This window comes from Lacticaseibacillus salsurivasis, from assembly GCF_036246225.1.
GTDB lineage: Bacteria > Bacillota > Bacilli > Lactobacillales > Lactobacillaceae > Lacticaseibacillus > Lacticaseibacillus salsurivasis.
Window position 1 is genome coordinate 1 of sequence record NZ_BTTP01000018.1, and the last position, 47,509, is coordinate 47,509.

Here is a 47,509-nt window from a genome sequence, read left to right on the forward strand (position 1 = left end):
CAGAGCGACCAGGAAATTGAGACTTATATTGAACAACTGAATAACCGACCACGCAAGGTCTTAGGCTGGAAGACGCCATCAGAAGTCTTCCTGGGTAAAAAGTTGCACTTGAGTTGACAATTCGTCGCAACAAAAAACGGGTGCCCATTAAGGACGCCCGCCGCCGACTTACATCAGGTCACTACTCCCGATGCGGTGATCGACATGGAATTTCTCTTCGCTGTCATTATGACAGGTTATCAACTAATTGACTAATCTATTGATTAAGCTTGTTTCTCTGCCCCAACGGCCCGCTCTTTATGTGCCCACTTGCGATAAGCTAACCGCACGAGCTTGTCGGCTTCGGTGACGATCAGGGTAATCACCCCAGCGCCGACCGCGACGCCCCATTCCAGCCAGGACATCCCCGCAGTGCGGAAGACATCTTGCATGAATGGCACGTAGGTGATCGAGAACTGCAGGAGCATCATCAAGCCGATGACCACGAAAGCCATGGGGTTTTTGAAGAACTGCTTCGACAGCGCCGGCGCACTGGTGCGAATGTTGAACAGGTAGAAAATCTTCCCCAGGATGATGATGTTAACCATCATCGTGGAAGCCACCGTGGCGGTGACATAACCATTATCCAGCAGGAAGTCATGGGCAATCAGCCCGATCCCGGAAATCATCACCGACACATAAATCATCTGCACGATATCATGCAGGTTCATCATGCTAGCGGTGTTCGAACGCGGCGGCCGCGCCATGATGCCTGGTTCGGCCGGTTCCCAGATAAACGCGAATTGAATCGTGATGGCCGAAACCATGTTGATCCACAACATTTGACTGGCGTTCAGCGGCATGTTGTCTTGAGTCAAAATCGTAAACGCGATGACCAAGCCTTCCGCAAAACTGGTTGGTAGCAGGAACAAGATACTCTTTTTGATGTTGTCATAGATCCGGCGGCCTTGGGCAATCGCCTTCTCCATGGTGGTGAACTTATCGTCGGTCAAAATCATGTCCGCCGCGTCTTTTGCCACGTCGGTCCCGGATTGACCCATGGCCACCCCGATATCCGCCTTCTTCAGCGCCGGCGCATCGTTCACGCCGTCGCCGACCATGGCCGTGACATTACCAGCTTCTTGCAAAGCGGTGATGATGGCCAGCTTATCCGCCGGCGTCGTGCGGGCGAAGACATCCGTGGCCACCATCGCTTTGGTGCGGTCGGCATCATTTAACGCCGCCAGCTCGGTCCCGGTAATCACGGTTGGGGAATCTGCCAAGCCCAACTTTTTGGCAATCGCCAGCGCGGTGTCCGGGTGGTCCCCGGTAATCATCCGCACCTTAACGCCTGCCATGCGCATGTGGGCAATCGATTCGATGACTTCTTCCCGCGGCGGGTCGATGATTGCCGCCAGACCTAGGAAGGTGACGCCAGCCGTGCACAGCTCATCGGTGATTTCAGTCACGTCAGCACTGACCGTTTGCGCCGCGACGGCGATGACGCGCTGGCCGTTTTGGGAATAATTCTTGGTCAAATCCAAGTAGCGTTGCGCATCAAAATCAGGGTCCGCCGCCTGCGCCATCGGCAACACCTTATCCGGTGAGCCCTTGACGAACAGACGATGCTTCCCATTCGGCAATGCCATTAACTTGGCCATGTGCCGGTTATCCGAGTCAAATGGCAGCATATCCAATTCTTCGTAGTCCGGTTCTTCTTCATAACCCTTGAAGTACGCGGTTAAAAATGAGCCGTCCGTCGGTTCACCGTTGATTTCGTATTTGCCATCGATTTCTGCCAGCGTGGTATCGTTGGCTTCAAACCCGGCAATCAGCAGGTCGCGCAAGTCGGCGCGGTCCTGCGGCGTCACGGTTTCGCCGTGCAAGGTAAAGTGGCCGGTTGGCGTATAGCCCGTGCCGGAGACTTCATATTCGTGCTTAGGGGTGACGATTTGGGTGATGGTCATTTCGTTTTTCGTCAGCGTCCCGGTTTTATCCGTGGCAATGACATCGACTGAGCCCAAGGTTTCCACCGCCGGCAAGGTTTTGACGATGGTGTTTTCCTTGCGCACCAGTTGTTGCATCCCCATGGCCAACACCACAGAGGTTGTCGCTGGCAGGCCTTCCGGCATCGAGCCCACCACCATGGTGACAATGGCCAGCGCCAAAGTGCCCATGGTGTATTGACCCGACCACATGCCGAGGCCGAACAGCACCACAGCCACGGCCAAGATGCCGTACGAAATACCTTTCCCAAGGTTGTCGAGTTCGCGCATCATCGGAGTTTTCCCTTTGCGCACGTCGGCAACCGCTTGTGAAATCTTACCCAGTTCAGTATCTTTCCCAGTCGCTACGACCAGCCCCATCCCGGAACCTGTCGCGACCGCGGTAGAGGCAAACGCCATATTGGTTTGCTCCGCCAGCGGCGTCTCGGCCGGTAAGGCTTCGACTTGCTTTTGCACGGAATTACTTTCACCGGTCAAAGCGGCTTCTTGAATCGAAAGATTATCAATGTCGAACAGGCGCAGGTCAGCTGGGACATTATCCCCAGCTTCGAGGAACACCACATCGCCCACTACAATGTCAGCCGTGTCGATATCGACACGTTCGCCATCGCGGTAAACCGTGGCGGTGTGGGCCAGCATCTGCTTGATTTTTTCAAGCGCGTTGCTGGCATTGCTCTCCTGCGAATAACCGATGATCGCATTGATAATAATGACCAGGGCAATAATGATCGTATCGGTCATGTGCCCCATCACCGTCGTCAGCACGGCTGCTCCAATCAAAATATAAATGATCAGGCTGTTGAACTGACGGATGAAAATGACCCATTTAGGTGTCGTGTGCGACTCCAACGCATTCGGCCCATTTTGTGCCAAACGCTTTTGCGCCTCTTCGCTGGTTAAGCCAGCCTCTAAATCAGGCACATCGAGTTCTTGTTGAAGGGTAGTTACGTCTAAATGGGTCATCGGCCTATGTTCACCGGGATCGTCCATATATCATCATCCTTTTTCTCATAAATTTGGCAGAATTTTCCTGCTCGTATCTCATATTTTAACCAAACCAAAAGCGCAAAGCAACAGGACTCGGGACTGATTTACACGCTGTGGAGCAGGCTGCGAAGCGGAGCGCACTTAGCCCGTCGCGTAGCCTAGCGTTAGGCATTGCCGCGTTCTTCGCGGCGAGGGCTAATGCGTAGCTATGTGCACGGGCGTTGCCCCGCGTAGCGCAACTATGAGGACTGCGGCGTAAGCCCATACTAAGGATAATTAGCCTTTTAAGATAGAAAAAGCCAGCCCTAACCGTCTACACGGTTAGGGCTGGCTTTGATCTCAGTACGCTTGAATTACAGTGTTGCTTCCAGCTGTTCGGCCCCGGTTTCCAGAATTTCCATCAGTTTAATCGTCTGCTCCGGCGTCACCACTTGCGGCGCGCCTTCGGTCAGGGTTTTAACCAACGCTTCATAGAAATATTGATATCCGCCGACAGCCGAAACCACTTTTTCTTCGTGGAATTGGCCGGCATCATCCATATACGATAAAATCCCGTACTGGTCCGGTGTATCAACGCCAAAATCGAGGTGATCAGGGCTTGGCATGTAGAATTTCTTCATCATCGCCTCTTGTTGATCGGTTTCCTGTTTCAGGAAGCGCCCGCGCGTGCCGTAAACCACAAAGGACGGCCGATAAATCAGGCGGAAGTGACTAGACTTCACCGAGATCTTCAGGCCCTGGGGATAATGCAAATCGAGATCGAAGTAATCCGCGTCGTGGCCCGGGCCTAGCATCTGATGCACGTCATATTGAATCGACTCTGGTTCGCCCCAGTAGGACAGCACCTGATCCACCGTGTGCACGGCGTGACCATATAAGAAGCTACCCAAGCGCGAGTAGCCGGTACTTTGCTCGGAAGACCGCGGCCGGTAGTAGTCAAAATTGTTTTCGACTTCATAGATCTGGCCGAGCTTGCCTGATTCAATCACCTTTTGCACGGTCAAGAAGTCAGAGTCAAAGCGCCGGTTCTGATAGCCTTCGAGCAACAAACCCTGCTTTTTCGCAAAAGCAAACAGTTCCTTCGCCTGCGCCGCAGTTTCGGTAAACGGCTTTTCCAGTAGCACGTTTTTGCCATGGGCTAGCGCCGCTATCGCCAGCTCGTAATGGGCAGCCGGCGGTGTGGTGATGGCTACCAGTGTCACTTCAGGGTCGTTCCAGATGTCGTCGATATTGGTCGTGTAAGCAATGCCGGGCTGCTTCGGCCATGGTGAATTATCATGGCGCGCATAGACTGTTTTGATCTTCAGGCCGGCCACCTGCTGAGAAAAAGGCAGGTGATAGCGATTGGTCGCCTTGCCGTTGCCGATATAAGCCATTGTAATCATCGTGATAACCTCCATCAGGTTGGGATAACTTTACTGTAGCGAAATTGCCCGGGAAATACAAAGCTCAGGCCACAAATGGCCCGCGGTTAAACTGCGTATCGACCCATTTGGTAAACAGTGCCACCCACTGCGCCACGGCTGGTTCAATGCCGTAAGCGTTGCGCTGGCTGTAGGTTTCATGTGTCGCCAAACTCAAGCCATGCCCGCCGCTTGGGAACAGATGAAGTTCAAAGGACACGTGATTGGCCTGCAAAGCGTTAGCGAAAAGCAGCGTGTTTTCTACCGGCACAGTATCATCCGTTACGGTGGCCCATAGGAATGTCGGTGGTGTAGTCGGCGTGACTTGGTGCTCCAATGAGACTGCGGCGAGCGCTGCATCAGTCGGGTGCGGGCCCAACAGGTTAAGAAAAGAAGCGCGATGAGCGAACTTGCCCGCCGTAATCACGGGGTAGGCCAACATCAGCGCATTCGGCTTAACCTCAGACGCTTTGAAACCATACCGTTTCAAAAGTGGGCCATCCCAACCGGTAGCCAAGCTGCCAGCCAAGTGGCCACCGGCGGAAAAACCAGCCACCACAATCTGATCAGGATTGATGTGCCACGCCGCGGCGTTTTGACGCGTCAGCTGCATCGCCGTGGCCAGCTCCAGCAGTGCAGCGGGGTACGGATGCGTCTGGCCGACACTGTAGCGCAACACCAAGGCCTGATACCCCGCCGCCAGCAGCCGCAGTGCCACGGGTTCAGCCTCGCGATCGGACACAAACTCGTAGCCGCCCCCAGGACAGATGAGCACTGCCGGCCGCACGCGCGCCGGCTCAATCTCCGGCGAGTTGTCGGCTAAATATGCGGTTAACGTGGCGTCGTTGCTTAATTCGGTTTGAAGCTGCTTGACGATCAGTTGCATGATGATAGCCTCCTACGCATGATGCGTTGCCTTCAGTGTAGCGCAAAATTATCGCGCGGAACCACAAACTTTATCGGGCTTAAAAGCCTATTTATAAAACGACATTAGAATTCAACCAGTTTTAGATAATAATTTAAGTATATTGCTGATAAACGTTGGTTTCTCTTGTATAATGCCTGCGTTAAGGGGGACACTTTTTTGAAAAAATATTTCGTTATTTTGGCCACGGCCAGTTGTCTTGGCCTCACTACCGCCACTTGGTCGGCGGCTAAGCCGGTCGTAGCTGCTACCGCCACCGTCAGCGTTCAACCAGCCAGTTCAGGCTTTGAAGTCGGTAACTTCACCTTTATGCTGGACGGACAGAGCCACCAGTCGGACATCGCCGAAGTGGTCGCTGACCAGAGTTATCAGGGCGAACTCATCGTCAGTTACTACGGCCTCACCGGGGCGTTGCCGCTGGATTCACTCATCATTTTGAGCAATAATCCTGCAGTGAAAATTGTCACTGGCCAAGCCACTGCGCCCGACCCAACTGCGCCTAGTGGGACGTTCACCATCCCGTTCACATTAACCGTCACCGGTGATACCGACAGCTATGTGTTTGCCAATATCAGCTTTCATCGCACAGACGGGGGCCAGATGACGGGCTACTCACAAGGCCAAACGTTTAAAATCATTGGCCAAAGCGAGCCCACACCAGGACCTGACCCAGAGCCGGGCCCAGATCCAGAACCAGGGCCGGATCCAGAACCAGGGCCGGATCCAGAGCCGGGTCCAGATCCAAAACCGGATCCTCAACCCGAGCCAAAACCAGAACCAAAGCCTGACCCCAAACCGACGCCTAAGCCCACGCCAGTCCCAACGCCGGCACCATCCACTAATACCGCAAAAACTGCTGAGCCATCCCGATCATCGCGGCCAGCAACGGCAACCAAACGCCTACCAGCCACCGGCGACAAAGCCAACCCGCTAGTCGCTTTAGCTGGCGGTGCCTTGCTAATTAGTCTTTTTGGCCTCAATCGTTTGCGCCGCCATTAAGCACGGTGCAAAAAAACCTTCATCACTCGCAGTCGAGTTGATGAAGGTTTTTTTGGTGGTCAAGCACTAGCCCCATCCTAATAGCCGAATCACGGCCATCGCGATGACGCCCACCAGCACCACCGCCAGCAGGCTCTTGGTGATGACCGCAGTCACCACTGCCGGCAACGAGGCCAAGAGATTTTCCCAGTTGACCCCCGGCCAAGCACCAGAGCGATACACCAGCAGACTTTCCACAAAAATTGCCGTTAAAATCGCCACTGGCACAAAGCTCAAAAACCGCACCACTGCTGCCGGTAGCGTGGTGGTTTTCACCAGTACAAACGGCACGACCCGCAGCAACCAGGTGACCAGCCCGCTCAGAACAATGGTTAGGAGAATATAATTTGTCATCGCTTCACCGCCACCATTCCGAATAAGCAGCCCAGCACCGTTGCCACCAAAATGGCCGAGGTGCCTGGGATGAAACGCATGAGCACAATCATCGTCAGCGCCACAAATCCTGCTACGGTAAGATGCTGGAGCAGCGGCCGTGTTTTATCGGTAATCATCTGCAGGTACAGCAGCCCGATGAACATCGCCACCACGGCAAAATCCAACCCGAACGTTTTAGCATCGGGAATCATGTTGCCAATCAGCACACCCACCATCGTTGCCACGCACCAAACGAGGTAAGCACCAAGGTTAGCGGCATGAAACCAGGCTGGCTTCAGCTGCCGCTTGGTCGCGTTCAGTTTATTCATTGACAGGGCAAAGGTTTCATCGGTGAGCAGGCTGCCAATCAGCACATTTTGGGTTAAGGATTCCTTTTTAAGATAAGGGGCGACGGTCATCGACATCAGACTCATGCGGGCGTTGATCAGGAATACCGACGCTACCATGGCCCCGATTGGACTACCGGCCATCAGCATGCTGGCCAACACGAACTGCGCCGAACCGGCATAGACAATCAAGGACATCAGCATCACCAGCCATACCGACAAATGCGCGGTGTGCGCCACCACGCCAAACGCCAGCCCCACGCCAATATAGCCGAACACTGTGGGCAAAACGTCCTTCAACCCCGCGCGAAAACTCAAGTCGCTTGTCATCGGCCTGCCTCCCAACATTAAAAACTAGTTAGAACTAGTTTAGCAATTGTGGGCGAGGTTGCAAGGAAAAGCTGATGGTTAATTCTGAACTTTTGGTCAGATTTCACAGACAGAACAATACGCGTGCCGATTGAGTTCGCTTTCGCCCAAAAATAAAAAGATTCCCTCCCGCGGAGAGAATCTCTAGTGTGCAGAAACGCATTCAAAACTAAATTTAAAATCGACAGGATCAGTAATCAATATGGTCTGTCGATAAGTCCTCGCCATTTGACTGAGTCACTTGCTTGTACCAATAAAACGATTTTTTTGGATAACGTTTGAGCGTCCTGAGATCATGCTCATAACGATCAATATACACAAATCCATACCGCTTGATGAAGCCTTGTCGGGTCGAGTGTAAATCAAAAGCTGACCATGTCAAATAACCAATAACATCGACCCCATCAGCAATAGCTTCCTTCAGACACTCAAGGTGTTTAGCCAAATAGTCAATGCGGTAATCATCACGAACCTTATTATCAGCATCTAATTGTTCTGTAGCCCCGTAACCATTCTCTAGGATTAGAATCGGAAGGCCATAGCGGTAATATAGGTCCATTAGCTGGTAATAGAAGCCATCCGGATCGATATTCCATCCCCATTCGTTGGTCGGAGTATATGGGTTTTCGACACGTGTTCCGTATCGAACCAACCCTTCTTGGAACATCTTGTCAGGTCTTGAGGTTTCTAGTGACTTATCTGGCTTATTGTAACTTGCCACACTCGAGAAATAGTAAGTGCTGGAAAGAAAATCAGGTTTGACGCCCGCTAGTTCTTCTAAGTCTCCCGGCTCCATGTGTGGCATGCAGTTAATGCTTTCCAGGTAGTGCGTGAAATACGCAGGATATTCGCCTTTGATATACAAATCCATATAAGCGTAGCTGTCAAAATACATTTGTCTCGTCGCAGCCCGCATGTCTTTCGGATCAGCACTTAACGGGTAAGTGATAGAGCATGCACAGTTCGGCCCAATCTTGGCACTAGGATCAATTCGATGGCACGATTTAACCGCCCTGACATACGCTAAAGTGAAATGATGCTCACACTGCCAAATTTCAGGCTGAGTTAGATTTGCATCTCCTGCAACATAGAAGCTGTCACGATGAAAAGTGTTTGGCTCATTAAACGGGACATAGTACTTGATACGCCCCTTAAAATGTTCGAAAACCACTTCAGCATAATGAACATATGCATCGATGCATTTACGGCTCAAAAACCCGCGATACTTTTTTAGAAGAGCTAATGGTAAATCATAGGCATATAAGGTAGCAACCGGAACAATGTGCCGCGCAATCAGCCCGTCGACCATTCGATCATAGAAGGCAAGGCCCTCTGAGTTTGGCTCCTCATCATCCCCAGAAGGTAGTATTCTCGACCAGGCAATGGAGAAACGATATATTGACATTCCCATTTCTTCTAACAAATCCAAATCTTCCTCTAGATGGTGATAATGATCACTCGCCACATGAAAATTTGAATAATCGTTGTCTAGGACTCGAACATCTGAAATGGATAAGCCTTTACCGCCCTCGTCCCAACCGCCTTCAAACTGTTGCGCATTTGTACTGCTACCCCATAAAAAATTACTTGGAAAAGCTTTAGCCAATGACATCATTTCCTTCCTCACATTGCATCAATAACCATTATCTACTCTGCAGATAACTTGCCTTCTTCTCGTTCCAAATTCATGCGATCGCTGATTCTCGCAAACGGGAAGTATACAAAGAAGCTCATTACCAACATTAGAATCTGCCAGAGCATGTACGGGATGCCCCCAACTAGATATCCCGAAATAACCGCCGGCGTCGTCCAAGGCAACATAACGCCTGTTAACTTCGGCAACACCCCAATGGCAATCATCATGTAAGTCAAACCGCCTGAAAGTAGCGATTGAAGAATAAATGGCACAATCATGATTGGGTTAAACACAATTGGTAATCCGAAGAGGATTGGTTCCACAATCTGGAAACTCATTGGTAAAGCGGACAGTTTACCCAACTTTCTGAATGCTTGTGACTTAGAGAAGAATAGCAGATACATAACCAACCCAAACATCATCCCAGCACCTGAGACATTAACGAATTGGTCAATCAGCGGCTGAATGAAAATGTGACCATGCGCTTGAAGGGCTTCTGCCCCTTGTTTTGCAAGCCGAGCGTTGTCCAGCGTGTTGGCCTGCAAAATAGGTCCAAGCAAGCCGTTAACAATCATTGAGCCGTGAACCCCAAAGGCCCAGAAACCGTTCATCAGGAGAATAAAGATCATCAATCCTGCGAACGAATCAGTCATACCTTGCAGCGGTACTTGCAGGTACTTGTAAATTGTCTGCATCATCGTTTCGCCAGTTGTAACGTTGAAGAATAGGCGAACCAGCACTGAACCAACAATAATTGCAGCCCCAGGGATGATAGCAGTAAACGCACCCGCAATTGCAGGTGGAACCATTTCTGGCATTTTAATTGTAATTTTATGCTTCAAGAACCATGAATAGACCATACCAACTACTGTCGCAATTAAGATAGCCCCAATTAAGCCTTGGCCACCAGTCCATGCTTTATCGATGACGCCTGTGGCTGTGCCAACGACTTTGCCTTTCGCATTCAAAACATCAACGGACTGTGGTAAAAGAATTTCAAAAGCTGCGAATGCAAGTAATCCAGCAGGTACACCGTCAAAGCCTTCATTCTTAACCCATTGAATGGTTAATGCAATTACAGCGTATGCCGCCATCATGTCAAAGGTTGCACCACTCGCTGCACTCAGATATGGTGACCACCCCCAAGCGGCTAATTGATCAGCTACAGGCTGATAAGGAAAATTACTTAAAATCAAGAAGAAGGACCCAATAATGGTGAAGGGCATTGTAATGGCCAAACCATCCTTCATTGCCTTGATAAACTTGAAATTACTAAACTTCGTTACACCGCTGAGTATCGAATCCACTGGGATCCGTTGTTTAATCTTTTCCAGCATTTCTGCTCCTCCTAACCTCAGGTGGGTATATAGAATTATTTCTGTTCCTTCCGGATAATCAACTCAAACTTAATCCTTAAACTTGTTAGTAAACCGTGACTTATGCCCGGTTAAGGTCCCTCGCTTTCTGTTTATGTCGCAATTTGAGTAAACGTTTTCCCTCATCCCCTAGGCCCTATTGAAAACCCTTTCTATTTCAAAGTCAACAAAAATCTTAAAAATAGTCTACACTTTTCAAAACAATCCTTGATATCTAGGCTTTTTTCCATTGTCGACATGCCATATGTTTATAAATGTCCGGTATTGTCCTTGCACAGTTGCAACGTTTGGTCTATATTGACGATGAGATAACGTTTACCCAAATAATTACATCCCAGATTTAATATCATTAAGAAATGGAAGTCTTATCCATGAGCGAAGTCACAAACAAGGCCAAAGTATCCCTAAAGGAAATTGCCCGTCTTGCCGGAGTATCAGCTGCCACCGTATCTAGAGTGATCAACAACAATGGTCGATTTTCTGAGGAAACAAGACAGCGAGTCCAAAATATCATCAAAGAAACGGGCTATCAGACTAATACTTTAGCCAAGAGTCTTCGCATGAATCGCTCTAATACGATTGGTGTCCTAGTACCCGACCTTACTAATGAGTTTTTCAGTAGAACTGTACAAGAACTTGAGAAAGGGCTCTTTGAATTGGGCTTCTCAACAATCATCTGCGACACCCAGCGCGATCTGGCCATGGAGGAGTACTATCTCAACACGCTTGAAGCCAAATCAATTGACGCCTTGATTGTAATCTCGGGGGAACACCCATTTGATTCCGCCTCTTTATCAGATAAGATTCCTGTTCTCTGCATTGATCGTGAGCCCAAGAACGAAGATACGTTCTTCATCTCATCCGATCATAAAACCGGAGCTCTAATTGCCACCCAGCGAATAATCGATCGCGGGTATACTCCGATTTTAGTTTCACAACAACACAAATCGACATCACGGGCGGCCCGAATTGCAGGCTTTAAGTCGGCACTTGAGTTAAACAACATCCCCATCTCTGAGGATCATTTCTTTGCGTTGCCTCATAACGAAATCACCCCCTATGAAGCGTCTCTTGAAAAGTTCTTAAAACAACACACAAAACAGCGGTTAGGTTTGTTCTGCCTGGGGGACTATATTGCTGCATTAACTCTCCGAAAAGCCATCGATCTAGGAATTAAAGTACCCACCGACCTAGGCATTGTGGGTTTTGACGATAACACGTACGCCAGATTAGTAACCCCTGCATTAACCACTGTGCGTCAGGACATCGAAAAAATCGCCACTTTATCAGTTCAGACAATAACCAAGTTAATCGCCGATCCAGAGGCTGACATCCCTAAGAAAATCACGGTTCCAGTTCAATTAGTGTCTCGTGAATCGGCATAGGAGATATTTCTATGACAAATTCAATTTATCCGTCACTAATGGTTGCTGACTTCACGCAGATCTCAAAAGAGATTGACACGCTACAAGCAGCAGGCGCAGATATGTTCCATATGGACATCATGGATGGCCAATTTGTTTCAAATTTCGCTCTGGGCGTTGAAGATTTTGAGGCGGTTCACAAGCTTTCCACTATTCCCCTCGATACCCACTTAATGGTCGATAATCCCGGGCGTTATATACCTTTGTTCCGCTCATTAGGATCCACAGAAATTGATATTCACTTTGAAGCCGATCGAAATCCCGGCAGCACTTTAAACAGAATCACACAGGACAAAATGTTAGCCGGCTTGGCTATCAATCCCAGCACTTCAGTTGCTACAATTGAGGCTTTGCTTCCAATCGTAGATCGAGTTTTGGTAATGACGGTCAATCCCGGTTTTGCCGGCCAGCCTTTCTGCGAATATGTGGTCCCAAAAATCGAAAAGCTAGCCGCACTCAAGTCTACTTTTCATTTTCAAATCACTGTCGATGGTGCGATTTCTCCAGATCGCATCAAGCAACTTGCCGCTATTGGGGCTGATAATTTTGTTGTAGGCACGTCTGCACTCTTCGGAAAAGACAAGCCTTATTCCGAAATCATCCCAAGCTTAAAGGAGTTGTAAACATTGCCAGTTAACATAACTATGAATACCAAGCGAAAAATTGCTTTTGGTTCAGATCACGCAGGTATCGATCTCAAAAATCCGCTCATAGAATACGTTAAACAATTGGGGTTTGAAGTTCATGATTTTGGTACCTATGACCACAATCGAACCGACTATCCTATTTACGGCAAAGCGGTCGGTGAGGCAGTTGCCAACGGCGACTACGACCTTGGCATCATCATGTGTGGTACCGGAATCGGCATTGGTATCGCCGCCAACAAGGTTTCCGGAATTCGCTGTGCGTCAGTGAGTGAACCATACTCAGCCAAGCTGGCACGCGAGCATAATAATGCAAACGTGCTTTCACTAGGATCGCGAGTAATTGGTGTTGAGCTTGCCAAGTTAATTGTTGATGAGTTTTTGAGCACCGAATATATTGGTGGTCGTCATCAACGCCGCGTTGAAGAACTCGCCGCTGAAGACGAACGTGATGATCAAAAATTCCTTGCGGTCCAACACGCCCCTAGTGAACAATATGCTGAATACAATTACCAAGAGGAAAAGTTCACTTTATAAGAGAACTTGTAATCACCCCGCGATGAGTAAACTACTCTTTCTCCAATAAAAATTAGGTTTCCCGATTCTAAAAGTCGCATCCCCCAAATATATACGGCATAAAAAACTACCCCATGATGCTGAGCTCCTTTACAGCCGTCATGGGGTAATTTATTTATTCTCAATCATCTAAATAAGACGCCGAAATTATCAGCTCCTTACCGCTCCGCAAAATAATCTGGATACTGCTTCAGCAAACTGCCTTCTTCTTCCAGCATCAACTTCAAATGCTGCCCGATCAGCTTTTCACCGGCGGCAGCATCCCCAGCGGCCACAGCCTGCAAAATTTCCTGATGCTGGGCAATGATGGTCTTCCAATCCAGCGCCGTGACCGACAACCGGAGCCAGCGGAACCGGTCCAGCTGCATGTTCAAACTTTGGAGCCACTGCCAGACGGTGTCTTTATTCGCCGCCTGGAACAAGGCGTGATGGAAATCATTATCAAATTGGAAGAAAGCACGCGGATCGCGGGTTTCGGACATCACTTCCGCCTGGGCAATCAGGCTTTTCAGCGTGGTGAGCAGCGTGGCGCTGTGGGCCTGAATCGCCTCTTTAACAATCCGCCGCTCCAACACTTCTCGCACGAAACGGGCATCCTCAGCGACGGTGAGGTCGATTTTGGTGATGTAGGTCCCGCTTTGGGGAATCATTTCCACCAGGCCTTGCTGGCGCAGTTGAATCATGGCTTCGCGCAGCGGCGTGCGACCCAGTCTAAGCTGGGTCATTAAAGTGGCTTCGCTGATTTTTTCGCCTGGAATCAGCTCGGCATGGATGATCATGTCGCGCAGTTGGTCGTAGGCGGTGGTTTGCATGTTACCGGCTGGATTTTGCACGTTGGTCCCTCACTTTTCGGTCGTCAAACGAATGACTGCCCTCATATTGTAACGCTTTCTCAAATTTTATTTGACAACGGAGGCCTGTCTCGTTATGATGAAATCGTATTCATATACTAATATATCAGTTTGGAGGAAAAAGTACAATGAAAGACAAGATCATCAATGGTCTTAACCGCGTTGCGCTGGTTGTGAACAACAACAAGTACATTTCCGCGATTAAGGAATCATTCTACTCTTTGATCCCGATCATTATCACCGGGGCCTTTGCGACTTTGTTTTCCAGCATGGTCTTCGATGACGTCAACGGGCTGGCGCAGATCAAAGCCTTGCACTGGTTGGTCACATTCAAGCCAATCACTGCCGCCATCAACTATGCCACGCTGAGTTTCTTCACTATTTATGCCGTGTTCCTGATCGGGATTCAAATGGGGAAACGCAATCACATCGAGGGTTACTTCCCAGGTGTCATCGCCCTCATGAGTTATGTCAGCATCAACCCTTCTATTTATAACTTTGTCACCAGCAATAATAAGACGATTGCGGTTACGGACGTTTTCGCTAAGCAATATACCGATACTAAGGGCCTGTTCCTTGGGATGTTCATTGCCATCATTTCCGTTGAACTTTACAACTGGTTGCGGCACCGTAAAGCCCTGATCATCACGATGCCAGACAGTGTACCAAGTAACGTGTCGGTCAGCTTCTCTGCTTTGTTCCCAACCATGTTCACCGTGGCCATCATTGCTTTGGGCAGCTTCCTCGTGAACTTGGCCACCGGCATGTCCCTGTTCGACATTATTTACAGCTTGGTTCAACAACCATTGCAAAACGTCGTGCAAGGCCTGCCTGGGATCTTGCTGCTGATGCTGGTTTCCCAAGTGTTCTGGTTAATCGGGATTCACGGCAACCAGATGATCAAGCCGATCCGCGAACCCCTGTTGATTGCGGCGATCACCGCCAACACCGAAGCCTTCGCTGCTGGCAAGCCACTGCCAAACGTCATCACCATGCCTTTCTGGGATATGTATATGAGCATGGGTGGTTCCGGGTTAACCATTGGCTTGTTGATTGCCATTTTCATGGTCAGCAAGCGGGAAGACTTCAAGGCGATTGCCAAGTTGTCCTTCATTCCTGGGCTGTTCAACATTAACGAACCCGTCATCTTCGGGATGCCAATCGTGCTGAACCCAATCCTAGGGATTCCGTTCGTCATCACCCCACTGGTCACTGGGACCATCGGCTACATCGCCACCATTACCGGGTTTGCGGCTAAAGCCTATGTTTACACGCCATGGCCAACGCCACCACTGATTTCTGGCTTCTTAGCGACTGGCGGGAGCTGGGGCGCGGTTGCCACTCAGGTGGTCTGCATCCTCGTTTCCATTCTGATTTACCTGCCATTCGTCAAAATCGCGAATAATCAGCGCAACCTCGCTCAAGACGTTGCCGATGCCGCCGATCAAGCCGACGCTAAGGCCTAATTTTCACTCTTAAACAAAGGCGGATCTGACCGACAACGTCAGGTCCGTTTCTCATTTCCCGTCACGCAGCCGTTATATAGGAGGACTTCATGCAAATTCCAGAACAATTTCAATTAGGCGCCGCTTCTTCCGCTTGGCAAACAGAAGGTTGGAAAGGCAAAAAGCCGGGCCAAGACTCCTACTTGGATGATTGGTACAAAAACGAGTATTTCGTTTGGCACAATGGCAAAGGCCCAGACGTGGCCACCGACTTCATGACCCGATATCAGGAAGATATTGATTTAATGAAAGAAATTGGCCTGAAAACCTACCGCACCTCGATTAACTGGAGCCGCTTTTTCACCGACTACGAAAAACTCACGGTCGATGAAGACTACGCCCAGCACATTGATGATGTGATCAACGCCTTGCTCGCCGCCGGCATCAAACCGATGATTGCGATGGAACACTATGAAGTGCCGCAATTCCTGCAGGATAAATTCGGCGGCTGGAATTCTCGCGAAGTCGTCCGGCTGTTCGTCGAATACGCCCGCATTTTGTTCAAGCGCTACGGCGATCGGGTCTGCGACTGGTTCACCTTCAACGAACCGATTGTCCCGCAAACCCGCATTCACCTCGACGGCGTGCGCTACCCGCATGACCTCAATCCGCAAAAATGGATGCAGTGCAACTACCACAAAGTCCTCGCCACCGCGCTAGTGGTGAAATCCTACCGGGACATGGACCTACCCGGCCGCGTGGGTATTATCCACAACTGGGAATTTGCCTATCCGCGAGCTGCGGGTTATCAACCGGACGTTGACGCCGCGCACGCCTATGACCTGTTCCACAACCGGCTGTTCGTCGACCCGCTGCTCAAGGGGCACTACAGCCATGAGCTCCTGACTTTGCTGGATCACAACGACATCCAGTTCAAGGCGGAGCCGCAAGACGATGGCATCATTGCGGCGAACACCATCGACGTGATTGGCCTGAACCTCTACTTCCCGGCCCGCGTCAAGGAACCGGAACACCTGTGGAATCCGCAAGCCGCCTTCAATCCGCGTAAGTACTACGACGATTTTGTCCTGCCGGGGCGCAAGTTCAACGCCTCCCGCGGCTGGGAAATCTATCCCCCAATGATGTATGACCTCGCTATGATCATGAAGAATGAATACAACAACTTCCCGTGGTTCATCAGTGAAAACGGCATGGGCATTGAAAACGAAGCCCAGTTCCGCGATGACAGCGGCATGATCAATGACGACTATCGCATCAACTTCATCCAGGAACACTTGCACTGGCTGATCAAGGCCGTCAACGAAGGCGCGAACTGCGAAGGCTACATGCTCTGGGCCTTCACCGATTGTGTGTCCCCGATGAATGCCTTCAAGAATCGCTACGGTTTAGTTGAAATCGACCTCGAGCACAACCTCGCCCGCCGGCTGAAACGCTCAGGCCTCTGGTATCGTGACTTGATCAAAAACCGTACCTTGCCTGATACCACTGCTTTTGCTAAAGGAGTAGACGCTTAATGACCATGAAAATGAGTTTCCGCTGGTTCGGCGAAGATGCCGATCCCGTCAAGTTACAGCAAATTCGCCAGCTCCCTGGCGTGGATCAAATCGTTGGCACCTTGTTCGACCAGCCGGCCGGCGCTGCCTGGCCAGAAGCCGAGATTGCGGCTTTGAAGCAGCAAGTTGAAGCCGCCGGCATGAAGCTAGAAGTCATCGAGTCCGTCAACATTCACGAAGATATCAAGCTCGGCCGGCCCAGCCGCGATCAGTACATCGAAAACTACATCACCACCATCAAACGCCTGGCCAAGTATGGCATCAAGGTGATTTGCTACAATTTTATGCCGATTTTTGACTGGACCCGGACTGACCTGTTTTACCAGTTGCCAGACGGTTCCACGGATTTGGCCTTCGACCACACCCAGGTGCAAGGCAGCGCTCAAGCCATGATTGCCAAGGCCAAAGCCGCGCATGATGAATACCCGATGCCTGGTTGGGAACCGGAACGCCTTGATGACCTCGCCACCCTGTTCACCGCCTACGAAGGGGTCACCGAAGCGGACTTGGCAGAAAACCTGCGCTATTTCCTTGCTGCCATCATCCCCACTTGCGAAGCAGTGGGCATCAAAATGGCCATTCACCCTGACGACCCGCCGCAGCCGCTGTTCGGCCTGCCCCGCATCGTCAAAAACCGCGATGATCTGGACCGCATCATTCACATGGTCGATAGCCCGATGAACGGCTTGACCCTGTGCGTCGGCAGCCTCGGCGAAGACCCGGCCAACGACGTCCCTGCGATTATCCGCGAATTCGTCGGGCTGGATCGCGTCCCATTCGTGCATGCCCGCAATCTCAAGCGCGGGGCAAACGGCGACTTCCACGAAACCGCCCACGCCTCTTCGGCAGGCTCTATCGATATGTACGAGATCATCAACACCCTGACAGAAAGCGGCTTTGACGGCTACATCCGCCCAGACCACGGCCGTATGATTTGGGGCGAAACCGGCCGTGCCGGTTATGGCCTCTATGACCGCGCCCTCGGGAGTCAGTACCTGAACGGGCTGATTGAAGCATGCGCAAAGGCTGCGAAGTAAGGCTGCGAAGTAAGGCTGCGAAAGTCGGCGTTTTTAGCTCGACGAGTAGCCTAGGCAGAAGCATCAAAGCTGCACTTTAGCTTTGATGCTTCTGTCGTAGCTATTCGCTCGAGCGTTGCCGACTTGAGCGCAACTAGCGTGAAGCACCAAGACGCGCTGGCTTCATTCGCGTCCCTAGCCCCTTTAGTGATACTATTTTGAACGACGACTATCGCAAACACAGATTGGAGCAAACAAACACATCATGGAAATTGGATTGATTGGACTCGGAAAAATGGGCCTGAACCTGGCTCAGAACATGCAAGACCACGGCCTGACCGTGAAGGCCTTTGACTTGATGCCAGAAGCCCGCACCCGCGCTACTGAAGTAGGCATCACCACCGCTGACACCCTGGCCGCATTGATTGACAGCCTTCAGACCCCACGCCTGATTTGGGTGATGGTGCCTGCTGGCAAACCAACCAAAGCCACCCTGCAGTCCTTACGCGAACTAGCAACGGCTGGCGACCGCATCATTGACGGTGGGAATTCCTACTATCAGGATTCGCTGGCGGAAGCCAAGGCCTTTGACGCCAAGCAAATGCACTTCTTTGACGTCGGCAGTTCAGGTGGCATGTCCGGCGCCCGGGCCAATGGGAACTTCATGATTGGCGGCGACAAGGCCGTGTTTGCCACAATTGAGCCGCTGTTTGAAGCCATCGCTCAGCCTGGTGGTTACCTCTACACTGGCCCTGCCGGCTCCGGTCACTATCTGAAAATGGTCCACAACGGCATCGAATACGGTATGATGGCGGCCATCGGTGAAGGCTTTGATGTGCTGGCCAACTCGCCGTTCGACTACGACAACGAAGCTGTCGCTGCCATGTGGGATCACGGCAGTGTCATTCGCGGCTGGCTAATGGAGCTAGCGGCCGATGCCTTTTCCAAAGATCCGAAGCTTGAGCAGCTTAAAGGCGTGATGCACTCCAGTGGTGAAGGCGCCTGGACGGTTGAGGAAGGCATTCGCCAGCACACCCCGACACCAGTGATCACCGCGGCCTTGATGGCGCGCTACAACTCTGAACGCACTGACACCATGACCGGTAAAGTCGTCGCCGCTCTGCGCAACGAATTCGGCGGCCATCCCATCGACAAGAATTGAGTTTGATATGACAGAATCCATTATTGCAGTCGATATTGGCACCACCAGTACCAAGGTGGTCGCCTACGACCTCAACGCTAACGCCTTGGCCAGTGCGAATCATGGCTACCCGCTGGCGCAAACCACGCCAGGCATGGCGGAACAAGCGCCAGCTGATTTGCTGACAGCAGTGCAGGCTGGCGTGCGGGAAGTGTTAACCCAGATTGACGCTGCCCAGGTGATTGGTTTGAGCTTCTCCGGGGCTATGCATAGCTTGGTGCTGACGGATACGGATGATCAACCGCTGACGCAAATCATGACCTGGGCTGACAACCGCTCGGCCGCCATTGTTGATCAGCTGCACGAACCGGCCACAGCCGCTTTGCTGCGGCAAACCGGGGTGCCGATCCATCCCATGACTCCCTTTGCCAAACTGCTTTGGCTGAACCAAACGCAGCCGGGTCTGGTGGCGCGAGCCGCGCATGTGCTCGATCTCAAAAGCTATCTTTTTGCCGTCTTAACTGGGCAATATGTCATGGATTACAGCACCGCCAATGCCACTGGGTTGTTTTTCCCGGGAAATAAAGCTTGGGCCCCGGACCTGCTGGCGCTGGCTGGCGTCGAAACCAAACAGCTCCCGACGCTGGTTGAAACCACAGCGCATGTGCCACTTTCTGCGGATGGTGCCTCACTGCTCAACTTGCCCGCCGGTCTGCCGCTAGTGCTCGGCGCCACCGACGGCCCGTTAAGCAACCTCGGCCTCGGCGCGATTCGCCCTGGTGACGAAACGCTGACGATTGGCACTTCCGCCGCCTTGCGCACCACGCTGCATGATCTGCAACTGGATGCCAGCAGCCAAACCTTTAGCTATTACCTCGCCCCTGGTTATTGGGTCAATGGCGGCCCGGTCAACAACGGTGGCAACGTCCTGAACTGGCTTCAGCAAGTCTTTGATCCGAGTCAGGAAGCCGACTATCCCGCGCTTTTGGCCGAGGCTGCTGAGGCGCCGGCGAATGCGCATCATCTAGTGTTCCTGCCTTATCTGCACGGCGAACGGGCCCCGTTATGGGACTCCAACGCCTTTGGGAGCTACCTCGGCTTAACCGCCCAACACACCCGCGCCGACCTCATTCGTGCGGCAGTAGAAGGCATGCTATTTAACCTCAAGCTAGTTGATCAAAAGCTGCAGCTGGCGGGCAACGATGCGCCACTGTTTGCCGCTGGCGGCTTCGCCCAAAGTCCGTTTTGGTGCCAATTGACGGCGGATATTTTGAACCGGTCGCTCAACGTGCTGGATGGTGGCCAAAGCTCCGCGCGCGGGGCGGCTGCGATTGGTCTACTTGGCTTGGGCCGCTGGAATTCGCTGGCCCAAATCAACCAGGAACCAAGTGACTTCGCGCATTACACGCCGAATCCCGAGACCGCTGCGCAATACGAACAGTGGTGGCCCCACTGGCGGCACATGTTTAAGGTGATGGCAGCCGAATACGACACTTTTAACTAGTATCCTGGCATAAAAAAAGGCGACTGACGAAAATGTCAGCCGCCTTTTTCAACCCTATTTCGCGCCAATCAATTGTTCTTTGGCGTGAACCAACTGTGTCAGCAGCTTGCAGTATGGCGTTGGAATGCCGTACTTCTCGCCTTTGCGCGCCACCGCACCATCGATAAAATCAATTTCTGTCAAACGGTGATGCTGCACGAGGTCTTGGTGCATGGAAGGATAGTGATCCGCAATGTTCGCCGTGAAGGTCGCCGCGACGTGATTGTAGACTTCGGTTTGATCCAGCATCACGCCTTCCTTGGCCGCCACCGCCGCAAATTCAGCGATAATCGTGTGGAGCAGGTCCGGTGCTTCCGTCGTCTTACCGAACTGACCGATATTGCAATCCAGCAGTGCACACAAGCAGTTCAACGTGCCGTTGACGCACGCCTTACGCCAGATGGAATACTTCACGTTCTCACTATATTTTGGATGCAAACCGGCTTTGTCAAAGACATCGACCACTTGTAGCGCAAAGTCTTTACCCGCTGGCGCGAAGTTTTGCAGCTCGACCTCGCCATCCCCAACCAACTCGACATGGCCAGGACCGGTCATGCCGGCAGTCCACATGGTAATGCCAAGAATGAGGTGATCCTTGGCCACGTATTGCTCCAAAACATCTTCATGGCCGATCCCATTCAGCAGGCACAGCACGTAAGTATCCGGATGAATCAGCGCTTTGACCTGATCGAACATCGTCTTCAACTGGTTAGACTTGAGGAAGACGACAATCAAATCGGCTTGCACGCCACTTTTTTCGATTTCAGCCGGGGAGTAAATCGGCATCTTGGCACTGACCGCCTTGCCGTTAAAGTTGGCCTGAATGCCATCTTGACGAATGGCGTCGATATTGGCTTGCCAGCCGTCGACCAAGGTCACGTCGTTGCCGGCTTGGTGCAACATCAAGGCAAACCGGCTGCCCATGCCGCCGACGCCTAATACAGTGATTTTCATGATTTAACATCTTCTTTCAGGTTTATTCTACCGCCTTCAAGAAGTGGATTCAAAAGCTCAAGCCGTCTAAATGACCTGGTGCGCGATATGGCCGCTCAACGCGACCGCAGGCTGACCACGCCGGCGAATCGTCGTCGGCGCTGTCAAAGTCACATCGTCAAGCACGACGGTTGCCGCATCATCAATCTGGAGCAAAGGCTGACCGCTCGGCGGGGTCACCTGACACTGGCTGAGCTTCAACTGAACAGGCTGACCATGGCCGAAGAATTTGGACGTCTGCTCAAGCTCGCCAATCACATCCCCCACCAAGCTAAGCACGCGCAAAGGTTGCCCATCTTGCATGAAGACTTTGTCGCCATACGTGTACGTAACCAAATTCCGGGCTTCAAACATGACCGAGTGGCTGATTTCAAAAGTCGTCGATTCGACGGCCGCATCAGCCGCCATCGCATACCATTTCACCATGGCATGGGTATTATGAGTATTTTCACTGCGATGCGGGTATTCCCCAGGTCCGGTAAACAAGCAGCGTGTCACCTTCAGCTGGCGCCCACCAATGCGCAGGCTGTTGCATGCCGTATTCAAAACCGTATCATGCATCGTCAAATCAGTGATGTCATAGCCGGCAAGACAGTCGTCACCGGACTTGATAACACACTGCCCAATTTCAATGGCCTGCGAGTGATGCAAATCAAAGCCATCATGGCCGCCCAGCACCGTCACGCTATTAATCTGAACGTCCTTGCACCGCGCAATCACATGCGCCCAGTTCGCGGCGTTTTGAATGGTATAGCCCTTGAGCGTTAACCCTGAGACTCTGGCGAACACCATGCCCATGGGTCCGCGAAACGATTCCTCACCGGCCGGATCAAACACATCCTGCCCATCAATGATGGCCCGTGGTTCAGCCTCAATCGTGATATCGGTGGCATCGTACGCGGCAATCAGCGCATGAAAATAATACGGCGGCAAATGCCAGGCTTTAATGTAGTAGTCAGCGTGCAAATACGCGATACCTGGGTCCTCCCCAAAGGTCTGGTAATCAGCTAGGTTGGTGGACCCTTTAATCAGAGCTCCGGTTTTGAGCAATAACCGCGTATTGCTGTACAGCCGAATGCTACCAATTACAAACCGTCCTGCTGGTACAACCACCGTCCCACCGCCAAGATCACGGCACGCATCTACCGCTGCCTGAAAGGCCCGGGTTTGAACAGCCGCTGCGTCGGCCTTGACGCCATAATCAGTCACAATTAGCTCTGCCATTTTCGTCAACTTTGCTCACCTCTTATTTGTTATACGCAAAAATCGTGCCAATTTAAGGCGAATGACAACAAAAGGGCCACTTCTGCGATAGCAAGTGGCTGAACATTCCGGTTAAGTGAGTGGTCAAGGGCAATTCTCAAGCATTGGGTGTTTCACATGAAACCTGATTACGTTTTCTCACAACAAATTTTCCCCCCTGCCAAAAAGGGCCCGGCCATCTTTTGGCATCGTTGACGGTATTTTTCATCCACTTATTTCGACACAATGTGGCCTTTTTCTTGCTTATCCCTAGTTGTATTAAAACTTTCTAGGAGGAGAGATAAATGTCATTTTCTATCAAACATCGAGCCTGGTGGCGCGGTGTCGCTGTGACGCTCGTTGCTCTGGGTAGTATTGCCCTATTACCGTCACACGACGCCAGCGCCGCTACCACGCCCGCCATTTCAGACACGGTCAAGCTCAACATCACCAGGTCTGACGGTTTTTTGCACCCAGCCATCAGTGTGGATCCCAGCCAGTTCCAAAACACCCGCGACGAATTAGCCGCAGGCAAACAACCATGGACAGCATACTATCAAGGAATGCTCGAAAGTCCCTACGCCAGCACCACTTTCCAGGCCGCCAATTTAAAGGCGGGAACCTTTGATACGCCAAAGGATCCCACTTTCACCTCATCTGGCCAGGAGTTGACGCTTAGCGCAGACGGTTTTCGAGCCTATACGCAAGCCGTACTTTATTATTTAACTGGTGATTCACAATATCGGTACAACGCCATTCGGCTTGTACGAATCTGGGAAAACATGGATCCTAATGGTTTCAAGTATTACGCTGATGCGCACATCCACGCCCCAGTACCCTTTTATTATCTCGTGAGTGCCGCGGAGTTGCTCAAATACACGTCAGTGACAACGCCTACTTACACCGATGATCAGGGCAATACCGTACAGTTGGCCTGGACCGATACAGATAACTCGAAATTGATCAACAACCTGATTGATCCACTCACTTCAAAGTTGCTAATCAAAATCAAAGATCAATACCTCGCCCAACACCTGTACCCGTTAACTGGCGCACTTGCTGGAGCCATCTTCAAAGATGACCGCACCGCGTACAATGACTACGTGGAACAAACATTTATCAACGCCAATTCCAGTCGGCCTAATATCAACGGGGCGCTCAACAACATGTTTCATCAGATGACCGCCGATGATCCGCGCAACCCAGTTGGCGTCGACTTCATTCAACATTTGGAAATGGGCCGCGATGCCAACCACTCAAAAGATGATATTTTTTGTCTGACTGGCCTAGCTCGCATCATTAACAACCAAGGCACCAAGGTTGATCCCACTACCGGCACTGCGTCAACTGCTACCAATGCCGTTGATCCTTATGCGTTTGGCAATAATCGGCTGATTGCCGGAGCGGAGCAATTTTACCGCTACAACTCAGGTGAAACGATTCCTTGGATTCAAGTATCGCAAAAAGGCGACGCCACTCATCCTTCTATCGAGGCCGATGGCGTGCAGAATCTCATCGACTTCGGCGGCGCCGTCAGCACCGATGGTCGCGGCCGGACGAACAAGCCTTACCTTTCAAGCGAAATCTATGATTACTATCGCTTCCAAGAAGGCATGAGCCCAGCGGAAATTGCCAAGCTTTACCCGGCTATTACCACCCAAGCCACACACCTGGATGGCACCACGTTCTACGAAGGCACAACGGCCTTGAATTACTGGGGCGCATACAGTGACAACAAAATCACCGAAATCGGGACCGATTACTGGCTTTCGATGCCAGCAGCCAAAGCTACCGCGACGGACACTTTCCCAGGCACAATCAGCAAAACCAGTGATGTCAGCTTCAGCCAATTGGGGACGCCGTTAGACACAACTTTGGCGACTCGCGATAAGGATGGCATCACGGTCACCGCTGCTAAAGACCAAAGCAGCATCAAAGAAACTGCTTATGATGCCCTGTATCCTAAGGACACCACCACTAGCCGCGGTGGTTCCCAAGTGGCCTTAACTGGTTTAGTTAAACCAGCAGATGGCTATTTTGCCCTGAAGCTCAAGACCAATGGCCAGGCTAAACTCTTAATCAGCAGTAACAATAAACCAAATCTGGTTTATCAAACCATTGCGCTGCCTGATACGCATAACGAATGGATCACGATTGCTTACCCAACCAAAGGCGGTCAAGCTAATCTCGACTTCTTTGCGGTCATTGGTAAGCAAAACACCAAAGTCACGTTCAATGCTGGCTGCTACACGGACGCTACCGCTTTGCCGGTTTTCAGCGAAAATACCCGGGACGTGGCGCTGTTTACAGGCAAAACGCTAACGCAAAAACTGACGGCGACTAACGCGACCAAGCTTTCGCTGATTGATGGACCGAAAGGATTGACGCTCGCTGCAGATGGCACGATGACTTACCACGCAACAACGGCGGGCACTTATCCCGTTATTCTTCAAGCCACCAATGGGCAACGGACCATCACCAAAACCTTCACGATTACGGTTGAAGACAATCGCACTCAGGCTTACAACAACACCACGAAGACGCTAGCCAGTGGCGTTTACACCACTGCTTCACTCACTAAGCTTAATGAAGCGGCCGATCACGTCAAAGCGTTGCTTAAGAGTGGCGATGACGCGGAGTTCCAAACTGCCTTACAAGCCTACGCCGACGCCATCAAGCAAGCCGAATTACTCAATCCAACCCTGAAGGATGGCAGTCTCAACTATGCGGCTTACACCGACTTGGCCCAAGCCAATTTGTTAGATAAAACTGGCGCCATTGACAGCAAGCTGACCTTCTCCACCAGCAATTTAGTCGACGATGACCCAGCCAGTTACGGTGGCGATTGGATGACCCCTGCCGTCTTAGACTTCGGCACCGACTATCAAGTGACCATCACTGGTGCTAGCTTCTTGGCGCGGACCGGTTTCCCTAATCGCACCCAAGGCGCCAATCTTTATGGCTCCAACGATGGCAAGACTTGGACGAAGCTAACTACCGCCACCACCAAGTTAGACAATCAAATGCAAAACGTGCCGATCGCTGAAGCACAGCAAAAAGTGGCCTATCGTTACATCAAGATTCAAGTCGACGAACCTGGGCCAGCCACTGACCCCGCCTGGCCTGGGATTGCCAGCTTTGCCGACATTCACTTGTTTGGCAAGCGCAGCGAAGTCAACCAAGGCGCTGCTGGATTGACCGTACCAGCCCTTCTTGATGAGCCAAAAGCGCCTGCAACTACTGATAACAAGCCGCAAACTGGCACCACTACACCAACCACCGACGACAAAACTACGACTAGCACTGACAGTAGTTTTGATCATGGCAAGGCTACGGCCACCACGACAGCCAAAGGCCACGCCACCGGAGCAACCAAACCTACAGCGCAGAGCCACAAAAATATCAGCGCTGCGGCCGCTAAGAGCAAGCTGAGCACCAACGCGCTTCCCAAAACCGGTAACCACAAAGCCTCGCTATTGACTGGGGTAGGACTGCTGGTCGTAACACTGATGGCCGCTGGATTCAGCCTTTACCGCAAGCGCGCTTAATCCGGACCTTTCTAACCGATATTTTCAGATTGGAGCTGATAGGCAAACGCCTACCAGCTCTTTTTGTGTCGTTTCACCGGCTGCTAGTCTAGCCAGATGCCCTGCCATCAGCCAGCAGTGGCAAGACGGTGGTTGGCGCTGCGACTGGTCGATGTAGCTTCTGGAGTCTTTCTTAATCAAGCCAATATCACCAGTTCCCTTCAATTCCGCTGCATTCAAAGCACGCGCTTCAGCCAGTCAAAGCACACGTCACGCAGGGTTTTAGTGCCAGCTCATCATAGCTGTCACCGCGCGATCAAGTCAGAGCACAGTCGCCTCGTTTGCTTGTCGAAGTAGCCACGCCATCAAGGGTTTCCCCGTCAGCAGGCAAAACGCTGGCACCAGCATTCAACCCTCATACCGAAACCAACCAAGGTTGCTTCCTGCTGAAAGGCCCTATTCACTGTTAGGAAAGGCCTCAACCCAGCGGGCCACTCCCCTTTTACCCGGCTATTAACCGCGTGCACCAGCGAATAAGGCGCAACGGCAGTGAGTGCTCAGCACCGAGCCACAAAAAAACACCCAGATGACGCCATCTGGATGTCTTCAAGTCTCGTTAAAAATTTGTTACTTTGAATTGTATCACCGTGTTAGTGCCAAAGATGCGCAATGAAGTCGGTCAATGCCGGCCGCCACAGCGAGAAATCATGGAAGCCGTGTTGCTGCTGATAAGCCAGCGGTGCTGGCGCCATTGCGTCAACCGCTTGCTTGAACGCTCTCGTATGTTCGTCCAGTGGATCGGCATCCCCACAATACAAGCGAATCTGAGGAAGTGGCTGACTTGCTTCGAGCCGCTTTTGGTAGAGATAAACCGCATCGTTTTCGCTGCCTTCGAGGCCTTTGGCGAAAACATGTTTGAACACCGGATCACCCCGATGACGCTTATAGAAGATGAACGCTGGCGAGAAGGCGCCAAGCGCGCTGTAGTAAGGAAACTGCAAGCCTAGTTTAACCGCGCCATACCCGCCCATGGAGTAGCCGGCCAGCGCGACGTTGAGGTAAGAGAAGTCTAGCCGAAACGTTGCTGCCATCGCGTCATAGAATTCTTGACCAATCGCGGTACCATAATCTTCACCGTCTTGATGGTCGGTGTAGAAACTATTTTCACCATTGGGGCAGAAGAAAGCAATGTTGTTTTCATTAGCGAGATCTGGTAAAGGGGTATTGACCAGCCAGGCCTTTTCATTGGCGTTGACCCCATGAAGGAGGAACAAAACATGGGTATTCGGCGTCAGTGTTTTCGGCAACACTGCCACATAACTGGCATGGCGAGAGAGCGATTTAGAAAAATAGGTACCTTCGATAATCATATGCCTAACCTCAAATGATAATGCCCAGGCCACCAAGAACGGCAGAAACAACAATGACACTAATCAAGACCGCCGTTGTGGAGACTTTCTTCTTCCGGAGCAACCAAATCAGGAACCAGATAACAGCCAGTGGCACAATCCCTTTCAAGATCCCGTCAAGCGTATCTTGGAGTTTGAATGGCACTCCACCGAATTTGGTGTTAACAGTAAACTTCAGGGGCACATTGAGGAAGCTCATCGCGCCGATCATGATCAGCCCAAGCATTGAGCAACCCTTGGTGATCGATTTGAGTAACCCACTCGATTGGGCTTCGGCGATGTAGTTCGCGCCGACTTTATAGCCCAAAACCCCACCATAGTAACGGACCAGGTAATACGGAATATGGAAGAGTAGCAGGAACAGGATTGGGCCAAGGATATTCCCCTTAGCGGCCAGCCCCAAGGCCACCCCAGTCGTGATGACCCGCCAAGTCCCAGTGAAGAAGGAGTCGCCTAACCCGGCCAAAGGACCCATCAGGCCAACTTTTAAGCCTTGGACACTTTCCTCAATATTCTCAACGGGCTTCTCGGCATTTTCCTTTTCCATTTGATACACAATGCCTTGAAGGAAAGGCAGGAAGACCGGGTTGGTGTTAAAGTACTGCATGTGGCGCTTCACCGCGGCGTAGTATTGGTCATCGTCCTTGTAGAGCTTACGCATCAGTGGCATCATCGTCCAACCGAAACCAGGGCCTTGCATCCGCACATACGTCATTTCACCCATGACGGTGAAACCGCGCCAGAAAATGCTATGAATGTTTTTCTTATCCTCTGCGGTCAGATCTTTAGTTTGATTACTCACGATAGGAAGTCCTCCATTTCTTCGGAATTAGCGTTGCCAGACTTGCCGGCAGCTGGACCATCAGGATTCTGGTGGTTCTTGCGCTTGCTGAAATCGGTCAGGATGTAGTAAACCGCAAAGGCAGCGCCTAAAACGGCAATTGGCATGGTGCCCAGGTTCAGGTAAGCCGCCAGTACGAACCCAATGAAGAAGAATGGAATCAGCTGTTTGTCCCACATGGAGTTAACCAGGATCGCCATCCCAACGGCAGGCAAAGCTGCAGACATCGCAGTCAACGCATTGTTAACGAACGCTGGCATGTTATCCATCAGGTTCTTAACGGGTTCAACCCCAACCATCATGATGATGAAAGCGGCAATCCCGAACACCAGCGGATAAAAGATGATGGCAAAATAATGGGCCGCAGTGAAAAGCTTGTCATTGTGGTTGTTAATTGCCCGATCTTCAAAGTCAACGACGAAGTTAAAGATGACACCGGCAATTAAGTTAAACAGCAAAACGGCGAGTAAGCCGATTGGAATTGACAGGGCCACGGCAGCAGAAGTGCCTTTGTTCAGCAAAATCCCGAATGCTGTGCCAAAAACTGCGGCGGAAGAAATGTCAGAAGGAACAGAACCCCCAACACTAAAGGTGCCAAGAAAGACGGCTTCAATGGCCGCCCCCATTAAGATGCCTTCGCGCAAATCCCCAAGTGCTAACCCAACTAATGGGCCAATCCAGATTGGGCGAATGTTAATGTTGAAAAAGCCCCAGTCAAGGAATTTAGTGAGGAACATGATAATGGCAATAAGTAAGGCTTGAATAACCATGTTTAAGCTCCTTTACGAATAAGTTTGTCAAACGGAATTAGTGGTTGATCAGGAACTATCTGGTAATTAACGGTAATTCCACTATCTTCGATTGCTTGTAGATCAGCGACATCTTGATCGCTGAGGCGAAGATTGTCGGTATACTCTTTCTTGTCTGCAGTCCCAACGCGACCAAAGTTACCGATATTCACCCTAGGAATACCCGCCAAATGCTCTGTCACAAAGCGGGCATCTTGGGGATTATTCACCACAATCAAGACATCTAAGGCTTGGACCCGGGGATCGACAAACATTTGCTTAGCTTTTTCTCGGGTTAACACGATGGCTTTCATCGTATCCGGCGTTGCCATTTTTAACGATGCCGTCTGAATCGGGTCATTGGCCGCTTTGTCGTTGACCACAATAATGCGGTTAACCCCTAGATTGCGACTCCAAATCAGTGCCACTTGCCCATGAACCAACCGCTCGTCGATTCTCAACATTTTGATCAATAAACTCACCTCTTGATAATTTCTGCAGAAAAATAATTTAGGCCTTCACTAAGGCTTAAGCAAGTACGGTGCCAACTTTTGGCGAAAACGCGCTAAGCCGCACGGGACCGGCCTAAAATTAATTTCTATGGTGTAGCGCTTACAAATGGTGCTTGTGAATATCTGAATAGATGCTATGATGTTTTCGACAGAATGTTAAGCAATAAAAGATGTGTCGAAGGAGGACGTTATGGGTATTTCGCAAGTCCAAGCCGAAGTGCGGCAAGCCACCCAAGCTGCATCCAGCTTGCAAGACCTCACCCAAATCACCACCGAGATGATTGCCCAGGCGGTATCGCTGAGCCGCAATACCACCAGCCAATATCTCAATGAGCTGTTAAAACAACGGCAAGTCGTGCAAATCAAATCACGCCCGACTTATTTTGCTGATCGCGAGGCTTTTTCCGCGCAATTTTTTGCGCCTAAGCTCGATGTCTATGCCTCGCTTGAGGAACTGGAGCATGAGCAAGTCAGGCATAATAATGTCTTCAAGGCCTTTATCGGCAGCGACCAAAGTATGAAAGAAGACATTGAGCGCATCATCACCGCGCTCGCCTATCCGCCCAACGGCTTGCCGTTCATCTTGTCAGGTAATACCGGCGTTGGGAAAAGTCATTTAGCCCGGTTATCTTATGAGTATTGCCGGCAAGAAGGCATCCTTGGCCAGAACGCGCCGTTTTTGACGTTGAACTGTGCCCAGTATTATCACAATCCAGAATTGTTATCGAGCAATTTATTCGGCTATGCCAAGGGTAGTTTCACCGGCGCCGTTACCGACATGAAAGGTCTGCTGGAAGAGGCCAATGGCGGCGTTTTGTTCCTGGATGAGTGTCACCGGCTCGACCCAGAGAGTCAGGAAAAGTTGTTCTCGTTTATGGACACCGGTACATTCCAGCGCATGGGTGACACCGGGGTGCTACGGCACAGCAATGTCCGTCTGATTTTTGCCACCACGGAAGACCTCCAAGGCACGTTCTTACAAACCTTCATGCGGCGCATCCCCATTGCCGTTAAGATTCCCAATCTGAATGACCGCTCAAAGATTGAACTGCGCTCGCACATTTATGCCTCATTTATCGAGGAGGCCAACCGCCTCAACATGACCGTCACCGTCAGCCCATGGATTATTAATCGCCTCTATAACCATACTTACAAGGCCAACATTGGTGAGCTGAAAACCGATATTCGCATCCTGTGCGCCCGCGTTTTCTCGAAAACTGACGACAAACAGCACATGGTGATGACCACCGAAAATATCGGTAATGGCCTGCTCACTGATCTGTTGGCCGTTAATGAGCAAGAAACCATCGTTCAAGAACCGGTGACTTTCACCCCACAAAGTGTTTTATCTGATTACATCAAGGCCTGGCACGACGATAACGCCTTGGTCAATCTCTTAATTCAAAAATTCTTGCAAGTCGATAGCGACTTGCAGGCCCATAAGATCACGGCGGCGATGGTGCGGAAGCAAGTCGCGCGGGAGTCCGCAGCGTTAATGGATCAGATGGTGCATCAAGACAAGCGCTTTGAAAATGAATCGCTGAAATACATGACCGCCTTGATTCAGAAACTGTTCGACTATTTGAACTCGAGTTTTTTTGTGAAAATCAAAGGCAACGCCGTCGTCGCGATTGCCAACTTCATGTACCGGAAGCACGATTTCGAAATGGCGCTGCCGCCAGCCAATGAGGCGAAGATTGAGCACCTACTCACCGTCTTAGCCGAAAATGCCACCGTGGAAAATCAGGTGTTGAAGGCCTTCTTGGACCTGGTGCGCACCCAGTTGGATTTTCGCCTTGACGCGTTCAATCGTCTGTTATTGCTGGGTTACTTACTTTCGTTGGAACTGAACACTATCGAAACCGGTCAACATGCCTTAATTCTGGCGCATGGCTTCTCCACTGCCAGCTCCATTGCGGATGTCGTCAATCAATTCCTTAACCACAAGGTGTTTGACGCCTATGACATGCCACTCACCGTTTCGGTGGATCAGGTCAAACGGTTCTTGGTGGAATATGTCAAAAAGTATGATTGCCATAAAGGCTTGATTGTCCTCGTCGACATGGGCTCCTTGATGGTCCTGCCAGAACGGCTTGGCGACTTGGTGAACGGTCCCTTGCTCTTGATTAACAACGTGTCAACGCAAGAAGCCCTGCTGGTTGGTGAAATGATTCAACAAGGCGCCGCTATCGATGAAATCGGGCGCCGGGCTCAAGATAAACTGCTTCCGCAATATAAGCTGACCTACCCTGTCATTGAGAAAACCCCAATGATTGTGACCACCTGCCACACTGGTGTCGGCTCTGCACGTCAGATTCAAACCCTCCTCGAGAACAGTATCCCGCCAGATGTCGACTACAAGGTGGAAGCCGTGGATTATGCCTTCCTGCGTAAATACCGCGAAACTGCCCCAATGTTCAAGCAATATGATGTGGTGGCGATTGTTGGCACTAACGACCCCCAGCTGGATGCTGTGCCTTTCATTTCGCTAGAAACGCTGGTCTCAACCAAAGATTCCAAAGTCTTGCATCAGCTGTTTCCAACCATCGAAGACAAAGATGTGTTAACCAGCATCAACGAAAAGCTGATCCAAAATGTTTCAATTGAGCGCCTGTTATCGGCCGTCACGATTTTGGACGTCCACAAGGTGATTGCCTCTGTCGGCGCGATGATTGAGCGTTTGGAAGATGGAGCTAAGATCCACCTCTCAAACAACCAACGAGCGACCTTATATGTGCATATTTCGGCGCTAATTGAGCGCTTGATTCGTAATGACAAGCCTTTGGATTATTCGCCTCAAAACCCGGACGAGCGGGTGCAAGGCTTGGCTCAGCTACGGCGGGCCCTAGCTGACATCGAATCAACCTATGCGGTGAAGGTGCCTGAGAGCGAGCTGAATTATTTGTACGATATCGTGTTTGAAGCCTAACCCACCTGTCAGTGCAATCCCAACATACTTGATTGCGGGCTCGACATAAATTGGCACGCCTTTTGCTTATAGGGATTCGAACAACCAGGAGGGTAACGGTACAATGACAAGAATAATTTTGGTTTCACATAATCAACTAGCGCCAGGCATGAAGGCGGCAGTTGAGATGATTGCTGGTCCACAGGCGAATCTGGAGGCTTATGGCCTGATGCCAGGTGACCAGCCCGAGACCATCATCCATGCCATCAAGACCACCATCACCCCAGACCAAGACGTCCTGGTATTGGCGGATATCGTTGGCGGGTCGATGTGTAACGCCGCCATGAAGTTGCTCGATCTGCCGAATGTCAGACTGGTTGGCGGCATGAATCTGGCCTTAGTGCTGCAAATCGTACTCGCGCCGCCAACCGATGCCGCAGCCTTGGCGCATGTTATTGACCAGGCACAAACTAGCTTACGCCCCGTCATTATTCAACAGACCTCAGACGACGATTTCTTCCTTAGTCGCTAAGCCATCAAAAATGGCGACCAGCCCTGCGCAGTGCGCATGCGGCTGGTCGCCATTTTTGGCTCATTGGCCTGATTGTTTCACGTGAAAACGAAGTAATAACCCTTCCAACGCAGCGGATTAAGTTCAAGCTCATCACCGGAACTTAGCTTGGTTGGCTATCAACTATTCAGCGTCACCATGCCTAATGCATCCCCGTGATTAACCGCAGCAGTGCCGACCACTGGCACATTTGAAATCAGATCTTTGTTCGTAAAAACAACAATCAGTTCGTCAGACTTACCGGCTGCTGCCACCTGCGCGCGGTCCATCGTGCCCAAGGCATCACCAGCGTTAACGGTTTGGCCTTCTTCAGCAGTGAGCGTAAATGGCGCGCCTTTCAGTTCCACGGTATCGACACCCATATGAAGCAGCACTTCTAAGCCCTCTGGTGTTTTGAATGAAATAGCATGCTTCGTCGGGAAAACTGATGTTATGGTGCCGCTCACTGGCGCATACAGCTCATCGCTGTCCGGTTTTACGGCATAGCCGTCCCCCATGATTTTCTGTGAAAACATGTCATCTGACACCGCGGTAATCGGCATTGATTGGCCGGTGGCCGGGGCTGAGAACGAAACTTGTTTAACGGCTTTTTTGAATAACTTGAACATCCTATTTCACTCCAATTCGATTATTTGATCATTTTTTGCCAGGTCGTCGCCATTCGCGTCATGGCTTCCTCAATCACGGCATGCGAGGTGCCAAGGTTCAAGCGCAGGAAGTCATCAGCATTGGCCACGTAATCGTCACCAATCCCGACCACGACGCCGGCATCTTCAGCCATGGTCTTCGCAATGGTGTGCATGTCGATGCCAGAGCCAGCAACGTCAACCCAAGGCAGATAAGACGTATCCATATCCATCAGTTCCCATCCCGGAAAATCGCGCTTAATCGCATCAGCGGTAATCCGCAAATTCTCGCGGATGTAAGCCTCACACTGATCACACCAGTCGCCGCATTCCTCGTATGCCACGGTCATGGCAATTTGACCCGGCACATTCGGAGATGTTACCGAATTGGCAGCATAACGCTTGCGGAAGATGCCCCGCAACTCTGCATTGGGAATAATAGAATAGGAAAGTTTTAACCCGCCGAGATTAAAGGCTTTGTTAGGCGAAGTGAACATGACCAGATTATCAAGATACTTCTCTGGCAACTGCAGTGCCGAAACAAAAGTGCCTTGCATGATATGCTCGGAATGGACTTCATCTGACACCAGTAGCACATGATACTTCAAACATAACTCAGCATACCGGATAATCTCATCTTTTGTCCACATCCGCCCGGATGGATTGTGCGGGTTGCAGAAGAACGTCAGCTTAGGATGTTGGGTAGCCATCGTCGTTTCCAACTGATCCCAATCCATGTCGTAACGCGTGCCATTTTTGATCAACGGCACCGTTAACACCCGACGTTGGTTGTGTTCAGCAGCATAAGCAAATGGCCCATAAACTGGCGTGTTGAGCAGGATACTGTCATCAGGTCCGAGCAGGGCTTGAATCAGAACATGCATGTTAGGCACGGTCCCGTAGCCTAACGTAATCCAATCCTTCTCGACATGATTACCATGCCGCGTTTGCTGCCAGTTGATCACGCTTTGATACCAGCGCTCTGTGGAGTAGGTATAGCCGTAAGCGCCATTGTCGGCCATCTGACTCAAGGCTTGGCGAATTTCTGGGGCCGCCTGAAAATCCATATCCGCAATCCAAAGCGGAATGAAGTCTTCACGCACCTTGGGAAACTTACTGTGCACAATACCCGAATCCCACTTACGCGCATTATCAATGGACCGATCAGCTAACGTATCAAAATCATACTGTGTCATGCTATGCTGTCCCTTCTAAGCTGGAGCGCCGCCGCTCGCCATGAGCTTTTCGACCCCATCTTTAACACTTTGCACCTGAGCACCATAAACGATTTGAACAGACTTCTCTGCTTTCATCACCGCCAAGGCACCAGATTGCTTCAATACATCGTCATTCAACTTGCTTGGATCCTTAACTTCCAGACGCAGGCGAGTGACGCAGTTATCCAGTGAAACGATATTGGCAGCCCCACCTAAGGCACCAAGGATAATGCCTGGATCGTAAATCCCGGCCCCTTTCGTCATAACTGCTGCGCCTTCCGCTTCACGTCCAGGCGTTTTGACATCTTTTTTCAGAATGTACCAACGGAAGAAGAAGTAAATGGCGAACCAGACGGCGCCGACTGGGATTAACAACCACCACTTGGAATTAGGCTGCAACCAGCCGAACAAAATCCAGTCGAGCACGCCACCATCGGTATTCCCCATGTGGGCCCCAAGTAACGCCATCACAGACAGAGACAGCCCTTGCATGAAGGTGTGGAACACATACAGCATTGGTGCGATAAACAGGAAGAGGTATTCGGTTGGTTCGGAGATCCCAGAAACGAAAGCCACCAAGGTTGCAGAAATCAGCAGCCCCTTAATCCGGTCGCGGTTTTCTGGCCGCGCCGTCAGGTAGATGGCCAAGCAGATAGCTGGCAAGCCAAACATGAAGGTTGGCATAAAGCCTTGGGACAAGAAGGCCGTGGCTTTACCGGAAACCGGCACCCCAGCGTTCAGCTGCGCGTAGAAAATGTTCAGCGCGCCATTGACGGTTTTACCAGCAACAACGGCAGTCCCGCCGGCATCAGTAAAGCGAATCATGGCCAAAAGAATATGGTGCAGGCCCATCAGCTTCAGCACGGACAGCGCAAGCCCATACAGGAAAGGTCCGAAGATCCCTGCGGCGCGAATACCGTGGCCTAATGCGACAATCCCACTTTGGAAAATCGGCCAGATGAATGGCATTACCAAACCGACAAAGGACTCAACGATGACCGAGATAATCGGTACGAACCGAATGCCACCGAAGAAGGAAAAGGCATCAGGCAATTTGACTTCTTGGTAGCGTTCAAGCAGGAAGTAGGTGATTAACCCGACAAGGATCCCACCTAAAACCCCCATTTCAAGGGACTGAATTCCCAGCACCATGGATTGGCCGGCCTGTTGCATCTTGGCTGCGGCCACCAACTTGCCTTGTTGTTGTAGCATGAAGTTGATGCCCAGGTTCAGAGAAATATACCCTGCAAAGGCGGCAATAGCGCCAACGCCTTTGTTACGCTTGGCCAAGCCGAACGGCAAGGCCATTGCAAACATGGCTGGCAAATACGTAAACCCAAAGCCCCCAACCGTGTTCATAAACGAAAAGATGACATTAACCCAATGAATTTGTAAAAATGGCAGCCGATCCATCATTGATGGCGCGGTAAATGCGCTCCCTAACCCAACAAGAATCCCCATTGCGGATAAAGTAGCAATTGGGAACATGAAGGACTTCCCTAGGTTTTGCATAAACGCATAAAAGCGAGTCTTTCGACTTTCTGTGGTTTGTGCGGTGTCCATGATTGATGCTCCTCTCAAAAATTAGTCTAAAAATGTAAAATGCCCAACAACCACAACCCGCCATGACTGGCTGAGCTGTAGTCGTTGGGTATTGCCTACTTAAAGTTACAAGCCCTTATTCAGTTATGTGAACAATGTGGATCAATAGGTACAGCCGGTCGGAGTCGGTAAACTTGTAATCAAGCTTATTCTCCAAGTAGCTGACCACTTGATCTAGGCAATTCCCTGCGCGCCGGTGCCCGCGCTTTAAAGACTGTAGCAGTGCGCTATCATCAGCCGAAGTGGTTGTGGCGTGCTTTGAGCTGCTACGTAAAATCAGAAAATGCAGATGGGTCATGAGCCGATTGACAGCAATGCTGTCATCTGAGAACTTACGGCCAAACGCCGCTTCGATGATGTTGTTGACATCTGTCGTGATTTCCAAAAAGTTGGAAAAGTTCGTCACCGAGCTATGTGAGTTTTGAATCTCATGTTCCACCAAATGAATGGCGATGAAGCCAGCTTCATTGTCAGAGATTGGCACACCAGAGAGCTGGTGAATCATCTCTTGCGCCTCTTTCCCCACTGCATACTCTTTCGCGAAAAATCGCTTGAGATCATACAGCATGGGGTTAGCGAGATTCAATCCCATCTTGAAGCGTTCAACCGCGAAGAAGATGTGATCGGTCAGAGGTATCAACAAGTGCTCATCGAAATCGGCATCAATTTGGCTTTGCGCCAGCTGGATGATTTTTTCTGTGAGCTCGAAGTACTCTCGCGGGATTTTGCCAGAGAGCTCTGTGAACTTGTCGAGCCATTTATCGTCATCCGTTGGAACGGCAGAGAACACGCGGTCACTTGTTTTCAACGTATAGCTTTGGCCCGCATGCGCCTTGAAGCCTATTCCGCGGCCCCAGATAATTTTCTGTTGATCTTGCCCATCTTCAACGAGTACGACGTTGTTGTTCAATACTTGTGAAATTAGCAAGATATTCACCTTGTTTATTCTGGAAGATTTCTTGGGTTATTCACCTTCTCAAGATTTGTAAACGTTTACTCTCACATGTTAGCATGTTTCGAATAGTTGTCAAAGTTAATTTAACGGGGGTTTTGCCCAGATTACGCGCTTAAGAATGTCAATTTGTTATCTTGTCAAAATTTAAATGACACATCACTTTCTATATACGGTACCCAAAACTGGTAGCACCGAATTTCAGTTGAACTCTGCCGCTTGATTGTTATTTAATTATTTTTATTTTCCCGTTTTTCGTAGCGCCAGGTGAAATGTATCCGGTTGCAAAACCACTGATATCGTGTTAAACAGTAGAACTGTAGCTTGTCACATTCTACTTAGCAAACGAGGTCATTATGAAAGCTAATTCAACCAAACCGTGGTACCAACGGCGTATCGTTGTCATTTTAGGCGCATTCCTAGCCGCTGGCTTACTGCGCGGCATCACCGGCTATGTCGATGACAACACCGGCTACAATAACCAACCGTTGCAAACCAGGGCCGCCAAAACACCAAAAATGACCAAGGCCCAAAAAAGTCTCCACGTCGGTATGACGGAAGCTGCCGTCAAACAGGCTTTAGGCGCGCCTCAAGATCGGCAGGACAATTACTGGGCATATCCGGCGGGCAGTATTCGATTCGATGCCAATCAAAAAGTGGTTGCAGGCAACTTTGGTGGTTTACTGAAAAGCAAACCGACTCGCACTGCCAGCGAAAAGAAGCAGCAGATCAAAGCGGCTGCCAAAGTCTTTGGTCAGCTCTCAGTTCAAACGCTGCGAGCTCACAATAAGATTTATCGGGCCAAGAAGGTGAACGATGACCAAACGATGTACGCGTTCAAAACTCCTGAGCAAGATGCCTTAGTCAGAATTGATGATGCAAGTCAGAAAACCCAAATTTTCCTGTGGAGCGACGCCAAACAGGAAATCGGCCAAACTGCTTATTATAGCGGGAAAACTCGCAATTAAGGCAAGCCTTTCTTGTTGATACCAACCAAAAAGGCAGTCAACCCGACGCAGGTGCGCACAAGGTTGATCGCCTTTTTGTTTCACGTGAAAACAAGCCCTCATATAGGTTGAGGTAAGAATAGCGAGCTAGCGGCGTTTCAGCAGAGCTAATAACGTCAAAAATCAACGAAAACACTTTGAAGTGTGCCATCTCTGTGCCACGACTTCATCCAAGGATATCTTATCGGCGGTCATCTAAAACAAGGATGATCGCCGTTTCTGTCTCGCCACTTTGCCGCGCGCGCCGTGCAGCGCGAAAGGCGCAAGCGCGAGCAAAGAGCGGTCGGCGTCAGCCGGCCGCCCATACCCCCAGTACTCTAACAGGGGGGTACTAAATAAAACAAAATTGCCCGAACACAGGGTAGAAACATTGATGCACCGGCGCTTTCGAGCGAAAAGTGAAAATGTGGATGGCACACCCAATCCATCATTTCGTCAGAATATGAAATCTTGAGGCGCCGCCAAATTCGCATTGTAACAGGGGTTCGGCGGATACCCATCTGGCACACCAGTTCATCAATTACCGACGAATTGTCAACTCAAGTGCAACTTTTTACCCATGAAGACTTCTGATGGTGTCTTCCAGCCTAAGACCTTGCGTGGTCGGTTATTCAGTTGTTCAACGTAGGCGTCAATCTCTTGGTAAGCACCTAATAACCGACCGTATTTTAAAAAACAGCGCACTCGTCATCGAATAAACCCGGTGGCGGGTGCGCTGTTGCTTAAGCAATCTGCTTTGCCGCAGTCTCGTTCTGGTGCCATGGCAAATAAGCTGCCAACTGTTCCTCAGTAGGTTCGGCGCGATACTGAGATAGTTTCTCTAGAAGTTATTCAATGTAGCTCCTCGGATCGAGCCCGTTGGCCTTGGCAGTCTCCACCAGCGTCATCCAGATTGCGTTGGCCTCCGCTCCCTTGGGACTGGTGGCGAAAAGCCAGTTCTTGCGGCCGATGACGAAGGACTTCATGTTCCGTTCGGACGCATTGTTGCTCAACTCAACTTCACCGTAATCTAGCACCCGGTTGAGCAATTGCCGCTGGTTTCTGGCGTAGGTTAGCGCTAGACCAAGCCGCGACTTTGGGGCCGCGTCTGCCGCATCGCATCAGGCCCAAAAGGCATCAATCACCGGCTTCAGTTCCACCTGACGCCGCCGCAGTCGCTCCGCCGGCTCAAGCAGGATCCACTTGGCCTCTAGCGCAAACATCTCATCGAGCATGGCAAGCGGCTTTGTTGTGGTAAAGCAGCCTTTGACCTTGGCGGCGTCATCGAAGAACTTGCGCCGCACATGCGCCCAACACCCCACCCGCACCACGCTGTCACCCAGGAGGTTGTAGCCGGCGTAGCCGTCACACTGAAGGACGCCGGTAAAGCCTCGATAGAGATTCTGGGCGAACTTACCTGAACGGGTGTTGCCGTAACCGTAGTAGGTCATCGGGTGCTCGGCTAGCCGGGTGGTGCGCGCAACCCAGATGTAGGACTTGCTGCGGGGCGCCTTGCCTGGCTCACGCAGAACCTGGAACGGCGTCTCGTCGCCCTGTAAGAACTTATGCGCCACTAGCCGGGCATGAATCAGGTCATAGACCGGCCTGACCAGGTTGGCGGCTTTGATTACCCAGTTGGTCATGGTGGTTTCGCTAAGCGTAAGCCCCGCTCTTTGCCACTCCAGGCGCTGGCAGTACAGCGGCGTGCCAAGCGTATACTTCTGGTGAAGCACCTCGGTTACCAATGACGGTGTCGCCAGGCTATGAGGAAACAGAGCTTGCGGTGCGACGCCTTGATATAAGTGAGCCTCGCCATCGGTACGCTCACAATCCGTGCACTTGTAACGCGTTTCGTAGATCCGCTCAACGAATAGATAGCCTGGCTTGTAATGCACGACATCGCGGACGAAATGCTTACCCACCTTGGTTAGGGCGTGGCCATGTTCACAGTGATCGCGGTCAGGTTCGATGATGGTCTCTCGCACCGGGAGAGCCGGATCGATGGTTTCCTCGCGCTTTTTCTTGGGCTTACGCTTCGCTAGCGTGACGACTGTTTCTTCGCTTTGGTTCCCAGTCTGCTCTGGGTCGGTAAAAACACCTTCGTCCTCCAACAATGAGAGCTGGTTTGGATCTGTCAGCTTCTCAGAGTGGGCACCAAAGAGTTTCCGAGTCAGATATGCGACTTGTTCAGTCAAAGCTTGGAGCTGCTTGGCTTGTTCGCGTTTATCTGCCATTAACTGCTTACACGTCTCCTGAGATTGCTCCAGGAGCTGCCGAAGCAGTTCTTCAGTCGCTTCTGCCATGAAGTGTCGCCTTCGTTTCAATCAAGATGGGCTGAGTGTACCACTGATATGACGGGCTTTCTAGCACTTTTTCGTGGACACTTTGCCAGAATTCGGCGTCTTCCTTTGTGGCCAGTAAGGCCGAACTGTGGACTCCAGTCCCCAGCCCGATAACAGCCGTTCGAATTGTTTTGCGTGTAGCTTTCTCACCTCACTTTGGGTCGTTGGCGACTGAAGTCGACCATCTTCAATCCGCTTATAGAGCAACACAAATCCATCGCCGGCCCAGTAGAGGGCCTTGAACCGATCCTTGCGTGTGCCACAGAATAAAAACAGTGCTCGACTGTATGGGTCAAGTTGATATTCTTCCTTGATCACGCCGGCCAAACCGTCGATGCCGCGACGCAAGTCGGTCTTGCCACAGATCAGATAAATACCACCCAGCTTACGTACATCAATGAGCATCGCTGAACACGGCTTTCAGTAGGGCTTCTAGAATGTAACCTTGAATCCGGCCATAGACCACCACGGTCTTATTGTCACCGATTCTGACCTGGAACGCCTTTGCTGGAACGCTCTGAGTCTGCCGGCGTTGAGCCTCTTCCAATTTGATACGAACAATCTCTGGTTTCTCATCCAATAAAAATCACCTCACCATATGTGATGAGGCAATCATATCGCCCAGAGGCTGGCATTCATATCCGGTCTGTTATTAGGTGCTTACCAATGGTCTGTCCAGAGCCAATTCTGATCTCACGTAGCCGTTGTCCGATTGTCATCGATGTATTCCTTCTCTCTAGGTGCCGTACAATTTTTTAAAATAAAGGCCTCGAAGAATCTGCAACATTCTCCAAGGTCTTATTCTAAACAGCTCATATCCGTTACGGGTAAATTTGATGGTAAACGGTTAAACGTTACGGCGCTTCTTGATATTGAGCATGCTGAGCAAACTGCCTACCGTTACTAGCAAAATACCCAAAAGCGACATTGTCTGACTTTGAATTTCGTTTTCACCGGTTTGAGGTAATTTTCCAGGCTTGGATTGGTTTCCTGGTTGGTTAGGAACAGGTTTTTCTACATTAGGGGCTTTATCTGGATTGCCCGGCTGATCAGATCCAGTACCGTCATTGTTATCAGTGGTTGAATTTTTCGTGTAAACGTACGTGACTGTCTGGTCTTTATCCGTGAAGCTGCCCGTTGGGTTGCCTTGAACTTCCTTCAAGGTATAACCAGGGACATCCTTCTTACTCGTCGAGTATGGATCACCAACATTACCTGAGGAAACGACATTGTCGGCAATTGGGTTACCGTTTTCATCAACATACTTCGCGGTGACGTTACCACCAGCTACAGGGTTCTTGGTGTAAACGTAGGTAACTGTCTGATCTTGATCCGTGAAGCTCCCCGTTGGGTTGCCTTGGACTTCCTTAAAGGTATAACCAGGGACATCCTTCTTACTCGTCGAGTATGGATCACCAACATTACCTGAGAGAACGGTGTCGGTCGCGATCGACTTGCCCGTCTCATCGACGTACTTGACGACAACGGCCCCTTTGACGCGCGGTGCGAGCGCCACGGTGCGAACGTAAGGGACGGCGTAGGCCCCCGTGTTGTCCGCAATCTCATCGGGCAATTGGCCGATGTTGGCGGCATTCGCATCCGCGGCGGCGTAGGTGTAGGCAAGCGTTAGTGCCTGAGCGTCAAAGGTGTGTGCTTGAAGCGCTGCCTTCAGTTCGGACAGGCTGTAAGCGGTGTCGGTGTAGGTGTGCCCGCCGTCCAGGCTGAGACGAACCTTGAGGTTGGCCGGGACCACGCCGACGGGCTGCCCATCTGGGGTGCGGCCATTGTCGGTGATCGTGATGCTGTCGGCACCGAGGACGTGGTCGAAGTCGGCTAGCGCGGTTTTTTCTGCGATTGGGGCGTCATTCGCGTCTGCGGCGGTCAAGTAAGGGCGTGACGTCTGAATTTTGAATACCGAAACGTTAGGAGAGTAGAGGTGATTGCCGTTGGGGGCCAGCGGCGTGACGACCGTCTGGTGCGTGTTACCTGACGTGTACATGTAGTAAGTGACCGCGATCGTATGGGTCGCGTCGGCTTGTCGCGCCGCGTTGTCTGAACGGTAGGCGTCGTCGATCTGCGACACGCGGTCGAACCCAGTCAGCTGGATCTGTCCCCCATTCCCGGAAACGATGTCATCGACACGGCTATTGGCTTGGATCGTCTTCATCCCAGCGTTCATCTTGACATTGAATTGATCGATGCCCACTTTTTGCAGTGACGCGCTGGCGCGGGTATAGACGGTGTTGGCCATCAACTTGGACAATGTGCCGAGTTGGGCATAACCTTGCTGGGTGAGAAACACGTTGGTGCTGGTGTCGATGTAGCGCTTCGCGTTATCAGCCGAGCCGACGACTGGCCCGTCACTCGTTGTTGCGCTCAGAAAGGCTTGGGCCCCTTGCAACCCGGCGCCGAAATACGCCCGGCTTCGCATGGTCAGGTACACGTCGTCGCGGACCTTGTTGTACCGCGTAGGGATCACAAAGTCATTCTGGGGCGTCAACATGTAATCGTTGGCAGTTGCACTTTCGCCATACCCAATCTGGGTGGGGAACTGGTACGTGCCGTCGGGGAACTTCATGAGCATCGGGTTATCGGCGTTCGGTAGGTTGCCGACAGTCAGCCGGGAGAACAAGATAGGGTCCGCCAACTCGGTGTCTCCCCAATAGGCGCCGCGATCATCGGTTGGGCCGACGTAGGTCAAGTAATCGACGACATTGCCCGTGAGATCCTTGACCCCTTTTGGATTGGGGTTCGCATTCAAATACGCACCGGAGGGTAAGGGGATGTATTGGTCCGTCAGATTCGGGTAAACGGTAAAATTATCTTCCGGCGAGATGTTGTTGGCCAAGTAGTACTGGTTGAAGGTCATGCCGGGCGTATACGTGATCAGCTTTTTTTGAACGGCGACCTGAAATTTGGCCCAGATACCGTTGCCCAGTACCGATTCAGAGATCGGTTCGTCCAAAAAGCCTTTGTGGATGCTGTCGAGTTTGTAGTAGTTGCGATTCGTCAGTAAGTCAGTGCTGGCAGAGACGGTGGCAGGCGCCCCAATCGACAGTGCGCTGAGTCCAAGACAAAGCCCCAAAAGTAGTCGCCCTTTTTTCATCACTAGTCATCTCCTCTATCTGTTGACTTGATCCAGGCTGGTCTCACGACTGAAAATATGCGGCGCAGCGGTGCGGTAGACGCGTGAAACACTGATCTGGATATGTGTCAGACTTGTTTAATGATTGAAAAATACTGAAATAATGATTGATGTAACTGACATCCTTGCTAACTGCATTTTATCACGGGTAATAAGTGCGGTTAAAGCGTAATTTATTTCGGCTATTGTTTACTTTTATATCAAGATTTCTGGCCTGTATTGGTAAATAAACTGTATGCGCCATAAAATATCGTAATGTACATACTGATGGTATATTGTTGAGAGACGAATTGTCAATATAACCCACTGTTTCACCGGTAAACTTTAAACTAGAGGCCAAGGTTCCCATGAACTGTTGGCAGTATGGACAGGTGCTTCTACCAACGTATATGGTTAAGAAAGATTTATCCGGTCTATGCAGCGTAGTCATGACTTGATTGGGAGAAACTCGTACAAGCCTATGGTTTCGACCAAGGCGATTCTCAGTTTTTCGATATGTCGAAATACTATTAACTTTCGTTATTCTTTGAGGGGTAAATACCAGAAACGCGAACACCACCGGAAGCAGAAGGGCAAAGAATAGTTTAAGGATTACATAACGCCGCGGTAGTTGCACTCATACTCACCGTCTTTCTCCAGTGTTCCAGATTCCATGGAGTCTTGAAAGCAAATAGATAATGACACATAAACTGATTGCGCATGCCATCAGTATTTTTCCATTTGCTGCTACTAGAAAATTTCTCGAAAAAGATGAACCATGCCTCGTCGCAGATATGTTGCAGTTCTACCTTACCAGTCGCCAGCGGCAAAGCGTTGACCTGAACGCAGAAGAGTACGACAAGTTCTGTCTTCTGTTGTTTGAGGAAATTCAACCTTGGCTCGATAACCACGACTACACCGAGATCAATGCACGCATTACGGCAGAAGACCAGATATGGCAACATTCAAGTGTGAATAAATCTTTACCTATGGCGAAAGGATGGCGTTCTCTTTGGTATTGTTAAAAAATGGCCGCTGGTATGCAGCACCGTTAAGACTAAATTCTTGGTTCTTGGTACCATTACTAGTACTATCTGTCATCCTAGTCTCTCTTTTTCTGAAGCGAAAAGGAAAATTGACATTTCCAAAATTCATCGCATTGTTCTTATTTTTGGTCTACTTATGTTTTTTATTATCTGTCACACTCTTTCCAATAAATCTATTTGGTCCACATGCTAGCGTGTATAAAAATGGCCTGGGGCAAGAAAATGTAATGTTTAATTTAGATATAGACCAGCTGAGGCTCTATTCTGGTAGGCGGATTTTAGGGAATATAGTCATGCTTTCTCCCCTCGCATTTTTCGTTGCTCTCTTCTGGAACAAGGCGCAAAAATTGTTGTCCAACATTTTGATTTGCTTTTTCATTTCCCTAGCTATTGAATTCGTTCAGCTAGGAATGTCTTACTTTTACCTAGGAAATCGGCTATGGGACATAACCGATATCATTTTGAACACATCAGGTTCTCTTCTGGGATTCTCTATATTCATCATCTTTCGTTGGTGCTTCAAAAACGAGATGGATTCACTAAAATTACTGTGATATCATTCACTTGACAGGAGTAAATATGAAAGGCTAGGGGTACTAATGAAAAGGCTGGGGATAAGGGAAATAGTTACGTTGCTTGGAGCTCTGATCTTCGGAATAGCAATTGGCATTGGTGGCACAAAGATAGTTGAGCGAACTCAAGCTTCACCGCAGGCAGAGTTTGTTGTGGTTACTGATCCAACACGGAAAAAGAACATTACGTACACTCCTACCAAAGGCGCCGACATAGGAGCTTCATATTCGTTCAAAAATCCGGCAAAGCAATTGTGCGTAATAGTCAAACATAAGAACACCTATGCGTTATACAAGCTCACTTCTCCGAATTAGAGCCTTAACTGGTGAAGAGTCTACGTTAGGCACTATACAAACAGCGCGCACAAATCTTTTGAGGACTATTCGTCGCACCGTATTTGTCGGGTAGAAAGGCGGTTGTCTTATGTCTACAAGTTCAGTCTTCTTTCCAATAATCTGTGTCCTCATGGTTATTATCTATGCTACGGATGCAGGCCCCTGGTATGGTATTCCAGTCGGTGTGATAGGTATTGCAGGCACCATTTACTTCGACATCATCGATCGAAAAGAAGATTGATAGCCAGGTTTACATTGACGGCTAAACTGAGGGGCTAAATTGAGGCCAGAAATGGTCTCTTTTTTTGGCAATGGGCTTGAACAACGGTGATATGATTGCGCTTGGTGTAGACGACGAAGGCCCGACTGCTGGAGTCATCATAAGGACGGCTCCTGATATTCATGCAACGATGAACATCTGGGACAAGTTGCAGTGAATGCAGAAGCATACCTGGATACCCCCTGAAATGAGCAAAGAAATTGAAGCAGCAATCCCAGCAAAGACCTTTCCATAGATAGAGAACCCCACTGACGCTTCAACGCCAGCTTCGAAACAAACTACGATGGAAGAAGAGACCTTTGGTGAAAATTGTCTGGTGTGAGCCCGCGCTGTGATGACTCTAGTTCTCTGTTTTATCTGGAATAGGCGCCAATGCGTCATCCAAATGGATGACATAATCATAGTTCGCTTCCATTTCTGGAGCAATGTGATGTGCAATTTCAACTACTGTTGCAGGCAACGACAGTAGTAAGTGATGAATTTTGTTTGATAATTCCTCATCCAGTGCGCTAGTGACTTCATCGGCCAATATGACGGGACGCTGACGGACGAGTGCTCGGGCAATTTCAATGCGCTGTATTTGACCGCCGGAGAGCTTGCCACCGTGTTCGCCAACAATGTAGCCTAGTCCTTTTTCCGCAACAAGATCACCTAATTGGGCCATCTTAAGGCATTTGAGTATGCTCTCTTTGGAATAGTCTTGGCCTAATGTCACATTATACAAAATGGAGTCATCGAACATGTAGGGGGGTTCTGGTGCAAAGTTGAAATTAAGCGCAGAACAAAGTGACTGTGTTTAGTGGTTGTAGCCTATGCCGCCAACAATTGGTCGACTTCTTGATACGCTGAAAAGCCGAAGAGGCCTAGCTTCTTTCGGCTTTCTTTGTGTATCGCATGCATGGTTTCAATGCCGTATAATGTCCTAGCTGCTGTCCGAGTGCTCTGATAACTTGCGGAACGAACTTGTTGCCGCTTAATAA

General features: G+C 50.5%; 38 protein-coding genes and 3 pseudogenes. 16 read left to right on the forward strand and 25 right to left on the reverse strand.

Features of this window, described 5'->3' with window-relative positions:
• A pseudogene (locus AAA927_RS10740) lies at positions 1-117 on the forward strand (IS30 family transposase); the annotation flags it as partial.
• 146 nt (positions 118-263) lie between these two features.
• On the opposite strand, the gene AAA927_RS10745 reads toward AAA927_RS10740, so the two are convergent.
• From AAA927_RS10745 to AAA927_RS10755, 3 genes are all read right to left on the reverse strand, one after another.
• The gene (locus tag AAA927_RS10745) at positions 264-2,975 is read right to left on the reverse strand and encodes an HAD-IC family P-type ATPase (protein ID WP_338217829.1); all 2,712 of its coding nucleotides are present in this window, start codon (positions 2,973-2,975) and stop codon (positions 264-266) included.
• Between the two features lie 350 nt (positions 2,976-3,325).
• Entirely contained in the window at positions 3,326-4,357 is a 1,032-nt protein-coding gene (locus AAA927_RS10750; protein ID WP_338217830.1) for a Gfo/Idh/MocA family oxidoreductase, read from the reverse strand.
• Between the two features lie 64 nt (positions 4,358-4,421).
• Positions 4,422-5,261, reverse strand: coding sequence for an alpha/beta hydrolase (locus tag AAA927_RS10755; RefSeq protein ID WP_338217831.1), 840 nt, complete (start codon positions 5,259-5,261; stop codon positions 4,422-4,424).
• A 198-nt stretch (positions 5,262-5,459) separates the two neighbouring features.
• Here AAA927_RS10755 and AAA927_RS10760 point away from each other — a divergent pair, with 198 nt between their 5' ends.
• A complete protein-coding gene (locus tag AAA927_RS10760; RefSeq protein WP_338217832.1) occupies positions 5,460-6,299 on the forward strand; it encodes an LPXTG cell wall anchor domain-containing protein in 840 nt (279 codons plus the stop codon).
• Positions 6,300-6,365: 66 nt separating this feature from the next.
• On the opposite strand, the gene AAA927_RS10765 is transcribed toward AAA927_RS10760, so the two are convergent.
• The 4 genes from AAA927_RS10765 to AAA927_RS10780 form a co-directional block, all read right to left on the reverse strand.
• Complete coding sequence (locus AAA927_RS10765) at positions 6,366-6,692, reverse strand: AzlD domain-containing protein (protein ID WP_338217833.1); 327 nt, start codon at positions 6,690-6,692, stop codon at positions 6,366-6,368.
• Positions 6,689-7,390, reverse strand: coding sequence for an AzlC family ABC transporter permease (locus AAA927_RS10770; protein WP_338217834.1), 702 nt, complete (start codon positions 7,388-7,390; stop codon positions 6,689-6,691). The genes AAA927_RS10765 and AAA927_RS10770 overlap by 4 nt, the downstream gene beginning before the upstream one ends.
• 229 nt (positions 7,391-7,619) lie before the next feature.
• Positions 7,620-9,041, reverse strand: coding sequence for a glycoside hydrolase family 1 protein (locus AAA927_RS10775; RefSeq protein WP_338217835.1), 1,422 nt, complete (start codon positions 9,039-9,041; stop codon positions 7,620-7,622).
• 35 nt (positions 9,042-9,076) lie between these two features.
• On the reverse strand, positions 9,077-10,402 hold the full coding sequence (locus tag AAA927_RS10780) for a PTS sugar transporter subunit IIC (protein WP_338217836.1): 1,326 nt from the start codon (positions 10,400-10,402) through the stop codon (positions 9,077-9,079).
• 410 nt (positions 10,403-10,812) lie between these two features.
• Between AAA927_RS10780 and AAA927_RS10785 the strand changes: the two genes are divergently transcribed.
• The 3 genes from AAA927_RS10785 to rpiB are packed head-to-tail and all read left to right on the forward strand — an operon-like array spanning position 10,813 to position 13,046.
• Complete coding sequence (locus tag AAA927_RS10785) at positions 10,813-11,826, forward strand: LacI family DNA-binding transcriptional regulator (RefSeq protein ID WP_338217837.1); 1,014 nt, start codon at positions 10,813-10,815, stop codon at positions 11,824-11,826.
• An 11-nt stretch (positions 11,827-11,837) separates the two neighbouring features.
• Positions 11,838-12,488 carry a ribulose-phosphate 3-epimerase gene (locus AAA927_RS10790; protein ID WP_338217838.1) on the forward strand — a complete coding sequence of 217 codons (651 nt, stop codon included), beginning with the start codon at positions 11,838-11,840 and terminating at the stop codon, positions 12,486-12,488.
• Positions 12,489-12,509: 21 nt separating this feature from the next.
• Complete coding sequence (rpiB, locus tag AAA927_RS10795; protein WP_338217859.1) at positions 12,510-13,046, forward strand: ribose 5-phosphate isomerase B; 537 nt, start codon at positions 12,510-12,512, stop codon at positions 13,044-13,046.
• Between the two features lie 197 nt (positions 13,047-13,243).
• On the opposite strand, the gene AAA927_RS10800 is transcribed toward rpiB, so the two are convergent.
• On the reverse strand, positions 13,244-13,918 hold the full coding sequence (locus tag AAA927_RS10800; RefSeq protein WP_338217839.1) for a GntR family transcriptional regulator: 675 nt from the start codon (positions 13,916-13,918) through the stop codon (positions 13,244-13,246).
• Positions 13,919-14,064: 146 nt separating this feature from the next.
• On the opposite strand from AAA927_RS10800, the gene AAA927_RS10805 reads away from it, so the two are divergent.
• The 5 genes from AAA927_RS10805 (at position 14,065) to AAA927_RS10825 (ending at position 20,616) form a co-directional block, all read left to right on the forward strand.
• Positions 14,065-15,402, forward strand: coding sequence for a PTS sugar transporter subunit IIC (locus AAA927_RS10805; RefSeq protein WP_204118988.1), 1,338 nt, complete (start codon positions 14,065-14,067; stop codon positions 15,400-15,402).
• Positions 15,403-15,491: 89 nt separating this feature from the next.
• Entirely contained in the window at positions 15,492-16,916 is a 1,425-nt protein-coding gene (locus tag AAA927_RS10810; protein ID WP_338217840.1) for a glycoside hydrolase family 1 protein, read from the forward strand.
• 5 nt (positions 16,917-16,921) lie between these two features.
• Entirely contained in the window at positions 16,922-17,992 is a 1,071-nt protein-coding gene (locus AAA927_RS10815) for a mannonate dehydratase (RefSeq protein ID WP_338217860.1), read from the forward strand.
• Positions 17,993-18,236: 244 nt separating this feature from the next.
• Positions 18,237-19,133 carry a phosphogluconate dehydrogenase (NAD(+)-dependent, decarboxylating) gene (gene gnd / locus AAA927_RS10820; protein ID WP_338217841.1) on the forward strand — a complete coding sequence of 299 codons (897 nt, stop codon included), beginning with the start codon at positions 18,237-18,239 and terminating at the stop codon, positions 19,131-19,133.
• A gap of 7 nt (positions 19,134-19,140) precedes the next feature.
• Entirely contained in the window at positions 19,141-20,616 is a 1,476-nt protein-coding gene (locus tag AAA927_RS10825; RefSeq protein WP_338217842.1) for a gluconokinase, read from the forward strand.
• 54 nt (positions 20,617-20,670) lie between these two features.
• Here AAA927_RS10825 and AAA927_RS10830 read toward each other — a convergent pair whose 3' ends face one another.
• Together AAA927_RS10830 and AAA927_RS10835 are read right to left on the reverse strand one after the other, a co-directional pair.
• Entirely contained in the window at positions 20,671-21,609 is a 939-nt protein-coding gene (locus tag AAA927_RS10830; RefSeq protein ID WP_338217843.1) for a 2-dehydropantoate 2-reductase, read from the reverse strand.
• A gap of 66 nt (positions 21,610-21,675) precedes the next feature.
• Positions 21,676-22,872, reverse strand: coding sequence for a glycosyl hydrolase family 28 protein (locus AAA927_RS10835; RefSeq protein ID WP_338217861.1), 1,197 nt, complete (start codon positions 22,870-22,872; stop codon positions 21,676-21,678).
• Positions 22,873-23,195: 323 nt separating this feature from the next.
• On the opposite strand from AAA927_RS10835, the gene AAA927_RS10840 reads away from it, so the two are divergent.
• Complete coding sequence (locus AAA927_RS10840; protein ID WP_338217844.1) at positions 23,196-26,438, forward strand: LPXTG cell wall anchor domain-containing protein; 3,243 nt, start codon at positions 23,196-23,198, stop codon at positions 26,436-26,438.
• Positions 26,439-27,067: 629 nt separating this feature from the next.
• On the opposite strand, the gene AAA927_RS10845 is transcribed toward AAA927_RS10840, so the two are convergent.
• From AAA927_RS10845 to AAA927_RS10860, 4 genes are read right to left on the reverse strand one after another with little or no spacing between them, the layout of a single operon-like run.
• Entirely contained in the window at positions 27,068-27,787 is a 720-nt protein-coding gene (locus AAA927_RS10845; RefSeq protein ID WP_338217845.1) for an alpha/beta hydrolase, read from the reverse strand.
• A 10-nt stretch (positions 27,788-27,797) separates the two neighbouring features.
• Positions 27,798-28,628 carry a PTS system mannose/fructose/sorbose family transporter subunit IID gene (locus tag AAA927_RS10850; protein WP_338217846.1) on the reverse strand — a complete coding sequence of 277 codons (831 nt, stop codon included), beginning with the start codon at positions 28,626-28,628 and terminating at the stop codon, positions 27,798-27,800.
• Positions 28,625-29,437 (reverse strand): PTS mannose/fructose/sorbose/N-acetylgalactosamine transporter subunit IIC, encoded by an 813-nt coding sequence (locus AAA927_RS10855; protein WP_270235355.1) that lies wholly within the window; start codon positions 29,435-29,437, stop codon positions 28,625-28,627. Before AAA927_RS10855 ends, AAA927_RS10850 begins: the two co-directional genes overlap by 4 nt.
• A 2-nt stretch (positions 29,438-29,439) precedes the next feature.
• Positions 29,440-29,919: a PTS sugar transporter subunit IIB gene (locus AAA927_RS10860; protein ID WP_338217862.1), complete on the reverse strand. Its 480-nt coding sequence runs from the start codon at positions 29,917-29,919 to the stop codon at positions 29,440-29,442.
• A gap of 238 nt (positions 29,920-30,157) precedes the next feature.
• Here AAA927_RS10860 and AAA927_RS10865 point away from each other — a divergent pair, with 238 nt between their 5' ends.
• Positions 30,158-32,896, forward strand: a complete 2,739-nt coding sequence (locus tag AAA927_RS10865; protein ID WP_338217847.1) for a sigma 54-interacting transcriptional regulator — start codon at positions 30,158-30,160, stop codon at positions 32,894-32,896.
• Positions 32,897-32,999: 103 nt separating this feature from the next.
• A complete protein-coding gene (locus AAA927_RS10870; protein WP_338217848.1) occupies positions 33,000-33,407 on the forward strand; it encodes a PTS sugar transporter subunit IIA in 408 nt (135 codons plus the stop codon).
• Between the two features lie 158 nt (positions 33,408-33,565).
• On the opposite strand, the gene AAA927_RS10875 is transcribed toward AAA927_RS10870, so the two are convergent.
• The 4 genes from AAA927_RS10875 to AAA927_RS10890 all read right to left on the reverse strand — a co-directional run bounded on the left by AAA927_RS10875 (position 33,566) and on the right by AAA927_RS10890 (position 37,828).
• A complete protein-coding gene (locus AAA927_RS10875) occupies positions 33,566-34,054 on the reverse strand; it encodes a PTS sugar transporter subunit IIA (protein ID WP_338217849.1) in 489 nt (162 codons plus the stop codon).
• 20 nt (positions 34,055-34,074) lie between these two features.
• Positions 34,075-35,268 carry a MalY/PatB family protein gene (locus AAA927_RS10880; protein ID WP_338217850.1) on the reverse strand — a complete coding sequence of 398 codons (1,194 nt, stop codon included), beginning with the start codon at positions 35,266-35,268 and terminating at the stop codon, positions 34,075-34,077.
• A 15-nt stretch (positions 35,269-35,283) separates the two neighbouring features.
• Positions 35,284-36,852, reverse strand: coding sequence for a PTS transporter subunit EIIC (locus AAA927_RS10885; protein ID WP_338217851.1), 1,569 nt, complete (start codon positions 36,850-36,852; stop codon positions 35,284-35,286).
• A 115-nt stretch (positions 36,853-36,967) separates the two neighbouring features.
• Complete coding sequence (locus AAA927_RS10890) at positions 36,968-37,828, reverse strand: PRD domain-containing protein (RefSeq protein ID WP_338217852.1); 861 nt, start codon at positions 37,826-37,828, stop codon at positions 36,968-36,970.
• 371 nt (positions 37,829-38,199) lie between these two features.
• On the opposite strand from AAA927_RS10890, the gene AAA927_RS10895 reads away from it, so the two are divergent.
• Complete coding sequence (locus tag AAA927_RS10895; protein ID WP_338217853.1) at positions 38,200-38,811, forward strand: hypothetical protein; 612 nt, start codon at positions 38,200-38,202, stop codon at positions 38,809-38,811.
• A 573-nt stretch (positions 38,812-39,384) separates the two neighbouring features.
• Here the strand turns inward: AAA927_RS10895 and AAA927_RS10900 are convergent.
• The 6 genes and pseudogenes from AAA927_RS10900 to AAA927_RS12900 all read right to left on the reverse strand — a co-directional run.
• Positions 39,385-39,492: pseudogene (locus AAA927_RS10900) on the reverse strand (IS30 family transposase); the annotation flags it as partial.
• A 185-nt stretch (positions 39,493-39,677) separates the two neighbouring features.
• Positions 39,678-41,132: pseudogene (gene tnpC, locus AAA927_RS10905) on the reverse strand (IS66 family transposase).
• 60 nt (positions 41,133-41,192) lie between these two features.
• Positions 41,193-41,576, reverse strand: a complete 384-nt coding sequence (tnpB, locus tag AAA927_RS10910; protein ID WP_338217854.1) for an IS66 family insertion sequence element accessory protein TnpB — start codon at positions 41,574-41,576, stop codon at positions 41,193-41,195.
• Positions 41,566-41,751, reverse strand: coding sequence for a hypothetical protein (locus AAA927_RS10915; RefSeq protein WP_338217855.1), 186 nt, complete (start codon positions 41,749-41,751; stop codon positions 41,566-41,568). The genes tnpB and AAA927_RS10915 overlap by 11 nt, the downstream gene beginning before the upstream one ends.
• A gap of 267 nt (positions 41,752-42,018) precedes the next feature.
• The gene (locus AAA927_RS10920; RefSeq protein ID WP_338217856.1) at positions 42,019-44,277 is read right to left on the reverse strand and encodes a MucBP domain-containing protein; all 2,259 of its coding nucleotides are present in this window, start codon (positions 44,275-44,277) and stop codon (positions 42,019-42,021) included.
• A gap of 623 nt (positions 44,278-44,900) precedes the next feature.
• Positions 44,901-45,017 carry a DUF2599 domain-containing protein gene (locus AAA927_RS12900; RefSeq protein WP_366150663.1) on the reverse strand — a complete coding sequence of 39 codons (117 nt, stop codon included), beginning with the start codon at positions 45,015-45,017 and terminating at the stop codon, positions 44,901-44,903.
• Between AAA927_RS12900 and AAA927_RS10925 the strand changes: the two genes are divergently transcribed.
• Both AAA927_RS10925 and AAA927_RS12905 read left to right on the forward strand, forming a co-directional pair.
• Positions 44,994-45,320, forward strand: coding sequence for a hypothetical protein (locus tag AAA927_RS10925; RefSeq protein ID WP_338217857.1), 327 nt, complete (start codon positions 44,994-44,996; stop codon positions 45,318-45,320). The two genes, AAA927_RS12900 and AAA927_RS10925, sit on opposite strands and share 24 nt — an antisense overlap.
• Positions 45,296-45,895, forward strand: a complete 600-nt coding sequence (locus AAA927_RS12905) for a VanZ family protein (protein WP_366150662.1) — start codon at positions 45,296-45,298, stop codon at positions 45,893-45,895. Before AAA927_RS10925 ends, AAA927_RS12905 begins: the two co-directional genes overlap by 25 nt.
• Positions 45,896-46,869: 974 nt before the next feature.
• Here AAA927_RS12905 and AAA927_RS10930 read toward each other — a convergent pair.
• The gene (locus AAA927_RS10930; protein ID WP_338217858.1) at positions 46,870-47,271 is read right to left on the reverse strand and encodes an ATP-binding cassette domain-containing protein; all 402 of its coding nucleotides are present in this window, start codon (positions 47,269-47,271) and stop codon (positions 46,870-46,872) included.
• Positions 47,272-47,509: the final 238 nt, after the last annotated feature.

Bases quoted from the DNA above. Each gene is read 5' to 3' on its own strand.
- AAA927_RS10830 (WP_338217843.1), bottom strand. From the start codon at position 21,609: ATGAAAATCACTGTATTAGGCGTCGGCGGCATGGGCAGCCGGTTTGCC.
- AAA927_RS10775 (WP_338217835.1), bottom strand. From the start codon at position 9,041: ATGTCATTGGCTAAAGCTTTTCCAAGTAATTTTTTATGGGGTAGCAGT.
- AAA927_RS10840 (WP_338217844.1), top strand. From the start codon at position 23,196: ATGTCATTTTCTATCAAACATCGAGCCTGGTGGCGCGGTGTCGCTGTG.
- AAA927_RS12900 (WP_366150663.1), bottom strand. From the start codon at position 45,017: ATGCGCAATCAGTTTATGTGTCATTATCTATTTGCTTTCAAGACTCCA.
- AAA927_RS10920 (WP_338217856.1), bottom strand. From the start codon at position 44,277: ATGAAAAAAGGGCGACTACTTTTGGGGCTTTGTCTTGGACTCAGCGCA.
- AAA927_RS10930 (WP_338217858.1), bottom strand. From the start codon at position 47,271: ATGTTCGATGACTCCATTTTGTATAATGTGACATTAGGCCAAGACTAT.
- AAA927_RS10755 (WP_338217831.1), bottom strand. From the start codon at position 5,261: ATGCAACTGATCGTCAAGCAGCTTCAAACCGAATTAAGCAACGACGCC.
- AAA927_RS10865 (WP_338217847.1), top strand. From the start codon at position 30,158: ATGGGTATTTCGCAAGTCCAAGCCGAAGTGCGGCAAGCCACCCAAGCT.
- AAA927_RS10845 (WP_338217845.1), bottom strand. From the start codon at position 27,787: ATGATTATCGAAGGTACCTATTTTTCTAAATCGCTCTCTCGCCATGCC.
- AAA927_RS10745 (WP_338217829.1), bottom strand. From the start codon at position 2,975: ATGGACGATCCCGGTGAACATAGGCCGATGACCCATTTAGACGTAACT.
- AAA927_RS10885 (WP_338217851.1), bottom strand. From the start codon at position 36,852: ATGGACACCGCACAAACCACAGAAAGTCGAAAGACTCGCTTTTATGCG.
- AAA927_RS10870 (WP_338217848.1), top strand. From the start codon at position 33,000: ATGACAAGAATAATTTTGGTTTCACATAATCAACTAGCGCCAGGCATG.
- tnpB (WP_338217854.1), bottom strand. From the start codon at position 41,576: ATGCTCATTGATGTACGTAAGCTGGGTGGTATTTATCTGATCTGTGGC.
- AAA927_RS10860 (WP_338217862.1), bottom strand. From the start codon at position 29,919: ATGTTGAGAATCGACGAGCGGTTGGTTCATGGGCAAGTGGCACTGATT.
- AAA927_RS10810 (WP_338217840.1), top strand. From the start codon at position 15,492: ATGCAAATTCCAGAACAATTTCAATTAGGCGCCGCTTCTTCCGCTTGG.
- AAA927_RS10925 (WP_338217857.1), top strand. From the start codon at position 44,994: ATGACACATAAACTGATTGCGCATGCCATCAGTATTTTTCCATTTGCT.
- AAA927_RS10825 (WP_338217842.1), top strand. From the start codon at position 19,141: ATGACAGAATCCATTATTGCAGTCGATATTGGCACCACCAGTACCAAG.
- rpiB (WP_338217859.1), top strand. From the start codon at position 12,510: ATGAATACCAAGCGAAAAATTGCTTTTGGTTCAGATCACGCAGGTATC.
- AAA927_RS10895 (WP_338217853.1), top strand. From the start codon at position 38,200: ATGAAAGCTAATTCAACCAAACCGTGGTACCAACGGCGTATCGTTGTC.
- AAA927_RS10855 (WP_270235355.1), bottom strand. From the start codon at position 29,437: ATGGTTATTCAAGCCTTACTTATTGCCATTATCATGTTCCTCACTAAA.
- AAA927_RS10765 (WP_338217833.1), bottom strand. From the start codon at position 6,692: ATGACAAATTATATTCTCCTAACCATTGTTCTGAGCGGGCTGGTCACC.
- AAA927_RS10835 (WP_338217861.1), bottom strand. From the start codon at position 22,872: ATGGCAGAGCTAATTGTGACTGATTATGGCGTCAAGGCCGACGCAGCG.
- AAA927_RS10880 (WP_338217850.1), bottom strand. From the start codon at position 35,268: ATGACACAGTATGATTTTGATACGTTAGCTGATCGGTCCATTGATAAT.
- AAA927_RS10750 (WP_338217830.1), bottom strand. From the start codon at position 4,357: ATGATTACAATGGCTTATATCGGCAACGGCAAGGCGACCAATCGCTAT.
- AAA927_RS10805 (WP_204118988.1), top strand. From the start codon at position 14,065: ATGAAAGACAAGATCATCAATGGTCTTAACCGCGTTGCGCTGGTTGTG.
- AAA927_RS10780 (WP_338217836.1), bottom strand. From the start codon at position 10,402: ATGCTGGAAAAGATTAAACAACGGATCCCAGTGGATTCGATACTCAGC.
- AAA927_RS12905 (WP_366150662.1), top strand. From the start codon at position 45,296: ATGGCGTTCTCTTTGGTATTGTTAAAAAATGGCCGCTGGTATGCAGCA.
- gnd (WP_338217841.1), top strand. From the start codon at position 18,237: ATGGAAATTGGATTGATTGGACTCGGAAAAATGGGCCTGAACCTGGCT.
- AAA927_RS10785 (WP_338217837.1), top strand. From the start codon at position 10,813: ATGAGCGAAGTCACAAACAAGGCCAAAGTATCCCTAAAGGAAATTGCC.
- AAA927_RS10790 (WP_338217838.1), top strand. From the start codon at position 11,838: ATGACAAATTCAATTTATCCGTCACTAATGGTTGCTGACTTCACGCAG.
- AAA927_RS10770 (WP_338217834.1), bottom strand. From the start codon at position 7,390: ATGACAAGCGACTTGAGTTTTCGCGCGGGGTTGAAGGACGTTTTGCCC.
- AAA927_RS10875 (WP_338217849.1), bottom strand. From the start codon at position 34,054: ATGTTCAAGTTATTCAAAAAAGCCGTTAAACAAGTTTCGTTCTCAGCC.
- AAA927_RS10815 (WP_338217860.1), top strand. From the start codon at position 16,922: ATGAAAATGAGTTTCCGCTGGTTCGGCGAAGATGCCGATCCCGTCAAG.